The 55,951-nt window shown below is 67.5% G+C and carries 49 protein-coding genes, 3 pseudogenes and 1 riboswitch (1 of these 53 running past the window's edge); of the genes and pseudogenes, 29 read left to right on the top strand and 23 right to left on the bottom strand.

What is annotated here, in order from left to right:
• The first annotated feature begins 206 nt into the window (after window positions 1–206).
• Both ASE28_RS12100 and ASE28_RS12095 read left to right on the top strand, forming a co-directional pair.
• A complete protein-coding gene (locus tag ASE28_RS12100; protein WP_082608071.1) occupies window positions 207–1,304 on the top strand; it encodes a serine hydrolase in 1,098 nt (365 codons plus the stop codon).
• The gene (locus ASE28_RS12095) at window positions 1,243–2,310 is read left to right on the top strand and encodes a serine hydrolase (protein WP_057266763.1); all 1,068 of its coding nucleotides are present in this window, start codon (window positions 1,243–1,245) and stop codon (window positions 2,308–2,310) included. The genes ASE28_RS12100 and ASE28_RS12095 overlap by 62 nt, the downstream gene beginning before the upstream one ends.
• A 4-nt stretch (window positions 2,311–2,314) precedes the next feature.
• Here ASE28_RS12095 and recQ read toward each other — a convergent pair whose 3' ends face one another.
• A complete protein-coding gene (gene recQ / locus ASE28_RS12090) occupies window positions 2,315–4,198 on the bottom strand; it encodes a DNA helicase RecQ (RefSeq protein WP_235516109.1) in 1,884 nt (627 codons plus the stop codon).
• 157 nt (window positions 4,199–4,355) lie between these two features.
• On the opposite strand from recQ, the gene ASE28_RS12085 reads away from it, so the two are divergent.
• The 4 genes from ASE28_RS12085 to ASE28_RS12070 all read left to right on the top strand — a co-directional run bounded on the left by ASE28_RS12085 (window position 4,356) and on the right by ASE28_RS12070 (window position 9,284).
• The gene (locus ASE28_RS12085) at window positions 4,356–5,420 is read left to right on the top strand and encodes a homocysteine S-methyltransferase family protein (RefSeq protein WP_057200298.1); all 1,065 of its coding nucleotides are present in this window, start codon (window positions 4,356–4,358) and stop codon (window positions 5,418–5,420) included.
• A 138-nt stretch (window positions 5,421–5,558) separates the two neighbouring features.
• Window positions 5,559–6,482 (top strand): tRNA 2-thiocytidine(32) synthetase TtcA, encoded by a 924-nt coding sequence (gene ttcA, locus ASE28_RS12080; RefSeq protein WP_057200297.1) that lies wholly within the window; start codon window positions 5,559–5,561, stop codon window positions 6,480–6,482.
• Between the two features lie 31 nt (window positions 6,483–6,513).
• Window positions 6,514–7,938 (top strand): tRNA 5-hydroxyuridine modification protein YegQ, encoded by a 1,425-nt coding sequence (yegQ, locus tag ASE28_RS12075; RefSeq protein WP_057266761.1) that lies wholly within the window; start codon window positions 6,514–6,516, stop codon window positions 7,936–7,938.
• Between the two features lie 2 nt (window positions 7,939–7,940).
• Window positions 7,941–9,284: an SH3 domain-containing protein gene (locus tag ASE28_RS12070; protein WP_057266760.1), complete on the top strand. Its 1,344-nt coding sequence runs from the start codon at window positions 7,941–7,943 to the stop codon at window positions 9,282–9,284.
• Window positions 9,285–9,308: 24 nt separating this feature from the next.
• Here the strand turns inward: ASE28_RS12070 and ASE28_RS12065 are convergent, their stop codons facing one another.
• Window positions 9,309–9,905: a hypothetical protein gene (locus ASE28_RS12065; protein ID WP_057200294.1), complete on the bottom strand. Its 597-nt coding sequence runs from the start codon at window positions 9,903–9,905 to the stop codon at window positions 9,309–9,311.
• A 109-nt stretch (window positions 9,906–10,014) separates the two neighbouring features.
• On the opposite strand from ASE28_RS12065, the gene ASE28_RS12060 reads away from it, so the two are divergent.
• The gene (locus ASE28_RS12060) at window positions 10,015–11,115 is read left to right on the top strand and encodes a hypothetical protein (protein ID WP_057266759.1); all 1,101 of its coding nucleotides are present in this window, start codon (window positions 10,015–10,017) and stop codon (window positions 11,113–11,115) included.
• Window positions 11,116–11,119: 4 nt separating this feature from the next.
• Here the strand turns inward: ASE28_RS12060 and ASE28_RS12055 are convergent, their stop codons facing one another.
• From ASE28_RS12055 to ASE28_RS12035, 5 genes are all read right to left on the bottom strand, one after another.
• Complete coding sequence (locus ASE28_RS12055; RefSeq protein ID WP_057266758.1) at window positions 11,120–12,514, bottom strand: MFS transporter; 1,395 nt, start codon at window positions 12,512–12,514, stop codon at window positions 11,120–11,122.
• Window positions 12,511–14,130: a class I adenylate-forming enzyme family protein gene (locus tag ASE28_RS12050; protein ID WP_057200291.1), complete on the bottom strand. Its 1,620-nt coding sequence runs from the start codon at window positions 14,128–14,130 to the stop codon at window positions 12,511–12,513. The genes ASE28_RS12055 and ASE28_RS12050 overlap by 4 nt, the downstream gene beginning before the upstream one ends.
• A 273-nt stretch (window positions 14,131–14,403) precedes the next feature.
• Complete coding sequence (locus ASE28_RS12045; RefSeq protein WP_057200290.1) at window positions 14,404–15,726, bottom strand: Glu/Leu/Phe/Val dehydrogenase; 1,323 nt, start codon at window positions 15,724–15,726, stop codon at window positions 14,404–14,406.
• Between the two features lie 183 nt (window positions 15,727–15,909).
• Complete coding sequence (locus tag ASE28_RS12040) at window positions 15,910–16,779, bottom strand: PPK2 family polyphosphate kinase (RefSeq protein ID WP_057266757.1); 870 nt, start codon at window positions 16,777–16,779, stop codon at window positions 15,910–15,912.
• 23 nt (window positions 16,780–16,802) lie between these two features.
• Window positions 16,803–17,801 carry a GlxA family transcriptional regulator gene (locus ASE28_RS12035; RefSeq protein ID WP_057266756.1) on the bottom strand — a complete coding sequence of 333 codons (999 nt, stop codon included), beginning with the start codon at window positions 17,799–17,801 and terminating at the stop codon, window positions 16,803–16,805.
• 91 nt (window positions 17,802–17,892) lie between these two features.
• On the opposite strand from ASE28_RS12035, the gene ASE28_RS12030 reads away from it, so the two are divergent.
• Window positions 17,893–18,678: an MBL fold metallo-hydrolase gene (locus tag ASE28_RS12030; RefSeq protein WP_057266755.1), complete on the top strand. Its 786-nt coding sequence runs from the start codon at window positions 17,893–17,895 to the stop codon at window positions 18,676–18,678.
• On the opposite strand, the gene ASE28_RS12025 is transcribed toward ASE28_RS12030, so the two are convergent.
• Window positions 18,664–19,644: a LysR family transcriptional regulator gene (locus tag ASE28_RS12025; RefSeq protein WP_057266754.1), complete on the bottom strand. Its 981-nt coding sequence runs from the start codon at window positions 19,642–19,644 to the stop codon at window positions 18,664–18,666. The two genes, ASE28_RS12030 and ASE28_RS12025, sit on opposite strands and share 15 nt — an antisense overlap.
• Window positions 19,645–19,719: 75 nt before the next feature.
• Here ASE28_RS12025 and ASE28_RS12020 point away from each other — a divergent pair, with 75 nt between their 5' ends.
• Together ASE28_RS12020 and ASE28_RS32005 are read left to right on the top strand one after the other, a co-directional pair.
• On the top strand, window positions 19,720–20,208 hold the full coding sequence (locus tag ASE28_RS12020; protein WP_057266753.1) for a PACE efflux transporter: 489 nt from the start codon (window positions 19,720–19,722) through the stop codon (window positions 20,206–20,208).
• 305 nt (window positions 20,209–20,513) lie between these two features.
• The gene (locus ASE28_RS32005) at window positions 20,514–20,714 is read left to right on the top strand and encodes a hypothetical protein (protein WP_157421953.1); all 201 of its coding nucleotides are present in this window, start codon (window positions 20,514–20,516) and stop codon (window positions 20,712–20,714) included.
• Between the two features lie 42 nt (window positions 20,715–20,756).
• Here ASE28_RS32005 and ASE28_RS12015 read toward each other — a convergent pair whose 3' ends face one another.
• The gene (locus ASE28_RS12015; RefSeq protein ID WP_057266752.1) at window positions 20,757–21,680 is read right to left on the bottom strand and encodes a response regulator; all 924 of its coding nucleotides are present in this window, start codon (window positions 21,678–21,680) and stop codon (window positions 20,757–20,759) included.
• Entirely contained in the window at window positions 21,664–25,101 is a 3,438-nt protein-coding gene (locus tag ASE28_RS12010) for an ATP-binding protein (RefSeq protein ID WP_057266751.1), read from the bottom strand. Before ASE28_RS12010 ends, ASE28_RS12015 begins: the two co-directional genes overlap by 17 nt.
• Before the next feature lie 181 nt (window positions 25,102–25,282).
• Between ASE28_RS12010 and urtA the strand changes: the two genes are divergently transcribed.
• From urtA to ASE28_RS11970, 8 genes are all read left to right on the top strand, one after another.
• Window positions 25,283–26,551 (top strand): urea ABC transporter substrate-binding protein, encoded by a 1,269-nt coding sequence (gene urtA / locus ASE28_RS12005; RefSeq protein WP_057266750.1) that lies wholly within the window; start codon window positions 25,283–25,285, stop codon window positions 26,549–26,551.
• 84 nt (window positions 26,552–26,635) lie between these two features.
• Window positions 26,636–27,550, top strand: a complete 915-nt coding sequence (urtB, locus tag ASE28_RS12000; RefSeq protein WP_057266749.1) for an urea ABC transporter permease subunit UrtB — start codon at window positions 26,636–26,638, stop codon at window positions 27,548–27,550.
• Window positions 27,551–27,590: 40 nt separating this feature from the next.
• Window positions 27,591–28,796, top strand: a complete 1,206-nt coding sequence (gene urtC, locus ASE28_RS11995; RefSeq protein WP_057266748.1) for an urea ABC transporter permease subunit UrtC — start codon at window positions 27,591–27,593, stop codon at window positions 28,794–28,796.
• A 27-nt stretch (window positions 28,797–28,823) separates the two neighbouring features.
• Window positions 28,824–29,567, top strand: coding sequence for an urea ABC transporter ATP-binding protein UrtD (gene urtD, locus ASE28_RS11990; RefSeq protein WP_057266747.1), 744 nt, complete (start codon window positions 28,824–28,826; stop codon window positions 29,565–29,567).
• Window positions 29,568–29,596: 29 nt separating this feature from the next.
• Entirely contained in the window at window positions 29,597–30,286 is a 690-nt protein-coding gene (urtE, locus tag ASE28_RS11985; protein WP_057266746.1) for an urea ABC transporter ATP-binding subunit UrtE, read from the top strand.
• Between the two features lie 57 nt (window positions 30,287–30,343).
• Window positions 30,344–31,573, top strand: a complete 1,230-nt coding sequence (gene fmdA / locus ASE28_RS11980; protein ID WP_057266745.1) for a formamidase — start codon at window positions 30,344–30,346, stop codon at window positions 31,571–31,573.
• A gap of 15 nt (window positions 31,574–31,588) precedes the next feature.
• Complete coding sequence (locus ASE28_RS11975; protein ID WP_057266744.1) at window positions 31,589–31,954, top strand: FmdB family zinc ribbon protein; 366 nt, start codon at window positions 31,589–31,591, stop codon at window positions 31,952–31,954.
• A 144-nt stretch (window positions 31,955–32,098) separates the two neighbouring features.
• Window positions 32,099–33,121, top strand: a complete 1,023-nt coding sequence (locus tag ASE28_RS11970) for an aliphatic amidase (protein WP_057266743.1) — start codon at window positions 32,099–32,101, stop codon at window positions 33,119–33,121.
• Window positions 33,122–33,128: 7 nt separating this feature from the next.
• Here the strand turns inward: ASE28_RS11970 and ASE28_RS11965 are convergent, their stop codons facing one another.
• Window positions 33,129–34,052, bottom strand: coding sequence for a LysR family transcriptional regulator (locus ASE28_RS11965; protein WP_057267277.1), 924 nt, complete (start codon window positions 34,050–34,052; stop codon window positions 33,129–33,131).
• Between the two features lie 181 nt (window positions 34,053–34,233).
• Between ASE28_RS11965 and ASE28_RS11960 the strand changes: the two genes are divergently transcribed.
• The 4 genes from ASE28_RS11960 to metH all read left to right on the top strand — a co-directional run bounded on the left by ASE28_RS11960 (window position 34,234) and on the right by metH (window position 40,133).
• On the top strand, window positions 34,234–35,133 hold the full coding sequence (locus tag ASE28_RS11960; protein ID WP_057266742.1) for an amino acid ABC transporter substrate-binding protein: 900 nt from the start codon (window positions 34,234–34,236) through the stop codon (window positions 35,131–35,133).
• Complete coding sequence (locus ASE28_RS11955; protein WP_057266741.1) at window positions 35,133–36,464, top strand: aminotransferase class V-fold PLP-dependent enzyme; 1,332 nt, start codon at window positions 35,133–35,135, stop codon at window positions 36,462–36,464. Before ASE28_RS11960 ends, ASE28_RS11955 begins: the two co-directional genes overlap by 1 nt.
• A gap of 32 nt (window positions 36,465–36,496) precedes the next feature.
• The gene (locus tag ASE28_RS11950; protein WP_057266740.1) at window positions 36,497–37,252 is read left to right on the top strand and encodes a hypothetical protein; all 756 of its coding nucleotides are present in this window, start codon (window positions 36,497–36,499) and stop codon (window positions 37,250–37,252) included.
• Between the two features lie 17 nt (window positions 37,253–37,269).
• Window positions 37,270–37,365, top strand: a riboswitch (S-adenosyl-L-homocysteine riboswitch).
• A gap of 29 nt (window positions 37,366–37,394) precedes the next feature.
• A complete protein-coding gene (metH, locus tag ASE28_RS11945) occupies window positions 37,395–40,133 on the top strand; it encodes a methionine synthase (RefSeq protein ID WP_082608051.1) in 2,739 nt (912 codons plus the stop codon).
• A gap of 36 nt (window positions 40,134–40,169) precedes the next feature.
• Here the strand turns inward: metH and fahA are convergent, their stop codons facing one another.
• Together fahA and ASE28_RS11935 are read right to left on the bottom strand one after the other, a co-directional pair.
• Entirely contained in the window at window positions 40,170–41,441 is a 1,272-nt protein-coding gene (gene fahA / locus ASE28_RS11940; RefSeq protein WP_057266739.1) for a fumarylacetoacetase, read from the bottom strand.
• 32 nt (window positions 41,442–41,473) lie between these two features.
• The gene (locus ASE28_RS11935) at window positions 41,474–42,478 is read right to left on the bottom strand and encodes a tripartite tricarboxylate transporter substrate binding protein (RefSeq protein WP_057266738.1); all 1,005 of its coding nucleotides are present in this window, start codon (window positions 42,476–42,478) and stop codon (window positions 41,474–41,476) included.
• Between the two features lie 93 nt (window positions 42,479–42,571).
• Between ASE28_RS11935 and ASE28_RS11930 the strand changes: the two genes are divergently transcribed.
• A complete protein-coding gene (locus ASE28_RS11930) occupies window positions 42,572–43,351 on the top strand; it encodes an IclR family transcriptional regulator (protein WP_057266737.1) in 780 nt (259 codons plus the stop codon).
• A gap of 23 nt (window positions 43,352–43,374) precedes the next feature.
• Here ASE28_RS11930 and ASE28_RS11925 read toward each other — a convergent pair whose 3' ends face one another.
• Together ASE28_RS11925 and ASE28_RS11920 are read right to left on the bottom strand one after the other, a co-directional pair.
• Complete coding sequence (locus ASE28_RS11925) at window positions 43,375–43,926, bottom strand: shikimate kinase (protein ID WP_057266736.1); 552 nt, start codon at window positions 43,924–43,926, stop codon at window positions 43,375–43,377.
• Window positions 43,927–43,977: 51 nt separating this feature from the next.
• A complete protein-coding gene (locus ASE28_RS11920) occupies window positions 43,978–45,111 on the bottom strand; it encodes a serine hydrolase (protein ID WP_057266735.1) in 1,134 nt (377 codons plus the stop codon).
• A gap of 137 nt (window positions 45,112–45,248) precedes the next feature.
• Here ASE28_RS11920 and ASE28_RS11915 point away from each other — a divergent pair, with 137 nt between their 5' ends.
• Together ASE28_RS11915 and ASE28_RS11910 are read left to right on the top strand one after the other, a co-directional pair.
• On the top strand, window positions 45,249–46,208 hold the full coding sequence (locus ASE28_RS11915) for a YihY/virulence factor BrkB family protein (protein WP_057266734.1): 960 nt from the start codon (window positions 45,249–45,251) through the stop codon (window positions 46,206–46,208).
• 243 nt (window positions 46,209–46,451) lie between these two features.
• A complete protein-coding gene (locus ASE28_RS11910) occupies window positions 46,452–47,216 on the top strand; it encodes a glycine zipper 2TM domain-containing protein (protein WP_200963938.1) in 765 nt (254 codons plus the stop codon).
• Window positions 47,217–47,232: 16 nt separating this feature from the next.
• Here the strand turns inward: ASE28_RS11910 and ASE28_RS33020 are convergent.
• The 8 genes and pseudogenes from ASE28_RS33020 to fdxA form a co-directional block, all read right to left on the bottom strand.
• Window positions 47,233–47,698 (bottom strand): annotated as a pseudogene (locus tag ASE28_RS33020) (electron transfer flavoprotein subunit alpha/FixB family protein); the annotation flags it as partial.
• 1 nt (window position 47,699) lies between these two features.
• Window positions 47,700–48,122, bottom strand: a pseudogene (locus ASE28_RS33015) (electron transfer flavoprotein subunit alpha/FixB family protein); the annotation flags it as partial.
• Window positions 48,123–48,142: 20 nt separating this feature from the next.
• A pseudogene (locus ASE28_RS33010) lies at window positions 48,143–48,293 on the bottom strand (electron transfer flavoprotein subunit beta/FixA family protein); the annotation flags it as partial.
• A gap of 1 nt (window position 48,294) precedes the next feature.
• The coding region (locus ASE28_RS11900; protein ID WP_235516108.1) for an electron transfer flavoprotein subunit beta/FixA family protein at window positions 48,295–48,873 on the bottom strand (579 nt) is incomplete at its 3' end.
• Between the two features lie 96 nt (window positions 48,874–48,969).
• Window positions 48,970–50,157 carry an amidohydrolase family protein gene (locus ASE28_RS11895; RefSeq protein WP_057202720.1) on the bottom strand — a complete coding sequence of 396 codons (1,188 nt, stop codon included), beginning with the start codon at window positions 50,155–50,157 and terminating at the stop codon, window positions 48,970–48,972.
• 244 nt (window positions 50,158–50,401) lie between these two features.
• Entirely contained in the window at window positions 50,402–51,088 is a 687-nt protein-coding gene (locus ASE28_RS11890; RefSeq protein ID WP_057266733.1) for a TetR family transcriptional regulator, read from the bottom strand.
• 61 nt (window positions 51,089–51,149) lie between these two features.
• On the bottom strand, window positions 51,150–51,923 hold the full coding sequence (locus tag ASE28_RS11885) for a ferredoxin--NADP reductase (protein WP_057202718.1): 774 nt from the start codon (window positions 51,921–51,923) through the stop codon (window positions 51,150–51,152).
• Between the two features lie 69 nt (window positions 51,924–51,992).
• On the bottom strand, window positions 51,993–52,322 hold the full coding sequence (gene fdxA / locus ASE28_RS11880; protein WP_057202717.1) for a ferredoxin FdxA: 330 nt from the start codon (window positions 52,320–52,322) through the stop codon (window positions 51,993–51,995).
• 175 nt (window positions 52,323–52,497) lie between these two features.
• Between fdxA and ASE28_RS11875 the strand changes: the two genes are divergently transcribed.
• The 4 genes in view from ASE28_RS11875 to ASE28_RS11860 are tightly spaced (at most 45 nt apart) and all read left to right on the top strand, a layout consistent with a single transcriptional unit that may run on beyond the window.
• Entirely contained in the window at window positions 52,498–54,120 is a 1,623-nt protein-coding gene (locus ASE28_RS11875) for a hypothetical protein (protein WP_057266732.1), read from the top strand.
• A 12-nt stretch (window positions 54,121–54,132) separates the two neighbouring features.
• Entirely contained in the window at window positions 54,133–55,056 is a 924-nt protein-coding gene (locus ASE28_RS11870) for a UPF0280 family protein (RefSeq protein WP_057266731.1), read from the top strand.
• Between the two features lie 20 nt (window positions 55,057–55,076).
• The gene (locus tag ASE28_RS11865) at window positions 55,077–55,718 is read left to right on the top strand and encodes an amino acid synthesis family protein (protein ID WP_057266730.1); all 642 of its coding nucleotides are present in this window, start codon (window positions 55,077–55,079) and stop codon (window positions 55,716–55,718) included.
• A gap of 45 nt (window positions 55,719–55,763) precedes the next feature.
• Window positions 55,764–55,951, top strand: the 5' end (the start) of a protein-coding gene (locus ASE28_RS11860) for an amino acid synthesis family protein (RefSeq protein WP_057202713.1). 397 nt of this gene lie beyond the right edge of the window; 188 of the gene's 585 nt are visible here — the first part of the coding sequence; the start codon lies at window positions 55,764–55,766; its stop codon lies off the right edge, out of view.

Here is a 55,951-nt window from a genome sequence, read left to right as displayed (position 1 = left end):
GCCATTGTGGCGCCCCGCAGCGCCTTTTGCGACAGGCTCGCTTCACAGGGCGGTGGAATGCCATGCACGGATTCTTGACTCGGTAACCCCTCGGATCACAGTGTGTTACCGGCCCCACGAGGGGCGGGGTGTACCTTTGCGGGTTTACGGAGGTGCCCGCCATCGCCCGTCCAAAGGCTTTTTTCCATTCGTTGACGCTGTCCGCCATGGCGCTGGTTGTGGGCTCTGCGCATGCTCAGGGCGCCCCGTCACCGCGCCCTGCCTGGCCTGAACTGCTGCAGGCCGAACTCACCCAGGTGGCGGCGCAGAACACCGCCGGCATCGGCGTCTACGTGCGCGATCTGGAGAGCGGAATCGCTGTGTCCCATCGCGGCCAGGAGCGCTGGTACCTGGCCTCCACGGTGAAGATCCCGGTGGCGCTGGCGGTGCTGCAGGCCGTGGAGCGGGGCGACTTCACGCTGGATACCAGGCTGCGCGTGCGTGCTGCCGACTATGTGGACGGTGCGGGCCATACCAACGCCAAGCCCGTTGGGGCGGCGCTGAGCATCCGCTATCTGCTGGAACAGATGGTCATCTACAGCGACAACACGGCTAGCGACATGCTGATCGGGCTGGTCGGCATCCGCGCCGTGAATGCCCTGGTCGAGCAGCTCGTGCCCCGGGGCTTCGAGCGCATCACCAGCCTGGCCGACGTGCGCCGCCATGCCTATGGCTACCTGACGCCGCAGGCGTCCCACCTCTCGGGCCATGACTTCCTCATCATCAAGCGCCAGCGCAGCGACGCGGACCGGGTGCAGGTGCTATCCCGCCTGCTGCACGTGCCGGCCGTGTCCTTCCTGCTGCCCAGTGTGGGCGATGCCTTCGAGGCCTACTACGCGGGCGGGCTGAACTCGGGCCGGCTGGATGCCTATGCTGATCTGCTGGAGCTGCTGGTCAACGGCAAGGTGCTCCATGGCGCGCACACACGCTACCTGCTCGGGGTGATGGAGCGGGTGCAGACGGGGGTCCACCGCGTGCAGGCCGGCTTGCCCAAGACGGCGCGCTTTGCGCACAAGACCGGCACGCAAAGGGCGCGCACATGCGACTCCGGATTGGTCACTGTCCCACGCCTGGGCCGCGACCAGCGGGTTATCGTGGTTGCCTGTACGCGTGGAGAGCTGTCCAGCGCGCGTTCAGACCGTGCCCTGCGCGACGTAGGGGCGGCCCTGTGCAACTCTGGCCTGCTGACCGACGGAAGAACCCATGACCCAGAGTGCCCTCCCGTTGCGCGCGTGGTGCACCGCGCTGATCCTGGCGAGCGCTAGCCTGACGGCGCATGGCGCCGCGTGGAGCGACGCGCTGCGCCAGCAGATCGAGAAGATCGACCAGGCCACTCCCGGGCAGCTCGGGGTCTACGTCAAGCGGCTGGACACTGGCGAGGTGCTGTCTTACCAGGCTGACCGGCCCTGGTACCTGGGCTCCTCGGCCAAGCTGCCGGTGGCCATTGCCCTGCTGCAGGAGGTCGAGCAGGGAAAACACAGCCTTACCGAGCAGGTGACGTTGCAAGACACGGACAAGGTTGACGGCTCGGGCAACGTGGTCTGGAACAAGGCCGGCACCCGCTACCGCTTGGACGCATTGCTCAAGCGCATGCTGATGGAGAGTGACAACACCGCCGCCAACATGCTGATCCGCACCATCGGCGACGACACGCTCAACCGCCGCGCGCGCGACCTGCTCGGTGCCAAGGGGGTCGAGCGCATCACCGATTTCACGCAGGTGCGCTACGACGTGTATGCCGAGTTGCACCCCGGTGCGCGCAAGATGGCCAACATGGACCTGGTGCGGCTGGCTTCCGCACCGATGGGGCCGAAGCGCGTGGATGCGCTGGCGCGCACCATCGACGTGGCCACGACCGACTTGCGCGTGAAGACCATGGACGAGGCCTACCAGCGCTACTACGCGCGCGGACTCAATTCGGCACCGCTTACATCCTACGGCGGCATGCTGGAAAAGCTGGTCACCGGCAAGCTGCTCTCGCCCGCGCACCAGCAGCGCCTGTTCACCGACCTGAAGTACGCCACCTACGACGCCTACCGGCTCGAAGCCGGCCTGCCGCGCAGCGAGCGCTTCATCCACAAGACGGGCACCCAGCTGCACCGCGCCTGCCACATGGGCGTGGTCAACCCGCAGGACGGCGGCCGCGCCGCCATCGTGGTGGCCACCTGCGCCGAGGACCTGGACGAGCATGGCGAGGCCGGCAGGGCCTTCGAGCAGATCGGCCGGGCCCTCACGCAGACCTTCTTTCCGGGCAAGAAGCCCGGCCGCTGAAGCCCTACTGCGCGCAGACGCGCAGCACCTCGCTGCCGTAGGCTTCGAGCTTCTTGGCACCCATGCCGCTGATGCCCTGCAGGTCTTCCAGGGTGGCAGGGTTGCGCTCGGCGATGGCCGCCAGGGTGGCGTCGTGGAAGATCACGTAGGCCGGCAGGTTGTGCTCCTTGGCCACCTCGGCGCGCCAGGCCTTGAGGTTGATGAAGCGCACTTGCGCATCGGGCCCCAGGTTGGCGGCGGCGGCCGGTGGCGCGCTGCCCTTGCGGGTGCGCTTGGCTGGCGCGGCCGACACCGACTCGCGCAGTTGTACCGGCACCTCACCCTTGAGCACGGCGCGCGAGCCTTCGGTGAGGCACAGGGTGTCGAAGCTGTGGCCGCTGTCCAGCATCACCTTCTGCAGGCCCAGGGCGCCGGTGGCGATCAACTGGCGCAGCACGCCGCGCAGCTGGGGCTCTGACAGGTCGGCGCCGATGCCGAAGGTGGAGATCTTCTCGTGCCCGAACTGCAGCACCTTCTCGGTCTGCTTGCCGCGCAGGATGTCCATGATGTGGCCGGCACCAAAGCCGATGCGGCTGACCTGCTGCACCCGGTAGATGGTGGACAGCAGCTTGCGCGCCGCGTCGGTCGCATCCCAGATGGCGGGGGGCGTGAGGCAGTTGTCGCAGTTGCCGCAGGGGGTGGACGCTTCGCCGAAATAGGCCAGTAGCCGAACACGCCGGCAATCGGTGGCCTCGGCCAGGGCCAGCAGCGCGTCGAGCTTGCCGCGCAGCGCCTGCTTGAACTCCTCGCCCGCAGGGCTCTCGTCGATCATGCGGCGCTGGTTGACCACATCGTTCAGGCCATAGGCCATCCAGGCATCGGCGTTCAGGCCGTCGCGGCCCGCGCGGCCGGTCTCCTGGTAGTAGCCCTCGATATTCTTGGGCATGTCCACGTGCGCCACGAAGCGCACGTCGGGCTTGTCGATCCCCATGCCGAAGGCGATGGTGGCCACCATCACGATGCCTTCCTCGCGCAGGAAGCGGTCCTGGTTCCTCTGGCGCACCTTGGTGTCCAGGCCTGCGTGGTAGGGCAGGGCGGTGAGGCCCGCGTCGCTCAGGGTCGAGGCGAGTTCTTCCACGCGCTTGCGCGACTGGCAGTACACCACGCCGGCTTCGCCCGCGTGCTCGCGCTCGATGAAGCGCAGCAGCTGTGTGGTGGCGTCCTTCTTTTCCTCGATGCGGTAGCGGATGTTGGGCCGGTCAAAGCTGCTGATGAACAGCCGCGCGTCCTCGAGCTGCAGGCGCTCGATGATGTCGGCGCGCGTGAGGTCGTCGGCCGTGGCGGTGAGCGCGATGCGCGGCACGCCGGCATAGCGCTCGTGCAGCACCGTGAGGGCGCGGTACTCGGGGCGGAAGTCGTGGCCCCACTGGCTCACGCAATGCGCCTCGTCGATGGCGAAGAGCGACAGGTGCCCCTCGTTGTAAAGGCTGTCGAGCAGGCCCAGGAAGCGCGGCGTGTTCAGCCGCTCGGGTGCCGCGTAGAGCAGCGTGATGGCCCCGGTCTGCAGGCGAAATTCCACGTCCTGCGCCTCGTCGAAGCTCAGCGTGGAGTTCAGGAAGGCCGCATCCACCCCCGCCTCGTGCAGGGCGCCCACCTGGTCGTGCATCAGCGCGATCAGCGGCGAGATGACGATGGTCACCCCGCGCCCCTGCTGCTGGCGCACGATGGCCGGCACCTGGTAGCACAGCGACTTGCCGCCGCCCGTGGGCATCAGCACCAGCGCATCGCTGCCGCCGATCACGTGCTCGACGATGTCCTGCTGGGGGCCCCGGAACTGCTCGTAGCCAAAGACGTCGTGCAGGACGGTGTGGGCGGGTGACGGGGCGGATGACAAAGGACGAGAAGACAAACGAATACTCGGGTTTAAGGGCCGTTGGCGCTTTTTCAGCAAGCGATGGCAGCCAGTTGTATCAATGGGGCCTGGCAGATGCCATTTGGCCTGTTGCGCGGCAGGCGCATATTGTGCGCTGCATGCGGGGCGCGGCCGCACTTTCTACAATAGGGGGATGCAAGCCCTCCACTACACCCGCGCCCAGCAGCTGCCCGACATCCTCGCCCAACGCATCGCCATCCTCGATGGCGCCATGGGCACCATGATCCAGCGCTTCAAGCTGGGCGAGGCGCAGTACCGGGGCGAGGGCTACACCGGCCCCGGCGGTGCGGGCGACCGGTTCAAGGACTTTCCGCGCGACGTCAAGGGCAACAACGAGCTCTTGAGCCTCACGCGGCCCGATGTGATCAGCGACATCCACGAGCGCTACCTGGCCGCCGGTGCCGACCTGATCGAGACCAACACCTTCGGCGCGACCACCATCGCGCAAGAGGACTACAAGATGGCCGACCTGGCGCGCGAGATGAACCTCAAGTCGGCGCAGCTGGCCCGCGCCGCCTGCGACAAGTACAGCACGCCCGACAAGCCGCGCTTCGTGGCCGGCGCCCTGGGCCCCACGCCCAAGACGGCCTCCATCAGCCCCGACGTGAACGACCCCGGCGCGCGCAACGTCGACTTCGAGCAGCTGCGCGCCGCCTACTACGAGCAGACCGAGGCGCTGGTCGAGGGCGGCTCCGACGTGCTGCTGGTCGAGACCATCTTCGACACCCTGAACGCCAAGGCCGCTCTGTTTGCCATCGACGAGTACTTCGAAAACAGCGGCCAGCGCCTGCCGCTGATCATCAGCGGCACCGTCACCGATGCCTCGGGACGCATCCTCTCGGGCCAGACCGTGACGGCCTTCTGGAACAGCGTGCGCCACGCGCGCCCGCTGGCCATCGGCCTGAACTGCGCCCTGGGCGCCACGCTGATGCGCCCCTACATCCAGGAACTGAACCGCGTGGCGGGCGATACCTTCATCAGCTGCTACCCGAACGCCGGCCTGCCCAACCCCATGAGCGACACCGGCTTCGACGAGACGCCCGAAGTTACGAGCCGGTTGGTGCACGAGTTCGCGGCCGAGGGGCTGGTGAACATCGTCGGTGGATGCTGTGGCACCACGCCCGACCACATCGGCGCGATTGCGCGCGCTGTGGAGACGGTACCGGCGCGCCGCATGTTCTACGCCGCCGAGGCCTGAAAACCGGGGCCTTTGCGCCCGATCTGTACGAAAATCGGGCAGGGGCGACGGGTCTTCCGTTGCCCTGCGCCATGCCAACGTGGCATTTTGGATCGCAGCCAAGTGTTCTGGCCGCGGCCGTGCTTTCTTGCCTGCCCCATGCTGACCGACTCCCCCGCCTTGCCCTCCGACGCCGAAATAACTGCCCATGCGGGGAGCCCCAGCGGCGCCGACCGCGAGGCCATCAAGCTCGAAAAACGCCTGGTGCGCCAGGTAAGCCAGGCGATCACCGACTTTGGCCTGATCGCCGATGGCGACAAGGTCATGGTCTGCGTCTCGGGCGGCAAGGACAGCTACGGCATGCTCGACGTGCTGCGCATGCTGCAGCAGCGCAACGGCCACCGCTTCGAGCTCGTCGCCGTCAACCTCGACCAGAAGCAGCCGGGCTTTCCGGCCCAGGTGCTGCCCGGGTACCTCGCGGAGCTGGGCGTGCCCTTCCACATCGAGACGCGCGACACCTACAGCGTGGTCAAGCAGCATGTGCCCGAGGGCAAAACGATGTGCAGCCTGTGCAGCCGCCTGCGCCGGGGCATCCTCTACCGCGTGGCCGACGAGCTGGGCTGCACCAAGATCGCGCTGGGCCACCACCGCGACGACATGCTGCAGACCTTCTTTCTGAACATGTTCTTCGGCGGCAAGCTCAAGGGCATGCCGCCCAAGGTGCAGAGCGACCGGGGCGATCACGTCATTATTCGCCCGCTGGCCTATGTGGCCGAAGCCGATCTCACGCGCTGGGCCGAGCTGCGCGAATTTCCCATCATCCCCTGTACCCTGTGCGGCAGCCAGGAGAACCTGCAGCGCAAGCAGATCGGGCAGATGCTGCGCGACTGGCAGCAGCTGTACCCCGGCCGCATCGAGAACATGGCCGTGGCGCTGCGCAACCTGGTGCCCTCGCACTTCATGGACCCGCGCCACTTCGACTTCCAGGGCCTGGTGGCCAACGGCGTGGCCGATGCCGATGGCGACAAGGCCTTCGATGGCGAGCAATTCCCGCAGGCCATCGCCATGCCGGTGCCGCGCTGAACCCCACACAACCCGATTGGATGGCCCCCCGATGACCGCCCTCAAAGCCCCTGAACTGCTGCTGCCCGCCGGCTCGCTCGACAAGATGCGCGCAGCCTACGATTTCGGTGCCGATGCCGTGTACGCGGGCCAGCCGCGCTACTCGCTGCGCGCGCGCAACAACGAGTTCCGCCTGGAGCAGATCCGCCAGGGCATCGCCGAGGCGCATGCGCGCGGCAAGAAGTTCTTCGTGACCAGCAACCTGATCGCGCACAACGACAAAATCCGCACCTACCTGCGCGACATCGAGCCCGTGATCGACATGAAGCCCGACGCCCTGATCATGGCCGACGCCGGCCTGATCATGATGGTCAAGGAGAAGTGGCCCGAGGTGCCCGTGCACCTCTCGGTGCAGGCCAACACCACCAACTGGGCGGCCGTGAAGTTCTGGCAGAAGATGGGTGTGGAGCGCGTCATCCTCTCGCGCGAGCTGAGCCTGGACGAGATCGCGCAGATCCGCCAGGAATGCCCCGACATGGAGATCGAGGTCTTCGTGCACGGCGCGCTGTGCATCGCCTATTCGGGCCGCTGCCTGCTCAGCGGCTACTTCAACCGCCGCGACCCGAACCAGGGCACCTGCACCAACGCCTGCCGCTGGGGCTATGCCACGCATGGCGCCGATGTGGACCCGACCACGGGCGAAGCCGTGGCGCAGAAGATGGAGGCCGGCTTCGACTTCGCCACCGCCCAGCAGGAGGCCGAGCAGTCGTTCTCTACCTGTGGCGACGGCGCACGCCACCCGGCGGCCGACCAGGTCTATCTGCTCGAAGACCTGGGCCGGCCCGGCCAGCTCATGCCCATCATGGAAGATGAGCACGGTACCTACATCCTCAACAGCAAGGACCTGCGCGCCGTGGAGCATGTGGCGCGCCTGGCGCAGATCGGCGTGAATTCGCTCAAGATCGAAGGCCGCACCAAGAGCCTGTACTACGTGGCGCGCACCGCGCAGGTGTACCGCCGCGCCATCGACGACGCCGTGGCCGGCCGGCCCTTCAACCCCGAACTGCTGGTCGAGCTCGAAGGCCTCTCGAACCGCGGCTACACCGGCGGCCTGCTCGAGCGCCGCCCCAGCCAGGATTACCAGAATTACCTCAGCGGCCATTCGGCCACGCAGCGCAGCCAGTTCGCAGGCGAAGTGCTGGGCGCCGACGGCCAGGACGCCGTGGGCCTCGTCGGCGACTGGGTGCAGGTGGAGACCAAGAACCACTTCGCCGTGGGCGACCTGCTGGAGGTGGTGCACCCGAGCGGCAATGTGCAGTTGCGGCTCGAGCGCATGCACGACATGCACGGCCAGCCCGTGGCCGTGGCCCAGGGCAATCCGGTGCGTGTGTGGATTCCGCTGCCCGCGCGCTATGCGGGCGCCCTGCTGGCGCGGGTGGTGGAGCAGCCGGCCTCCGCGCCCGAACTGGTGGCCTGAGCATGCGACTGCGCTCTGTCTGCTCTGTGGCCGTAGGGCTCGCCGGGTCGGCCCTGTGGGTGCACGGCGCGGCGGCGCAGCAGACGGCACCCGAGGTGCGCCACGTGCAAGGCTCGTGGGTCAACCTGCGCGAGGCCCCGCGCGCCGATGCGCGCGTGCTGGCCCAGGTGCCCGCCAACACCGTGCTGCAGCAGTTGGCCGAGCGCGATGGCTGGTGCGAGGTGTCCTACCGCGGCGATCCGCGCCTGAATGCCGGCGGCAAGGGCGCACTGGCTTCCCCCCTGCCGCTGCAGGCGCACGTGGCCTGCAACCTGCTCGCGCCGGCACCCCTGGCGCTGGTGCAGGCAGCGAAAGACCCGGCACGCGCCTTCTGGGTGGCGCCGTCGCCCAAGCGGCTGCGCGCCTATGGCAATGCCTTGCCCCGCCCCGCCGCGTTGCAGATGCCGGCACTGATCAAGACCCATGCGTTGGGGGCCGAGGTGCGCTATCCGGCCCGGCCCGAGTTCGAGGCCGCCAAGCGGCTGCTGCGCGCCGGCGTACTGCTCGACCCAACGAACGAGATCGCGCGCGGCAAGCCGGTGGACCCGGTGGCCGATATCAGCATCCCGGGGGTACGCCTGGCGCTCAAGCCCATCGCGCCCTCGCGTTTCAAGCGCCATGGCGAGGTGGCGCTGCTGCACGACACCGAGGCCGATGGTCTGGCGGCGGTGGCGGGCAGCCGCCTTGCAGTTGTCCCCACGGATGTGCCCATGGGCGGCCACAACCGCCACAACGGCCCGGAGATCGAATTCGTCACGGGTTTCTGGGACGTGGGCGCGGCCTATCTTGTCTTCGATCCTCCGCTCATGATCTACGCGATCACGCACCAGGGCTTGGTGGGCGCGCAGGGCCTGCGCAAGCGCACCTGGATGATCGACAACGGGGATTTCTATTGCGGGGGCCACTACACCGGCCCCGGGTTCGAAGACCCGCCCGCCGGCGGTGGCGACGAATTGGTCAACGTGAAGGGCTATGCACGCCTGTCTGACACTGCCCAGGTTCTCACCCGCCTGGTAACCGCCACAGCCCTGCCCGCCAGCGCGGTAGCCGTGCAGGCGCGGCGCCACCCCAAGGAATGGACCATTGCGGCCAGCCCTCCCGAGGTGCCCCAGCCCGTGCGCATCCAGACCGCCGTGGTGGCCTACGAGATCGACCTCGACCGCGACGGCATTGCCGACATCCTGCGCATCGAGATTCCGTCCAAGGGCGAGATGTCGGGCCAGCCGGTATTCACGCACCACTGGTACCTCAACGTCGGCGGCCAGTGGTTCCGGGCCGGCCACTGGGTGGACCAGGAATGCACCTGACCAGCCGGGGCTGAGCAGGCGGGGTCAGCCAGCGCGCGCCGGCTGGCGCAGCAGTGCTGCCAGCACCAGCGTTTCGGCCAGGACCTCGAAAACCTCCTCGAAGGTTGCCAGCTCCGGGGGCACCCCGGGCCACTGGTCGACCGCAATCGCCCACAGGCCCATCAGCAGGCCGGCCCACATCAGCGCCTGCGTGCTGCGGTGGACGAGAGCCCGGTGCAGCCAGGCCAGGGTGGCCGCACCGACCAGGCCCACGGCCAGCATCGGTGCCTCGCGCACCCAATGCGAATGGCAGGCGGTGGTCCATTCGATGCAGCGGAATTTCCACAGTTCGTGCAGCATGAACTGCTCGTCCAGCGCCAGCGCGCCAAAGGCCAGCACCAGCCAGATCCCCAGTGGCCGGGGCAGGGCGCGTTCGGCGGTCAGCCGCAGGGCGGTGACACCCAGCGTGAGCAGCAGGGCGCTTGACAGCCAGGATGCCGGCGAGGCGTCGGAGCGCAAGGCGCGCTCCCAACTGGGCGCGAACAGGCAGGCGCTCAGCAGCAGGAAGCCGGCCACTGCGGCAAGCACGGCCGGAGCGACCCAGGCATGGGGTGGTGGTGCAGGCGAGGGTGGGAGGGTCATGGTGGCGAGGGCTGGCCGAATTCTGACGCAGGCAGGGGGCCCCGGGTGCGGCCGCCCTGTTCATCGGCACTGAATCACTCCAGAATCAGGCGTCTACCCACAGTCACGCATGGCCACCCCCATCGACTCCTCCCGCCCTGGCGCCTTGCCGCCCGTGGCCCAGTTCCTGGCAGAGGCCGCGCTGCAGCGGCAGTCTTCGCTGCTCGGGCTGGACAAGCCGACTGCGGTGCGCGCGCCGGTTCCGGTGGCCGACCCCGCAGGGAGCCCTGTGCCGTCGCCTTCCGCTACGCCGGTTCCTCCTTCGGCACCAGCAGCGGCCCCGGCCGACAAGGCCAGTATCTCGGCCCAGGCGCGCGGCCAGCTGGGCGCAGGGTTTGACCCGCGCCAGGCCCTGCCCGCCGGCGGCGCGGGTGCCAGCGCGGCGGCGCGGACCTCGCTGCCGATGCTGCCGCCTGCGGGGGCGCCCTTGGCGGCGTCCCAGGCTGTACCGGCCACCGGCACGGCGCTGCTCGCTGCGGCCACCTGGCCCGCCGAGGGCCTCGACGCCCCCGTGCTGCGCATGGTGAGCGCCATGGTGGCGCAACTGACCGGGGGCGGCGGCATGCCGCAGCGGGTGGTCGCCGCCCAGCCCTGGCCCGTGGGCCTGGCCCATGCACTCGAAAGAGGCGACGCCGAACCCGGGCAACCGCCGCTGCAGACCTGGCTGGTGCGCCAGGGCACGGTGCAGACTCCCGAAGGGCCGCGCGGCTTTGCACTGACCCTGCGCATGCCCGTGCCCTGGATGGCATCGCAGTCGGCACCCTCTGCCGTGGCATCGCCCCCGCCGGCGCCGCTGCAGTTACCGTTCTCCGGTAACGCGCAGTCCTTGCAATCGGGGGTGTTTGCGCTGGTGCTGCAGGGGCCGGAGGCGGTCGCTGCGCGCACCAGCGCGCTGCTGGTGCTGGACTTCCAGGCCCAGTTGCCCGCCGCGGTCTACGGCCGTGAAATGCTGCTGCCGCAGGCCCAGCGCCTGGACCCCTGGACGCAGATGGCCGTGCTGCAGGCCAGCGGCCACCTGCCCACCGAGGAAGCCCGCGAGCGCGACCGGCCGATGTGCGAGGTGTCTGGCTGCCCTTATGCGGGGCGATCCCCCTGCGCGCAGCCGTTCTGCCTGGCCCTGCGCTGGGTGGAGCCCGTCGTTCCGGTCCGGCCGGCCGGACCCGGGGCCTGAAGTCTCAGCCAGCGAACTGGCTGTCCCGCACATCGCCCACACTGCGGCGTATCTCCCCGTGGCGTGCGCGCGTGATCGGGTAGGCCAGCAGCAGCGGTATCGCCAGCGCCAGGCACAGCGCGGGCAGCGGGCCGGTCATCAGCCGTATGCCGCCCAGCGCCTGGGCCGACTGGGCCACGTTGGGCACGTAGTGCGTCAGGTCGAGCACGGCCGCAACGACCACCGTGGCCAGGGTGCGCGCGATCTTGTCCACCAGGCCGAACAGGCCGTAGTACATGCCGGTGGTGCGCTCGCCTGCGAGCATGTGGCCGTGGTCGATGGTGTCGGGCACCATCGCGAACGGCACGATCCAGTGCGCACCCATGCCGACGCCGATCAGCGCCAGCACGACCGGCACGGCCCCCTGCTGGCCCGGCCCGATCCAGTACAGCGTCAACAGGCCGGTGGCGCTGAACACCAGGCCCAGCAGGTAGGCCCGGTTCTTCTCCCAGCGGTCCACCACGCGCTTCCAGACGAACAGCGAGATGCCCACCACCCCGAGCAGGATGGCCATGAGCCGCGGCAGATCCCCCTGCGTGCCCTGCAACTGGTAGATGACGAAGTAGGCCAGCGCGCCCTGCACCAGCGTCAGGCCCAGGCGCACCAGGCCGGCGGCGCCGACCAGCAGCAAGAAGGGCCGGTTGCGCAGCGTGCCCAGCAGGGTGCGGCGCACCGAGTCCCAGGCAGGGGCCGGCTCGGCTGTGGCCTCCTCGACTGCGGGTTCTCGCACGCGCCAGGCCACCACGGCCACCGCCATGCCGGCCACCAGGCCGAAGCAGGCACCCGCCAGCGCATAGCCCGTGCGCGCATCGGGCGCGGCCCGCACCAGCACGGGCATGAGCACGCTGCCCGCGAAGAAGCCCAGCAGCGCACCCAGCGAGGCAAAAGCCGTGAGGCTGGTGCGCTCGTCATAGTCGCGCGTGAGGTTGGCGGCCATGGCCTGGTAGGGCAGTTGCACCAGCGTCATCAGCGTGTCGAACAGCGTGTAGGTGATGGCAATCCACAGGAAGGCGGCCACGGGCGAGAGGCCCGGCGGCACCATCCACACCGCCGCCGACACCACGGCCAGCGGAATGGCGCCGTAGATGAGGTACACCCGGTGGCGGCCCCAGCGCGAGCGCGTGCGGTCCGTCACCCAGCCGAACAGCGGGTCGTTGATGGTGTCCCACACCTTGCCCACCAGCAGCGCGGCGCCCGCCACCGCCGGCGGTACCAGGGCCACGTCGGTGTAGAAGATCATGAGCAGAAAGCCCATGGCGGCGATCAGCATTTGCAGGCCCACATTGCCCACGGCATAGCTGAGCTTGGTGCCCAGCGTGAGCGTGGTGGTGGTGGCCTGCGCGGCGGTGGGCCCGCTCACAGTGCGTGCGCCAGTTCGGCCACGGGCTCCTCGGCGTTCAGCATGGCGCGCACTTCGCGGCGCAGCATCTTGTTGAGGAAGCTGCGCGGGATTTCGGGCACGATGCGCACGCGGTCGGGCTGCAAGGCCGCGGACAGGTTCTCGCCCATGTACTCGGTGATGTCGTGCTCCAGCGCGCGCCAGCTGTGCTCGGTGCGCCAGCTCTGGCGCAGGCTCACCACCAGCACGGCCTGCTCGCCGTGCTGCACCAGGCAGCATTCCTTGACGGCTGGGTGCTGGTGCGTAACCTCTTCCACCTCGCGCGGATTGAGCATGCGGCCGTCCTTGTGCACGCGGTCGGCGCTGCGGCCCAGCACGTGCAGGTAGCCCTCCTTGTCGAAGTAGCCCATGTCGCCCATTACTACCCAGCCGTCGCGCAGGGTCTCGGCCGTCTTCTCGGGGTCGTGCCAGTAGCGCTCGAAGCTGACCGGCGTCTTCACCGTGATGAGGCCTGTGGACCCCAGGGGCAGGGGGTTGAAGGCGTCATCGCGCACCACCACCTCCACCCCGGGCATCACGCGGCCCACGGAGGACAGGATGTGGAGGCCCACCGGCGCGCCGCTCGCGTCCACATGTTCGTGCGGCAGCAGCCAGGTGATGGGCGGCAGCGCCTCCAGGCAGCCGTAGCCCTGCTGGAAGATGGGTCCGAAGTGGCGGATCGCCTCGGCGATCTTGGGCGCGGGCATCATCTCCGAGCCATAGGGCACGTGCGTGAGCGAGGCCAGGCGGTAACGCGGCAGCTCCGGGTCGTCCAGCAGGTCGATGATGGCCGAGGGCGAGAGGAAGGCGCGCGAGACCTTGTGGCGCTCGATCAGCCCGGCCAGCGTGGCCGAGCGGAAGTTCTCGGGCATCACCAGCACCGCGCCCGAGAGCAGCGTGGGCAGCACCAGGCCCGAGCCCGGCCCCGTCAGCGGCAGGCCCAGCATGTTGATGTCCTGGCCGCTGGCGGGAGGCGTGAAGTTGATCGACTGCGCGATGAAGCGCACGCTGTCCAGGTATTTGCGGTGGGTATAGCCGATGGCCTTGGGCAGCCCCGTGGTGCCCGAGGTCATGTGCAGTGCGAACACCTCGTCCTCGTGCACCTTGGCCGTGCCGCGCGTGGGCGTGGCCTGGGCCAGCGCGTCCTCGTAGGGCTTGCCCAGGGCCAGGATGTGCAGGCCGGGCATGCGCTCGCGCACGGTGGCCAGAATGGGTGCGCTCAGCGCCGGGTCGTGGATGAACACCGTGGGCTTCACGCGCAGCAGCGTATCGAGCGCCGCCTGCGCCGACAGGTGTTTGTGGAAGCTGGCGAAGATGGTGCCGTTTTCGAACGTGGCCAGGCGCGTCTCGTACTGCTCGCCGGTCTCGGGCAGCCAGGTGAATACGATGTCGCCCTGCTTCACGCCCTGCGCCTGCATCCAGCCATTCAATCGCAGCACGCGCTCATGCAGCTGTTTATATGTGAGGGTGCCGCGCCGGTCGATGAGGGCGCGTTTGTTGCCGTGCAGGCGGTAGGCCAGGCGGGCCACCGAGCGGGCGGTGCGCAGGCGGCTCAGCATGAAGCGCGCCATGACGCTGCGCAGGGAGGGAATGGCCACCGTGGTCTCCTGGGATTGCCGAATGCAAAGCAGTCTCCCATGTGGCCCCCGGTGCAATCATTTCCATTTGTTGGCCTGCGTATCTGCCTGTTTCACGGCCCGCCAAGCGGTTGCATCGTGCCGACAACAGGCGTGAACGAGGGCACGGGGCGTCGCCCGCGCGCAACAGCCCTGCCCATGAAAAAACCGCCAGGGCCGGGGTGCGGCGCTGGCGGTTGCTTTGGACCTGAATGCTGCCGGGTGGGCCGCTTCAGTCCGGAGAACGGCGCAAGCTCATGGATACAGGCCGCGCATTTCGCGGGCATGCAGGATGCGCTGGCAGGCCACGATGAAGGTGGCGGTGCGCAGGCTCACCTTGTGCTCCTGGGCCACCTGCCACACGCCGGCAAAGGCGTCCTGCATGATGCGCACCAGACGGGCGTTGATCTCGTCCTCGCTCCAGAAGAAGCTGGAGAAATCCTGCACCCATTCAAAGTAGCTCACTGTCACACCGCCGGCGTTGGCGATCACGTCGGGCAGCACCAGCACGCCCTTGTCGTGCAGGATGTCGTCCGCCTCGGGGGTGGTGGGGCCGTTGGCGCCCTCGATCACCAGCTTGGCCTTGATCTGGCCGGCGTTGTGCTCGGTGATCTGGCCTTCCAGCGCGGCAGGGATCAGGATCTCGCAATCCACGCCCCAGAATTCCTCGGGCTTCATGGCTTCGGCACCGGCAAAGCCGCCCACGCCACCACGGATCTTCACGTGGGCCAGCAGGGCCGGCACATCAAGGCCCTTGCCGTTGAAGATGGTGCCGGTGTGGTCCTGCACGGCCACCACCTTGGCACCAGCTTCGGCAAACAGTTTGGCTGCGATGCCGCCCACGTTTCCGAAGCCCTGCACCGCCAGGCGGGCACCTTCGAGTTGCAGGCCGGTGAGCTTGGCGGCTTCCACACCCACGGTGAACACGCCGCGGCCGGTGGCTTCCACGCGGCCCAGCGAGCCGCCCAGGTCCACGGGCTTGCCGGTGACCACGCCGGTGGCGGTGGAGCCGGTGTTCATCGAGTACGTGTCCATCATCCAGGCCATGATCTGGCCGTTGGTGTTCACGTCGGGTGCCGGGATGTCCTTGGTGGGGCCGATGATGATGCCGATCTCGCTGGTGTAGCGGCGCGTCAGGCGTTCCAGTTCACCCATGGAGAGCTTCTTGGGGTCCACGCGGATGCCGCCCTTGGCACCGCCGTAGGGCACGTTCACCGCCGCGTTCTTGATCGACATCCAGGCCGACAGGGCCATCACTTCCGACAGTGTCACGTCCTGGTGGAAGCGCACGCCGCCCTTGCCGGGGCCACGCGAGGTGTTGTGCTGCACGCGGTAGCCCTCGAAGTGGGCGATGGTGCCGTTGTCCAGCTCGATCGGCACATCCACGATCAGCGCGCGCTTGGGGCGCTTGAGGGTTTCCACCCAGCGGGCCAGGTGCCCCAGGTAGGGCGTGACGCGGTCTACCTGCTGCAGGTAGATGCCCCAGGGCCCGAGGTTGTCGGCCTGCAGGTACGAAGGCAGGGTGTGGACGGCGCCCAATTTGGAGGGGGTGGCCGGCGCGCCGGAAGATTGCGACATGGTGAATTTCCTTGTGGGATAAGTTCAAGCCACGAAGCTTATTCCTGCCCCGCAAGCCTGTCCAAGGCCGGAGTGTTACAGGATTATGCAATCGATGCATAACCTTGAAAAGACGATCCTGGCCTTCGCCGAGTCTGTGCAAAGGGGTCGTGCCAGTGCCCCTTCGCGGCAGATAGGGCCGCCTCACTCCACCTTGAAATCCGCCAGCAGCGGATCGCCCGGCGGATAGCGCAGGTCCAGGTTCTGCAGCACCTGGCGCAGCACGCTGGCGATCATCAGGTTGCGGTGGGTCTTGGAGTCGGCCGGCACGATGGTCCAGGGTGCCCAGGGCGTGTGCGTTGCGTTGAGCAGGGTGTCATAGGCCCGGCGGTAGTCCTTCCACTGCTTGCGCACCTCGATGTCGCCCATGCTGAACTTCCAGTGCTTGGCCGGGTCGTCCAGCCGCTCCTGCAGGCGCAGGCGCTGCTCCTCGGGGCTGATGTGCAGCAGAAACTTGAGCACGATGGTGCCGGTCTCGCTGAGCATGCGCTCGAAGTCGTTGATGTGGGCCAGGCGCTGCTGTTGCTGTTCGGGCGTGATCCAGCCGTTGACCACGGGCACCAGCACGTCCTCGTAGTGGCTGCGGTTGAAGACCGTGATGTCGCCGTCTTGCGGCACCTGCTGGTGGATGCGCCAGAGGTAGTCGTGCGCACGCTCGGTCTCGGTGGGGGCCTTCCAGCCCACGGTGTGCACGCCCAGGGCGCTCATGCGGCCGAACACGCCGCGGATGGTGCCGTCCTTGCCCGAGGTGTCGGTGCCCTGCAGCACCACCAGCAGCTTGTAGCGCTTGTCGGCATAGAACAGGTTCTGCAACTCGTCGAGCTCCAGCGCGAGGGCCTCCACGGCGGCCTTGTCTTCGGTCTTGCTGCCCAGCGAGAACGGCTTGGCTCCTGGATCCCAGTCGGCCAGGGCAGAGGTCTTGCCTTTCTTGCCGCCCGCCTTGGGCTGCCAGGCCGACCAACGCTCGCCGAAGGCCTTGCTGCTGCTCTGGAAGGGAGGGGTCATGGTGTGCATCTCCAGTGGTTTGAAAGGGGGTATCAATGGTTGCCGTGGGCCATGCGGTAGGCCATGGGGGTCTGGCCTACCGCATGGGCAAAGGCCCGGTGCAGGCCGGCCTCGCTGGCAAAGCCCAGGTCCTGGGCGATGCGCTTGAGCGGATGGCGGGTCTGGCACAGGGCATCTGCGGCCTGCCGCAGCTTGATGCGGCGCATCCAGTGTGCCGCAGCCAGGCCCGTGTGCGCGCGCACCCGCCGCGCCAGGGTGCGGGTGGACAGGTGCATGGCCGCCGCCAGATCGGCCAGGCACAGGCCCTGGGCCGGGCTGCGCTGCACCCAGAGCATGGCGCTGCGCAGGGCAGGCTCCGCCTGCGCCATCAGATCCAGCCCGGCAAACACGGGGTGGGTGGCGCGCGGACGGGGCAGCATCAGCACCTCCTGCAGGTCCTGCACGGCCTGGGGCGGCAGCCGTGCCGCCAGCGCGTGCAGCATCAGCGGCAGGTAGCCGCTGGCCCCGGCGGCGGTGGTGGCCACTGCGTGCGCCACCAGGGGTTCATCAAAGCGCCATTGCACGGCCGTGAACTCCTGCTGCAACGCCGCCTGCAGCCACCAGGTGGCCGTGGCCGCATGGCCATCGAGCCGGCCGCTGGCGGCCAGCAGCACCACGCCGGCGCAGTAGCTCCACGCCTGCGTGCGGCGCGGCAGGGCGCGCAGCGCCCGCACCAGGGGCTGCAGGGGGCGCAGCTGGGCCCGCACTTCGTCGGGTGACGACAGCCACAGGCCCGGCACCAGCACGGCATCGGCCTGTGTCTGCGCCAGGGTTGACGTGGGCAGCAGTGCCGGCCCCTGCCATGTGGATACCGGCTGAAGGTCCAGGCCCACCCACTGCACGTCGAACAGCGGCCGGCCCGCGCGCAGGTTGGCCGCGCGCGCCATGTCGGCCGTCGCGAACAGGCCTGCCGGCATGCAGCCCTCGTAGAGCAGCAGGGCCAGGCGCAGGGGGCGCGCGGGGAAAGGGGAATCAGCTCCCAGGCCTGGCATGGATTGGCAATGAATTGTCCATTCCAGCCATTTTCACCAGACGCACGCCTTTGAACAATAGGGCTTCATCCATTGCCACAGCACCTGCCCCATGAAGATCACCCAATTGCGCAACGCCACCATCGTGCTGGAATTCACGGCCCAGGGCGCGCCCGTGGCCCTGCTGGTCGACCCCATGCTCTCGCGCCAGGGTGGCCTGCCCACGCTGCGCTACCTGGGGGGCACGCGCCGCCGCAACCCCATCGTGGAGCTGCCCGAAGTAGCCGATGCCGTGCTGGGCCGCGTGACGCATGCCCTCATCACCCATTGCCAGCGCGGCCACTTCGACCACCTGGATCGGGCGGGCAAGCAGTTCCTGCGCGGGAAGGGCACGCCCGTCTTCTGCATGCCCCGCGATGCGGACTACCTGGCCACGCGCGGCCTGGCGGTGCAGCCGCTGGCGGGCCCGGGCCGCCAGCCCTTTCTGGGCAGTGGGTACATCACGCCCATCGCCTGCCTGCACGGGCGCGGCTGGGTCGGCCGCCTCATGGAGCATGGCCATGGTTACCTGATCGAGATGCCGGGCGAGCCCAGCGTCTACATCGCCGGGGACACGGTGCTCACGCCCGAGCTGCGCGATTGCCTCACCCGCCTGCGCCCCGACGTGGCCGTGCTGCCGGCCGGCGGTGCGCGCTTCGACCTGGGGGGCGAGATCCTGATGGATGGGAAAGACGTGATCGGGGCCTGCACCCTGGCCCCCGGCACGGTGGTGGCCAACCACCTGGAAGCACTCGACCATTGCCCTACCACGCGCTCCGGCCTGGCGGGCCTGGCCGCAGAGGCTGGCGTGCAGCAACGGCTGTGGATTCCGCAGGATGGCGAGTCACGCGTGTTCTGATGCGGGCGTCGTGGAGCAGACCTGCTCGGCGGGGTGTCCAGCCCGGTGTGCGTCGTGCGACATCAGGTCCACGAAGCGTCGCGCGCCCAGGCCCAGCGGCCGCTCCTTGGACCACACCACGTCCACCCATAGGGCCGTGCCATTGCTCAGGTTCTCGAACGGCATCTCCACCAGCGTGCCGGCGTCAATGCGCGGCTGCACCAGGGCACGTGGCTGCCAGCCCCAGCCCAGGCCCGCCTCGATCAGGCCCAGGGCGGCCAGGTGGTTGTCGGTACGCCAGTGGTGGCGCGCGAAGACGAAGCGCCGGTCGATCTGCGCCAGGTCGCGGCTGGCCACCACGATCTGCCGCGTGGTCGTGAGGTGCTCCTCGCGCAATTGCGCCTCCCCGGCCGGCTCGCAGCGCTCCGTGGCGGCTTCGCGCGCGGCCTGCAGCACCGGGTGGTCGGGCGCCATCACCGCCACCAGGGTTTCGCTGCCTACCTCCTGGAAGCCTTCGCGCCCGTCGATGCTGGGGCGTTCGAACACCAGCGCCAGTTGCGCGCGCCCGGTGTGCAGCAACTCGAGCGCATCGACCTGGGGCGCGGCCAGCACCTCCACCTGCAGCAGCGGGTACTCGCGCGCCAGGGCGGCGATCGGCTCGGTCCAGCGCGATGCCAGCAGCTCGGGTGCGATGGCCACCGTGAGCCGTTCCTCCAGCCCCTGGGTGAGCGACAGCGCCTGGGCGTTGAGTTGTTGCAACTGGCCAGCCAGCAGCCGCGCCTGGGGCTCCAGCGCCCGTGCGGCGGCGGTGGGCCGGGGCTCACGGCCACTGCGGTCGAAGAGCGGCATGTCCAGCTCCGCCTCCAGGTGGGCAATCGCCATGCTCACGGCCGACGGCACGCGCGAGAGGCTGCGGGCCGCTGCCGAGAAGGAGCCCTGGTCCAGCACGGACAGGAAGACCTGGATGTTGTCCGACGAAAAAGCCATAGAGGGCTCAATCTATCAGAAAAACTGACACAAGCTAACTTTTTATATCAGCCTCTGGCACATACAGTCCTGCCCATGGAATCGCAGAACACCACCACTTCCCTGACAGCAACCCAGACCGCCGCCGGCCTGCAGGGCGTCAAGCGCCGCGTCGTCTACGTCACGCTGTACGAACTCATCGCCATTGCAGCCGCCACGGCGGGGCTGGCCTTTCTCTCGGGGCAGGGCGCGGCGCATGCCGGCGTGATCGCTGCCGTGGCAGCCCTGATCGCCGTGGCGTGGAACGTGTTGTTCAACTGGGCTTTCGAGCGCTGGGAGGCGCGGCAGGAGGTACGCGGGCGCAGCGCAGCACGCCGCGTGGTGCATGCCGTGAGCTTCGAGATGGGGCTTGTCATCACCCTGGTGCCGATCTTCGCTTGGTGGTTCCAGATCAGCCTGTGGCAGGCACTGGTGATGGACATCGGCATGATCGTTTTCTTCCTGTGCTACACCTTTGTCTTCAACTGGGTGTTCGATCAGGTGTTCGGCCTGCCCGCCAGTGCGCAGGGGGCCGCACAGGTGTGACATTGCACTGCACGCAATGTGCGCTTTGTTACCGGGGGGATGCACAGGCTGCTTAGGGCGTGTCATCATTCATTTCACCCCCGCGAAAGTCTGCAGCGCGGTGCAGTGCAAGGCGCCCTGAGTGCCGTGTAGCTCGGCTACACAAGCGAAGGGCAACGCCGCAATGCGCCGCGCTGCAGGCTTTCCCTTCGGGCTGGCCCCGGCATGCGGCGTCTGCTTTGTCGCTCGGCTTGCCAATAGCCCGGCTATTGGCTGCGCCGCGCTTCGCGCATCCATCCGCATGCCGAGGCCAGCGCGGGGGTGAAATGAATGATGACACGCCCTATCTGAAAACAGTCAATCAAGGAGCCAGCATGGATCAAAACCAGGATAAGAAACCGTCACCGCCTGCAGGCGGTGGCTTCTGGGTCAACCTCATTCGTGCCGAGATGGTCGTGCAGGTGGTGGGCCTGGTTGTCATCGGGGTGGTGGCGGTCACGGCCATCATCGTGTTCGGCATGAAATAGGGCCGCCGCCTTTCTCAGGACCGCCCCGGTCGCACAACCGCATCAGCCCTGCAGCAGCTGCCCCGCGATGGCTGCTGCGGCGGTGCGCGTCTCCACCCCCAGCTTCTCGAAGATGTGCTCCAGGTGCTTGTTCACCGTGCGCGGGCTCATGCCCAGGATATCGGCGATGTCGCGGTTGGTCTTGCCCTTGGTCAGCCACGAGAGCACCTCGGTCTCGCGCGGGGTCAGCGCCACCTGCTGCAGGCGGCGCGGCGCTGCGGCCTCGGGCCGGGCATGGCTGAGCAGCAGCATCGATTCGGCCAGGCCGCTGGCGCCCATGTGCCGGGCCAGCAGCTGCCGGCCGTCGGCCAATGCCAGGGTCTGTTCGCCATCGCGCTGTGCCCGCACCAGCCAGGCAGCGGCCAGTTCCGCAGGAGCCTCGGCATGGGCAAAGGCATCTTCCAGCCAGCGCGTGGCCTGGGGTGAGCGCCAGGCCATGCGGCCCTGGCCATCGAGCACCACTACACCCAGGCCGGCCACGTCCACTGCCTCGCGCGCCATGCGCGTGGCCTGGGCATTGCGCACGTGGGTCGCCAGGCGCGCCAGCACCTCGGGGATGCGCAGCGGCTTGACCACATAGTCCACCCCGCCACTGTCAAAGCCCTGCAGGATCTGCGCCGTGTCCGACAGCCCGGTCATGAACACGATGGGCACGTGCGACCACGGCGGTGTGGCCTTGAGCTTGCGGCACAGCGCGAAGCCGTCGATGCCGGGCATCACCGCATCGAGCAGCACCCCGTCGGGCACCACCATGTCGAAGCGCTGCAGCGCTTCCTGCGCATCGCGCGCGGCCAGCACGGCGTAGCCCTCTGCGGCGAGCGCGTCGCAGAGCATGCGCAGGGTGTCCAGGGCGTCGTCCACCACCAGGATGACGCGCTGGCCGGGCTCCGAGGGGCTGGCCAGAGAGGGGTCAAAGAGACTGTTCATGGTCGGGTTCGCGAAGGTGGCGGGCCAGGGCCTCGAAATCGAAACGGTCGGCGCAGGCCTGCAGCACGGCCAGTGCGGCGGCATGGGCCGGCAGCTCGCTGCGCGCCTGGCGCAGCCGTTCGCGCACGGCGCCTGCCTGGCCCTGGCGCGCCAACCGGGTCAGGTCGTCGCGCAGGCCCTGGGGCAGGCTGGTAGGCGCAGGTGCCTGGCGCACGGACTCGCCCATTGCGGCCGGCAGGGGGGGCGGCGTGTTGTCGTGCACCCATTCGAGCTGCAGCGCCGCCTGCAGCGCGCGCAGCAGCTCGGACTCGATCACCGGCTTGCCCACGAAGCCCTGCACCTGCATGGCCGCCAGGCGCCCGGGCTCGTGGTCGAACTGGTTGGCCGAGACAAAGACGATGGGCAGTTCGCTGGCTGGCAGCAATGTGCGCAGCAGCGCGGCGGTCTGCCAGCCGTCGAGGTCGTCCATGGAAATGTCCAGCAGCACCAGGTCGGGCGGGGTCTGGCGCACGATCTCCACGCACTCGCGCCCGCTGGCGGCCTCGCGCACGATGAAGCCCAGTGGCACCAGCAGGCCGGCCAGCAGCTGGCGCTGCAGTGGCTGGTCGTCCACCACCAGCAGCGTGCGGCGCGGGGCGATGTGGCCGATCACCGGGCGCAGGGCGACCATGTGGGCGGGGCGCCAGGCCGGGTCGGGCGAGATGCCGGGCAGGTACAGGCGCACGGTGAAGGTGCTGCCCTGGCCGGGCGTGCTGGCCACCGTGAGCTCGCCCCCCATGAGCTGCGTGAGCAGGTGTGTGATGGTCAGGCCCAGGCCGGTGCCGGCCTCGCTCGCGCGGCGTCCGGCGCTGCCGCGCTCGAACGGCAGAAAGATGCGTTCAAGGTCTTGCGGCTCGATGCCGATGCCGGTGTCGATCACTTCGATGCGCGAGACATGCGGGCGAAAATCCATGCGCAGCCGCACCTCGCCGCGCTCGGTGAAGCGCACCGCGTTGGACAGCAGGTTGATCAAAATCTGGCGCAGCCGCTTGGCGTCGGCCCGTATCCAGCCGGGCATGGTGCCCTCGGTCTGCACCACGAAGCGCAGGCCCCTGGCCTCGGCCTGCGGGCGCAGCATGCCCTCCACGTTCTGGATCAGCTCGGGCAGGGGCAGGGGCAGCAGGTCCAGGCGCAGGCGGCCGGCCTCGATGCGCGCCAGCTCCAGCGAGCCGTCGATCAGCGCATGCATGTGCTGCCCGCTGTGCTGGATGGTGGACAGGCTCTCGCGCAGCCAGCCCTCGGTCTGCGGGTTCTTGAGCAGGATCTGGGTGTAGCCGAGGATGCTGTTGAGCGGCGAACGCAGCTCGTGCGTCATGCCGGCCACGTAGCGCGTCTTGGCCAGGCTGGCCGATTCGGCCTGGTCCTTGGCGGCCTGCAGCTCGGCATCGGTGCGCTTGTGCGCCTCGATCTCCTGCAGCAAGAGCTGCGTCTGCCGCTCCGATTCGTCCTGCGCCATGCGCCGGCTGTCGGTACTCAGTACCACCCACCAGGCGCACACGGCGGCCAACAGCGCCAGCAGCGCGAACACCTTGAAGAAGGGCATGCGCAAGAACTGTGCGGGCGTCTCGATGCTCTCCTGCACATAGACCACGCCGAGCAGGAAGACCATCACCGCGCACAGCGAGACCATCACCATCAGGTACTGCCCCATGCGGAAGTTGACCTTGGCCGCCCAGTGGCGTGGCAGCAGCAGAGCGGCCACGGCGCGCAACTGGTCGGTGGCGCGCGAGCCGGTCTTGCAGCGGTCGTGGCAGCGCGATTCGAGCGAGCAGCACAGCGAGCAGATCGCCGCGCCGTAGGCCGGGCAGCGCGCCATGTCTTCGGACTCAAACTGGTTCTCGCACACCGTGCAGCGCACCGCTTCGCCGGGCTGCCAGGTGGTATCGGGCTGGCGCGCCAGGTAGTAGCGCCCCTTGGTGGCCCAGGCCAGCAGCGGCGCCAGCGCCATCGACAGCACCAGTGCGATGAAGGGCGAGAACGCCGCCGCCATCTCGCCCAGCATGCCGGCATAGGCGCAGCAGGCCACCGTGGCCGCCAGCACCATGGAGCCCAGGCCCACGGGGTTGAAGTCGTACAGGTGCGCGCGGCGGAACTCGATGCCCGGCGGTGACAGCCCGAGCGGCTTGTTGATCACCAGGTCGGCCACCAGCGCGCCCACCCAGGCGATGGCCACGTTGCTGTAGACCGCCAGCACCTTCTCGAGCGCGCCGAACACCCCGAGTGTCATCAGCAGCGTGGCGATGCCCACGTTGAACACCAGCCAGACCACACGCCCCGGGTGGCTGCGCGTGATGCGCGCAAAGAAGTTGGACCAGGCGAGCGAGCCCGCGTAGGCATTCGTCAGGTTGATCTTGATCTGCGAGACCACGACGAAGAGCACCGTGACCGCCACCGCCAGGCCCGGCAGGCCCAGCGCCGCCATGACCTGGTGGAAGCCCGCCAGGAACATCTGCGTGGGCTCGGCCGCGCGCGTGGTGCCCACCTCGAACTGCAGCGCCGCAAAAGCCAGGAAGGCGCCGCCCGCCATCTTGAGCATGCCCATCACGATCCAGCCCGGGCCCGCCACCAGCACCGCGCCCCACCAGCGCCAGCGGTTGGCGGCCGTGCGCTCGGGCAGGAAGCGCAGAAAGTCCACCTGCTCGCCGATCTGCACCACCAGCGAGAAGATCACCGTGCCCGCCACGCCGAACATCAGCAGGTTGAACTGGCTGCTGCCGCTCTTGAGACCCGACAGCCCCGCGAAGTCGCGGTACAGCTGCGGTTGCGCCAGCGCGATCCAGACGAAGGGCAGCAGCAGCAAAAACAGCCACAGCGGCTGCGTCCAGGCCTGCAGCCGCGAGATCAGCGTGATGCCGCGCATGGCCAGGGGCAGGATGACCAGGGACGAGACCACGTAGCACCACTGCAGCGGCCAGTCCACCACCATCTGCAGCGCCAGCGCCATGATGGCTGCCTCCAGCGCGAAGAAGATGAAGGTGAACACCGCGTAGATCAGCGAGGTGATGGTCGAGCCCAGGTAGCCGAAGCCCGCGCCGCGCGTGAGCAGGTCCATGTCCAGGCCATAGCGCGCTGCGTAGTAGGCGATGGGCAGCCCGGTGAGGAAGATCAGCACTCCCACCGCGAGGATGGCCCACATGGCATTGGAAAAGCCGTAGTTGAGCGCGATGGCCCCGCCGATGGCCTCCAGCGCCAGGAAGGACAGCGAGCCGAACGCCGTGTTCGCCACGCGGAACTCGCTCCAGCGCCGAAAGCTCTTGGCGGTGTAGCGCAGCGCGTAGTCCTCCATGGTCTCGTCGGCCACCCAGGCGTTGTACTCGCGCCGGAAGCGAAAGATCGTCTGCTGGGCAGGCTGCGGTGCGCCGGACGGAGGGGTGGAGGGCATGCACGGGGCCCATGCAAGAAACGTTCTAGCAACGCTTGCCGGGAGGTGCGTACGCACGGGCTACGTTAATTGACGTATGGGCGCGTACCAGGGTTGTCCCTAATCTTGGCACCAGCGCGGCACCCAACCGGCCGGCGCCGCACACCACCCCAACCCGTCTGTAGCAAGGAGCGTTTTCACCATGAAGCACCTCACCGATCCGAATGCCCTGGGCCTTCCTCCCTCCACGGACGGCGGCCGCCGCCGCCTGCTGCAGGCCATGGGCGCCGCATCGATGGCGGGCCTGCCCGCCTGGTCCTTCGGCCAGACCACCGCCGCCGTCAACACCACCAAGCTGGCCGTGACGGACACCGAAGTCACCGTGGGCCAGCTGCATTCGGCCACCGGCACCATGGCCATCTCCGAGACCGGCTCCATCCAGGCCGAGCAGCTCGCCATCGACCAGATCAACGCCATGGGCGGCGTGCTGGGCCGCAAGATCAAGGTCATCAAGGAAGACGGCGCCTCCGACTGGCCCACCTTCGCCGAAAAATCCAAGAAGCTGCTCATCAACGACCACTGCGCCGCCGTGTTCGGCTGCTGGACCAGCGCCTCGCGCAAGGCCGTGCTGCCGGTGTTCGAAAAAGAGAACGGCCTCTTGTACTACCCCACCTTCTACGAAGGCCTGGAGCAGTCCAAGAACGTGATCTACACCGGCCAGGAAGCCACGCAGCAGATCCTGTACAGCCTGGAGTGGGCCAAGACCGAGAAGAAGGCCAAAACCTTCTTCCTGATCGGGTCGGACTACATCTGGCCGCGCACCTCGATGAAGATCGCGCGCAAGCACGTGGAGAACTTCCAGAAAGGCAAGGTCGTGGGCGAGGAGTACTACCCGCTGGGCAGCACCAACTTCGGCTCGCTGATGAACAAGATCAAGGTGCAAAAGCCCGACTGCCTGTTCGTCGCCGTGGTGGGGGGCTCCAACGTGGCCTTCTACAAGGCGCTCAAGGCTGCCGGCATCACGGGTGACAAGCAACTGCTGGTCACGCTGTCGGTCACCGAGGACGAGATGACAGGCGTGGGCGGCGAGAACTTCGCGGGCTTCTTCTCGTCGATGAAGTACTTCCAGTCGCTGGACAACGAGAACAACAAGAAGTTCGTCGCCGCCTTCAAGGGCAAGTACGGCAAGGATGCGGTGATCGGCGACGTGACCCAGGCCGGCTACCTCGGCCCGTGGCTGTGGAAGGCCGCGGTCGAGAAGGCCAAGAGCTTCGACGTGGACAAGGTGGTGGCCGCCTCGCCGGGCATCGAGCTCAAGACCGCACCCGAGGGCTACGTCAAGCTCGACGCCAACCACCACCTGTGGAGCAAGTCGCGCATCGCCATGGGCATGCCGGACGCGAGCTTCAAGGTCGTTGCCGAATCGCCGGAATTGATCAAGCCCGATCCGTTCCCCAAGGGTTACCAGTAAATCCTCCCGCTGCAGCGTCCGGCCCACCAGGCCGGGCCGCCGCATGGCCGCCCCCTTGTTTGCCGTGAATGGAGTCTGGCACCCATGAACTTTTCAGAAATGCTCAACATCGGCCTCATGCAGGGCTTTGCGGGCCTGAGCCTGTTTGCCGTGCTGCTGCTCATGGGCCTGGGGCTGGCCATCATCTTCGGGCAGATGGGCGTGATCAACATGGCGCATGGCGAGTTCATGACCATCGGCGCCTACACCATCTACCTGGGCTCCACGCTCGCGTCGACGCATGCGCCGCAGCTGGTGGCCTACTATTTTCCGGTGGCCATCGTGGCGGCCTTCGGCTTTGCCTTTGCCGCGGGCTGGCTGGTGGAGTGGGGGCTGATCCGCCACCTGTACAAGCGCCCGCTCGATACGCTGCTGGCCACCTGGGGCATCAGCCTGGCGCTGCAGCAGTGCTTTCGCACCTTCATCGGCCCCAAGGAAGTGAGCCCCACCTTGCCCGACTGGCTGCTGGGCTCGTGGGCGCCCGTCGAGGGCCTGGACATCCCCATCAACGGCATGTTCGTGCTGGGCCTCACGGCGGTGGTCACGTGCGGCGTGCTGCTGGCGCTGCACCGAAGCCGCTGGGGCCTGCGCGTGCGTGCCACGGTGGCCAACCGCGTGATGGCCAATGCCACGGGCATCGATACGCAAAAGACCGACCGTCTGACTTTCGCCATTGGCTGCGGCATTGCCGGCGTGGCGGGCGCGGCCTTCACCACCATCGGCTCCACGGGGCCGACCTCGGGCTCGCTCTACATCGTGGATGCGTTCCTGGTCGTCACCTTCGGCGGCGCGGCCAGCCTGCTGGGCACGGTGGTCTCGGCCTTCGGCATCGCGCAGACGCAGTCGATCACCGAGTTCTTCCTGGCCGGCTCCATGGCCAAGGTGATCACGCTGTCGCTGATCGTGCTGATCCTGATGGTGCGGCCGCAGGGCCTGTTCGCCTCCAAGGTGCGCCGCTGAGCATTTGTCGATTTCACCCTGAGTTCACCGGAGTCACTTCATGAATGCCCTCAAAGCCTGGATCCAGCGCTACCAGCTCGCCAGCCTGGTGCTGCTCACCGTGCTGCTGGCCGTGGTGCTGCCACTGGCGCTCGACATCTTTCGCCTGAACCTGGTCGGCAAGTACCTCACCTACGCCTTCGTGGCCATCGGCCTGGTCATGGTCTGGGGCTATGGCGGCGTGCTCAGCCTGGGGCAGGGCGTGTTCTTCGGCCTGGGCGGCTATGCCATGGCCATGTTCCTCAAGCTTGAAGCCTCCGACCCGGTCAGCACCAAGATCCAGTCCACCCCCGGCATTCCCGACTTCATGGACTGGAACCAGATCACCGAGCTGCCCGCGCTCTGGGTGCCGTTCAAGAGCCTGCCGTTCTCGCTGGCGGCGGTGATCGTGGTGCCCACGCTGCTGGCCTTTATCGTGAGCTTCGCCATGTTCAAGCGCCGCGTGGGCGGGGTGTACTTCGCCATCATCACCCAGGCCGTGGCGCTGATCTGCACCGTGCTCATCATCGGCCAGCAGGGCTACACCGGCGGCGTCAACGGCATGACCGACCTCAAGACCCTGTGGGGCTGGGACACGCGCACCGACAGCGCCAAGTACATCCTGTACTACGTGTGCGTGGCGTTGCTGGTGCTGTCCATCGTGCTGTGCCGCTTCATCCAGACCAGCAAGCTCGGCACCCTGCTGCTGGCCATGCGCGACAAGGAAGACCGCGTGCGCTTTTCGGGCTACGACGTGGCCAACTTCAAGGTCTTCACCTTTTGCCTGGCCGCCGCGCTGTCGGGCATCGGCGGCGCGCTGTTCTCGCTGCAGGTGGGCTTCATGTCGCCGAGCTTCGTGGGCATCGTGCCCTCCATCGAGATGGTGATCTATGCCGCCGTGGGCGGGCGCATGAGCCTGGTGGGTGCGGTCTACGGCACCTTGCTGGTGAATGCGGGCAAGACCTATTTTTCCGAGAGCTTTCCCGACCTGTGGCTGTTCCTCATGGCGGCCCTGTTCATCGGCGTGACCATGGCCTTCCCCATGGGACTGGCCGGCCTGTGGGAGAGCCACATCGTGCCCTGGTGGAAGGGCCGGCGCGAAGCGCTGCGCCAGGCCTCGATGCGGGCGCCAGCACCGGTAAGCCGCCCGCCCGCCGACACCGAACCCGCCGCCCCGGCAGTGCGTGCGCCGGGCCTGCCCGAAGGCACCAGCAGCCAGAGCGCCTGAGCGCACCCCGCACCCGGAGCACCCTTCATGAGCAACACCGACTTCGCCCTGGCCGTGGAAGAACTCACGGTCTCGTTCGACGGCTTCAAGGCCATCGACGCCCTCACGCTGTACGTCGACAAGAACGAGCTGCGCGTGATCATCGGCCCCAACGGCGCGGGCAAGACCACGCTGCTGGACCTGATCTGCGGCAAGACGCGCGCCACCGGCGGCAGCATCAAGTTCAAGAATGAAGAGCTCACGCGCATGGCCGAACACAAGCGCGTGCGCCTGGGCATCGGCCGCAAGTTCCAGACGCCCTCGATCTACGAGAACCTCTCGGTGTTCCAGAACCTGGAGGTCTCGTATCCCTCGGGCCGCTCGGTGTTCGGTGCACTCGCGTTCCGCTGCACCCCGGCGGTGAAGGAGCGCGTGCAGGCCGTGGCCGACGACATCGGCCTCGGGGACAAGCTCGCCACCGAGGCCGGCCTGCTCTCGCACGGGCAAAAGCAGTGGCTGGAGATCGGCATGCTGCTGATGCAGGAGCCCGAGCTGCTGATGCTCGACGAGCCGATTGCCGGCATGAGCGCGCGCGAGCGCGAGCTCACGGCCGAGCTGCTGCAACGCATCTGCAAGAACCGCGCGGTGATCGTGATCGAGCACGACATGGAGTTCGTCAAGCGCATCGCGCACAAGGTCACCGTCATGCACCAGGGAAAGATCCTGGCCGAAGGCTCGATGGACAAGGTCCAGAACGACCCCAAGGTGATCGACGTCTACCTCGGCCACTGACCGGCCATCCCCCGCACAGGAGCACCCATATGTTGGAAGTCAAGGACCTGTTCGTGGCCTACGGCCAGAGCGAAGCACTGCACGGTATCTCGTTCTCGGGCCGGGCCAACGAGACCGTGGCCATCATGGGCCGCAACGGCATGGGCAAGACCACGCTGTTCAAGAGCCTCATGGGCGTGATGCCGGTCAAGAGCGGCAGCATCAGCGTGGCCGGCCAGGAGGTGACGCGTGACGAGAGCTTTCGCCGCGTGGCCAAGGGCATCGCCTACGTGCCCCAGGGCCGCATGATCTTTCCGACACTGACGGTGGAAGAAAACATCCAGACGGGCCTCGAAAACTCGAAGACGCGCGAGATCCCCGAGGAGATCTACGCCCTGTTCCCCGTGCTCTGGGACATGCGCCGGCGCAAGGGCGGCAACCTTTCGGGCGGGCAGCAGCAGCAGCTGGCGATTGCGCGCGCGCTGGTCACCGACCCCAAGGTGCTGCTGCTCGACGAACCTACCGAGGGCATCCAGCCTTCGATCATCAAGGACATCGCCCGCGCGCTCAACGAGATCCGCAAGCTGCGCCAGATCACCATCGTGGTCAGCGAGCAGGTGCTCTCGTTCGCCATGGACGTGGCCGACCGCCTGTTCGTCATCGAAGGCGGCCGCCTGGTACACGAGACCGCGCGTGCCGACACCGATCAGCAGCACATCAAGGCCTACCTTTCCGTCTGATCCTCTCTCCCGTCTCTTTTCGTTCCCCTTCCACAACCATCCAAGGAGCAACACGCCATGGCCGATACCCTGATCAAGGTGGACCTCAAGCAGTCCCCGTACGAGAACCCGCTGGTACACAACCGCTGGCATCCGGACATCCCCATGGCCGTTTGGGTGGAGCCCGGCGCGGAGTTCAAGCTCGAGACCTACGACTGGACTGGCGGCGCCATCAAGAACGACGACAGCGCCGACGACGTGCGCGATGTGGACCTGTCCACCGTGCATTTCCTGTCGGGCCCCGTGGGCGTCAAGGGTGCCGAGCCGGGCGACCTGCTGGTGGTGGACCTGCTCGACATCGGCGCGCGTGACGACAGCCTGTGGGGCTTCAACGGCTTCTTCTCCAAGAAGAACGGCGGCGGCTTCCTCACCGAGCACTACCCGCTGGCGCAAAAATCCATCTGGGACTTCCATGGCATGTTCACCAACAGCCGCCACATCCCGGGCGTGAACTTCGCAGGGCTGATCCACCCCGGTCTCATCGGCTGCCTGCCCGACCAGAAGATGCTCGACGCCTGGAACGCCCGCGAAGCCGAGCTGATCGCCACCGACCCCGATCGCGTGCCCGGCCTGGCGAATCCGCCCAATGGCGTGACAGCCCACATGGGCAAGCTGCAGGGCGAGGCCAAGGCCAAGGCCGCCGCCGAGGGCGCGCGCACCGTGCCGCCGCGTGAGCATGGCGGCAACTGCGACATCAAGGATCTCTCGCGCGGCTCCAAGGTGTACTTCCCGGTCTACGTGGAAGGCGCGGGCCTGTCGGTGGGCGACCTGCACTTCAGCCAGGGCGACGGCGAGATCACCTTCTGCGGCGCCATCGAGATGGCCGGCTGGGTACACATGAAGGTCAGCCTGATCAAGGGCGGCATGGCCAAGTACGGCATCAAGAACCCGATCTTCAAGCCCAGCCCGGTCACCCCCAACTACAAGGACTACCTGATCTTCGAAGGCATCTCGGTCGACGAATCGGGCAAGCAGCACTACCTGGACGTCACGGTGGCCTACCGCCAGGCCTGCCTGAACGCCATCGAGTACCTCAAGAAGTTCGGCTACAGCGGCGCGCAGGCCTATTCCATCCTGGGCACGGCCCCCGTGCAGGGCCACATCAGCGGCGTGGTCGACGTGCCCAACGCCTGCGCCACGCTGTGGCTGCCCACGGAGATCTTCGACTTCGACATCAACCCCACGGCCGCCGGCCCGGTGAAGATGCTCGACGGCAGCATCGACATGCCGATCTCGCAAGACAAGTAGCAAGGCAGGCCCGCCATGCCCACCTACGACTACGCCTGCGCCGACTGCGGCAACTTCGACGCGCTGCGCAGCGTCGCCCTGCGCAACGAGCCCTGCGCCTGCCCCGACTGCGGGGCGGCAGCGGCGCGCGTGTTCGCGCACGCACCGCACCTCGCCTGCGTGAGCCCCGAGCAGCGCCGCGCGCACGACACCAACGAGCGCGCCCAGCACGCCCCGCGCTCGTCCTCGCGCGATGGCGATGCCGGCAGCTACGGCCGGCTGCGCCATCCCTCGGGGTGTGGCTGCTGCAGCGGCGGTGCGAGCAAACGCGGCAGCACCGTCACGGCGCCCAACGGTGCGAAGACCTTCCCGTCCAAACGCCCCTGGATGATCAGCCACTGACGCGGCTTTGCCTTCAACCGGCTAACGTCGTTGGGGAGCCTTGCCGTGCTGAAGCACTGTCTGCGGCTCCCCGCCTAGTTATCCGGCTGAATGCCAACCCGCAGGAGGCGTCCAGGCTTCAGGATTTCCCAAGGAGAACACGCCATGATCCACGGCGATATTTCGAGCAGCAAGGACACCGTCGGCGTCGCGGTGGTCAACTACAAGATGCCGCGCCTGCACAGCAAGGCCGAGGTGCTGGAGAACGCGCGCAAGATCGCCGACATGCTGGTCGGCATGAAGACCGGCCTGCCGGGCATGGACCTGGTGATCTTCCCCGAGTACAGCACCCACGGCATCATGTACGACCGCCAGGAGATGATGGAGACCGCCACCACCATTCCTGGCCCCGAGACGGAAATCTTCGCGGCTGCCTGCCGCAAGGCCAAGGTCTGGGGCGTGTTCTCGCTCACGGGGGAACGGCATGAAGAGCATCCGCACAAGATGCCGTACAACACGCTGATCCTGATGAACGACCAGGGCGAGATCGTGCAGAAGTACCGCAAGATCATGCCCTGGACGCCCATCGAGGGCTGGTACCCCGGCGACCAGACCTATGTGAGCGACGGGCCCAAGGGCCTGAAGATCAGCCTCATCATCTGCGACGACGGCAACTACCCCGAGATCTGGCGCGACTGCGCAATGAAGGGCGCCGAGCTCATCGTGCGCTGCCAGGGCTACATGTACCCAGCCAAGGAGCAGCAGATCCTCATCAGCAAGGCCATGGCCTTCGCCAACAACACCTACGTGGCGGTGGCCAATGCGGCGGGGTTCGATGGCGTGTACAGCTACTTCGGCCATTCGGCGCTGATCGGCTTCGATGGCCGCACCCTGGGCGAGTGCGGCGAAGAGGAATACGGCGTGCAGTATGCGGCCCTGTCCACCAGCCTGATCCGCGACTTCCGCAAGAACGGCCAGTCCGAGAACCATCTGTTCAAGCTGCTGCACCGCGGCTATACCGGCATGATCAACTCCGGCGAGGGGGACAAAGGCGTGGCCGCCTGCCCCTACGGCTTCTACCAGCGCTGGGTGACCGACCCCGAGGGCACGCGCCAGGCGGTGGAAGCGCTCACACGCAGCACAGTGGGCACGGCGGAATGCCCCATCGATGGCATTCCGCACGCATAGGCCCGGGTCAGCGTCGCTCTGTGCCATCCCCCATCGGGAACGCCTGGAAAGCGCGCGTGAAGTCGCAGCAGGACTGGGCCAGCATGGTGATGGAAGACACCAACGCACTGCGGTGCTCGCCCTTGTACAGCGCCACGTAGGGCACGGGGGGCAAAGGAGGGTCCACCTCCAGCACGGCCAGCAGACCGGCGCTGATGAGCGGGTCCAGGCAGTGGCGCGGCAGGTAGCTCACACCCAGGCCCGAGATGGTCAGGCCGATCAGCGCGATCAGGTTGCTCACCACGATGGCGTCCGAGGGTTCGGCGCCCAGTTCCTTCATCCATGCGTCGTAGCGCCGGCCGGTTCCTGACGACTGCCCCTGCACCAGCAGCCGCTGGTGCGCGAGCTGGTGCAGGCGCACCGGGCCGGCGGGCAGCAGGCCGGGCTGGCACATCCAGGCGCTCTCCACCTGGCCCACGGCCTTGGCGGGCAGGCGCGCATCGGCAAACGCATCGGGCACGATGACCAGGTCCAGGTCATCGGCCAGCAGCTTGTCGCGCAGCGGCAGGCTGCCGTCCACGTCAGGCTCCAGCGTCACCTTGGGGTAGTGCTGCTGCACCAGCGCCACCAGCCGGGGCAGCCAGGTCATGGCCGTGAGTTCGGTCACGCCGATGCGCAGGCGCCGCTCTATCACCCCCGGCTTGCTGAACTGCTCCACCGCCGCATCGCGCTGGCGCAGCAGCTGGCGCGCGAGCACGAACATCTCTTCGCCCTTTTCAGTGAGCCGTGCGGTGCGCTGGCTGCGGTCGAACAGCGGGGTGTCGAACAGCTGCTCCAGCTCATGCACCCGTTTGGACACGGCCGACTGCGAGGTGTGCAGCTTGTGTGCCGCCTGGGCAAAGCCGCCCAGTTGGGCGATCCAGTACAGGGCTTCGAGCTGCTTGAAGGTCATCATGGGAGTGCGTGGCTTTCAAATCACTTTTATTCATGCAATTCGAGCACAAAAAATCGCTTTTTTTAAAGTAAGAGCAATTCCAGAATCCGTTCAAGCCCGCCACCGAATGCACTGACCGAGAGATTTCCGGTGGCGATCCTGGTCCCGTCGACCGCCCCGCTTTTCTGGAAAGACCGCCATGCACCTCTTCAAGATGTCTGCTCTCGCTGCATTGGGCGCCACCGTGCTGGTATCCGCTGCCATGGCGCAGGAAATCGACACCCTGCGCAAGATCAAGGAGAGCGGCACCATCCACATCGGTAACCGCGACAGCTCCGTCCCCTTCTCGTACAAGCCCACGGGCAGCGGCGACCCCGTCGGCTTTTCCAACGACATCTGCCTGAAGATCGTCGACGCCGTCAAGGCCAAACTCGGCCTGCCTGCGCTGCGGGTGCAGTACACCTTGCTCAATTCGCTGAACCGCATTCCGCTGATACAGAATGGCACCGTGGACCTGGACTGTGCCACCACCACCAACTCGGTGGTGCGCCAGCAGCAGGTCGCATTTGCGCCCAGCCACTTCGTCACCAACATCACTGTGGCGGTCAAGAAGAAGTCGGGCATCACCTCGCTGGCAGACCTGGCGGGCAAGAGCGTGGCGACCGTGGCCGGCAGCACCTCGATCCAGTTGCTGCGCAGCTTCCGCCGCACAGAAAACCTGGAGGTGCAGGAGATTTCGGGCAAGGACACTGCCGACGCCTTCCTGCTGCTGGCCAGTGACCGGGCCGTGGCCTACGTGCTCGACGACGTGCAGCTCGCAGGGCTGATCGCCGTGTCACCCAACCCTGGTGACTACGTGATCTTGAAGGACGTGGTGCTGCGCCAGGAGCCCTACGGCATCATGCTGCGCAAGAACGATGCGCCCTTTCAGGCGCTGGTGGACCAGACTGTCACGCAGCTCATGAAGTCCGGCGAGATGGAGCGCCTGTATGCGCGCTGGTTCACCCAGCCCATCCCGCCGAGCAATATCAACATCAACTTTCCGATGACCGATGCGGTGCGCGAGGCCTACCGCAACCCCAGCAACAAGGGCGTGTGATGGCTGCATCCCCTCTGACCCGGTATCCCGAAGGCCTGCTGTTCCCCGATGACCTGATGCGTGCGGTGCGCGAGCGTTTCCTGCAGGTGGAGCATGACCACCATGGGCGCGAGCGCCTGTATTTCGACAATGCGGGCGGCTCGCTGCGCCTGAAGGCCGCCGTGGAGCGCATGGGTCAGGTCGATGCCGTGCCCGACAACACCGAGCGCATCCACGAGGTGGCGCGCGAGCTGCAGGGCGTGCAGGCCACCGGTGCGGGCGACCTGCGCACATTGCTCAACGCGCAGGGAGGCAGCGTCTATGCGGCCCTGACGGCATCGGGCGCCATGTTCGACATGGTGCGCGCCGTGGCCGAGAACGTGCCGGGTACCAACATGGTCACCACGGTGCTCGAGCACCCCTCGTCCTTCGACGCCATGGAGCGCTACGCGCGCCAGACCGGGCGCGAGCTGCGCGTGGCCCCGAGCAACCCCGCCACCGGCGGTGTCGATGTGGATGCCATCGTGCGCCTGGTGGATGGGGGCACCTGCCTGCTCAACGTGATCTATGCGTCCAACATATCGGGCGCCAAGCTCGACATGGTGCAGATCGTGGAGCGCGCCCGCGCCGTGGAGCCCGACCTGTACATCATTGTGGACGCCGTGCAGCATGCGCCCCACGGCCTGATCGACCTGCAGGCCACGCCGGTGGATGGCATCAACATCGCGCCCTACAAGTTCTTTGGCTGCCGCGGCTCGGGCCTGGCCTGGCTGTCGGACCGCGCGGCCGCATTGCCCCACCACAAGCTGGCCGGCAAGGCGCCCGATTTCTGGGACCTGGGCAGCGCCGCGCCCTGGCAGTTCGCGGTGCTCACCGAAATCATGGACTACGTGTGCTGGCTGGGCGATGCCTCGGGTGTTGCCGCGCCCGGTGCCGCAGGCCGCCGCGAGCGCTTTGCTGTGGGCATGGAGCGCATCCTGCTGCACGAGCGCGCACTGCTGGCGCGCCTGCTCGACGGCAGTGCCGAGGTGCCCGGGCTGCGCGCCATGGAGGGCGTGCAGGTCTACCTGGACCATGGCGACCTGGCGCGGCGCGATTTGATCATCGCCATCGGCCTTTCGGGGATCGACTGCACCCAGGCGGTGCACGAGTACGGCCTGCGCGGCGTCACGGTGTACGAGCGCAGCGCGGCCAGCATCTACTCGCGGCGCATGCTCGAATCGTTCGGGCTGCAGGGCGCCGTGCGGGTCTCGCCGCTGCACTGCCACTCGCCCACGGATGTCGACCGGTTCCTGCACATCACGCAGGACATCGTGCGCGATGTCGCTGCGCGTTCGCTCGCGATTGTGTAGGCCGGGACAGCCATGGCCATAATGCGGCCCACATGGTGGCGCCTGCATCCCTTCTCCCTTCGTTTTTACCCCTGGCCTGCGCGTCCCTGACCGCCCTGGCCCTGCTGGCTGGCTGTGCGGCCCCGGCGCCCACCCCGCGCGGCGAGGTGAAGGGTGCGTCCACCACCACGGGCGAGCTGGCCCAGTCCGACCTGAACCGCATGGCCACGCTGGCCATGCGCGACAACCTGGCCAGCCTGACCCTGCTGATGGACAAGCTCTACCGCCGCAACCCGGCCGAGTGGCGCAAGGCGGGCGCGGCCAGCCGTGAGCAGGCCATGGAGCAGGTGCGCGCCGCCATCGATCAGCGCCAGCCCTGGGCGCCGCTGCAGGGCCGGCGCGACATTGCCGCCCTGGCGTTTGCACTGGCGCCCGAGTTCACGGGCGACCGGGTGGCCGCCTTCATTGTCGCCACGGCCGACATGCTGGTCACCGCGCATGGCGGCAAGACCGAGTTCTTTCTGCTCGACTCGCTCGACGCCCAGCACCTGTACAACGCCGCGCGCAACGTCGAATCGGCCGTGTGGCTGCTGTCCCAACGGCGCAATGCCGCAGGCCAGCCGCTGCTGTGGGCCGACGAGATCGGTCCCCAGGGGCGCAACCTGAGCTTCGAGCGCGAATTCGGCAAGGTCATCGCCCGCCTGGACCTGGTGGCGCTGGTGGTGACCGAAAAATACCGCCGCGCGGCCATCAGCTATGTGCAGGGGATCGTGGGGGGCACTTTCCTGCAATTCCTCCCCGTACGCTGAGCAGGTAAAATCATGCCTCCCCCGAGGAGCGTTGCAGCGGACCGCCCAGGCACACAGATGCCGGCTGTTCGTCAGGCTCGGGGCCGACCACCCCGCAACGACGCTCACCTACGTTACTGAACCGATTGCGCAGGTGAGTCTGATGTCCGCCCTTCCCATGCCCCCCCTGAAGCTGTCCGGCCTGGAGCCCGTCTCCATTGGCGAGGGCACGCTGTTCGTCAACATCGGCGAGCGCACCAACGTCACCGGCTCCAAGGCCTTCGCCCGCATGATCCTGAACGGGCAGTACGAGGAGGCCCTGGCCGTGGCCCGCCAGCAGGTGGAGAACGGCGCCCAGGTCATCGACATCAACATGGACGAGGCCATGCTCGACAGCAAGGCCGCCATGGTGCGCTTTCTGCAGCTCATCGCCTCCGAGCCCGACATCGCGCGCGTGCCGATCATGGTGGACAGCTCCAAGTGGGAGGTGATCGAGGCCGGCCTGCGCTGCGTGCAGGGCAAGGGCATCGTCAACTCCATCTCCATGAAGGAGGGCATCGACAAGTTCAAGCACGAGGCGCGCCTGGTGCGCCGCTACGGCGCTGCCGCCGTGGTCATGGCCTTCGACGAGAAGGGCCAGGCCGATACCTACGAGCGCAAGATCGAGATCTGCGAGCGCGCCTATCGCGTGCTGGTCGACGAGGTGGGCTTCCCGCCCGAGGACATCATCTTCGACCCCAACATCTTCGCGGTGGCCACCGGCATCGAGGAGCACAACAACTACGCGGTCGACTTCATCGAGGCCGTGCGCTGGATCAAGCAGAACCTGCCCGGCGCCAAGGTCTCGGGCGGTGTCTCCAACGTGAGCTTCAGCTTCCGCGGCAATGACCCGGTGCGCGAGGCCATCCACACCGTGTTCCTGTACCACGCCATCAAGGCCGGCATGGACATGGGCATCGTCAACGCCGGCATGGTCGGCGTCTACGACGACCTGGAGCCCACGCTGCGCGAGCGCGTGGAGGACGTGGTGCTCAACCGCCGCCCCGATGCGGGCGAGCGCCTGGTCGAGGTGGCCGAGACCGCCAAGAGCGGTGCCAAGGACGAGAGCAAGCGCCTGGAATGGCGCGGCACGCCCGAGTCCCCCAAGACCGTGGGCGAGCGCCTGTCGCACGCGCTGGTGCATGGCATCACCGACTTCATCGTCGAAGACACCGAAGAGGCCTACCAGGCCATCGTCGCCAAGGGCGGGCGGCCGCTGCACGTGATCGAAGGCCCGCTGATGGACGGCATGAACGTCGTGGGCGACCTGTTCGGCGCCGGCAAGATGTTTCTGCCCCAGGTGGTGAAAAGCGCGCGCGTGATGAAGTCCGCCGTGGCCCACCTCATCCCTTACATCGAGGAAGAAAAGCGCCTGGACGAGCTGGCCGGGCGCGACGTGCGCAGCAAGGGCAAGATCATCATCGCCACCGTCAAGGGCGATGTGCATGACATCGGCAAGAACATCGTCACCGTCGTGCTCCAGTGCAACAACTTCGAGGTGGTGAACATGGGCGTGATGGTGCCCTGCCACGAGATCCTGGCGCGCGCCAAGGTCGAGGGGGCCGACATCGTCGGCCTGTCGGGCCTGATCACCCCGAGCCTCGAAGAAATGCAGTACGTGGCCGGCGAAATGCAGAAGGACGAGCACTTTCGAATCAAGAAGATCCCGCTGCTCATCGGCGGGGCCACCACCAGCCGCGTGCACACCGCCGTGAAGATCGCGCCCCACTATGAGGGCCCCGTGGTCTACGTGCCCGATGCCTCGCGCAGCGTGAGTGTGGCCCAGAGCCTGCTGGGCGACGGCGTGGACCACTACGTGCAGGAGCTCAACGCCGACTACGACAAGGTGCGCACCCAGCACGCCAACAAAAAGCAGACCCCGCTGTGGTCGCTGGCCAAGATCCGCGCCAACAAGACGCCTGTGGACTGGGCCGCGTTCAAGCCCACCGTGCCGCGCGCGCTGGGCCGGCGCGTGTTCAAGAACTTCGACCTGGCCGAGCTGGCGCGCTACATCGACTGGGGCCCGTTCTTCCAGACCTGGGACCTGGCCGGCCCCTACCCCGCCATCCTGACCGACGAGGTGGTGGGCGTGGAGGCCACGCGCGTGTTCGCCGATGCGCAGGCCATGCTGAAAAAGATCATCGAAGGCCGCTGGCTCACCGCCAGCGGCGTGATGGGCCTGTACCCCGCCAACAGCGTGAACGACGACGACATCGAGTTCTACACGGACGAGACGCGGACCGAGGTCGCCATGACCTGGTACGGCATGCGCCAGCAGACCGAAAAGCACGTCATCGACGGCGTGACCCGCCCCAGCCGCTGCCTGGCCGACTTCGTCGCGCCCAAATCCAGCGGCATCGCCGACTACGCCGGCATGTTCGCCGTGACGGCGGGCCTCGGTATCGAGAAGAAGGAAAAAGCCTTCATCGACGCGCTCGACGACTATTCCGCGATCATGTTCAAGAGCCTGGCTGACCGCCTGGCCGAGGCCTTTGCCGAGTGCCTGCACCACCGCGTGCGCACCGACCTGTGGGGCTATGCGGCGGGCGAGCATCTGACCAACGACGAGATGATCGGCGAGAAATACGCCGGCATCCGCCCCGCGCCCGGCTACCCCGCCTGCCCCGACCACAGCGCCAAGAGCGCGCTGTTCAACGTGCTGCAGTGCGGCGAAGTCGGCATGACTCTGACCGAGAGCCTGGCCATGATGCCGGCCGCCAGCGTGAGCGGCTTCTATTTGGGCCACCCCGAGAGCACGTACTTCAGCGTCGGCAGGATCGGCGAGGACCAGCTGCACGACATGGCCCAGCGGCGGGGCATGGACGAGGCCGTGCTGGCGCGGTTGTTGGCACCGAACCTGTAAAAACAACCCTTCCTTCGAGGGGCTGCCTGTCGTGCGTCAGGCGACGATTGTTCCGCTCACTTCGCCCAGGCCGATGCGCACGGCGCCTTCGCGCTCGCACCAGCCCTTGAGGATCAGCGTATCGCCGTCTTCGAGGAAGCTGCGCTGCTCGCCGTTGGGCAGCGTCACGGGCTGCTTGCCGCCACCGGTCAGCTCCAGCAGCGAGCCAGCTTCGCTGGCCTCGGGGCCCGAGAGCGTGCCGGATCCCATCAAATCGCCGGGCTGCAGGTTGCAGCCGTTCACCGTGTGGTGCGCCACCAGCTGCGCGGGCGTCCAATAGGCGGCGCGCTGGGTGTTGGTCAGCGCCAGGCGCACGGCGGGTTCGCCGGCTTCGCGCATGCGGGCGGTCTGCAGCAGCACCTCCAGCGCAATGGTGAAGGCGCCCTGGGCGCGGTTGCCGGGTGAATCGAGGTAGGGCAGGGGCTGCGGGTCGGCCGCGTCGCGCTCGAAGGGGGCACGGAACGGCGCCAATGCCTCCATGGTCACCACCCAGGGCGAGAGGGTGCTGGCGAAGTTCTTCGACAGGAAGGGGCCCAGCGGCTGGTATTCCCAGCCCTGGATGTCGCGCGCGCTCCAGTCGTTGAACAGTGCCACGCCGAACAGGTGCTGCTCCGCCTGGCCGATGGAGATGGGCTCGCCCTGCGCATTGCCCTGGCCGATGAACCAGCCCAGCTCCAGCTCGTAGTCCAGGCGCTTGCAGGGGCCGAGTACCGGCGCGGCGGCCTCGGGCGCCTTGGTCTGGCCTTGCGGGCGCTTCACGCGCTGGCCGCTGATGCCGATGGACGAGGCGCGGCCGTGGTAGCCGATGGGCACCCACTTGTAGTTGGGCAGCAGCGGGTTGTCCGGGCGGAACTGCTTGCCCACCGTGGTGGCGTGGTGCACGCTGGTGTAGAAGTCGGTGTAGTCGCCGATCTGGCAGGGCACGGCCATCTCGGCATCGGCCTGGGGCGACAGCGCCTGGGACCAGGCAGCCTGTTGGGGGCTGCCTTCGCGCAGGCCTTCGGACAGCTTCTGGCGCAGGGTCATGCGCTCGGCCGGGCTTGCGGCCATCAGCGCGTTCATGTCGTTGGAGGCGGTAAGGCCCACGGCCTGCAGGTCCAGGATCTGGTCGCCGATGGCCACGCCGATGCGCAGCGCGTCGCCGCTGCCCGCCTTGCGGTAGCGGCCGAAAGGCAGGTTCTGGATGGGGAAATCGCAGCCCGCCGTGTTGGCGGATGCGACCCAACTGCGCAGATGGGTGCCGTGGGTGGCATCAAGGGTAGTGGTCATGGTCACGGTGCTAAGAAAAAGGGGGTATGAGATCAGTCGGCGCTCATCTGCGCACTGTGGGCGACCTTGCCCAGGCGCTCGTATTCGCGCTTGGTCAGGGCGTCGAAGTCGGCCACGCTGGCGCTGCGCGGGGTGAAGCCGGCGGCCAGAAGCTTGTCCTTGACCGCAGGGTCCGCCAGCGCATCGGCCAGGGCCTTGTTCAGGCGCTGGGCCACGGCAGTCGGCAGGCCGGCCGGGCCATAGACGCCGAACCAGGGCTCGACCGCATAGTCGGGCAGGCCGGCTTCGGCCAGTGTCGGCACGTCGGGCAGGGCCGGGGAGCGCTGAGCGCCCGCCACGGCCAGTGCGCGCAGCTTGCCGGCCTGGATGTGGGGCAGCGAGGCGGGCAGGTTGTCGAAGGCGATGGGTACCTGGCCGCCGATCAGGTCGGTGATCAGCGGTGCGCTGCCCTTGTAGGGCACGTGCACCAGGTCGGTCTTGCTGGTCTGGGCGAACAGCACGCCGGCCAGGTGCATGGAGGTGCCGGCACCGGCCGTCGCATAGGGCAGGCCGGGGTTCTTGCGCAGGTGGGCCAGCAGCTCGGCCACGTTTTTCACGGGCAGTGCGGGGCCGGCCTCGAGCACGATGGTGGAGTTGCCCAGCAGGCCCACGGCCGTGAAGTCCTTGCGCGGGTCGAAGGGCATCTTCTTGTAGATGTGCGGGTTGAGCGCATTCGTGGAGATGGCGCCCATGCCCACGGTGTAGCCGTCGGGCGCGGCCTTGGCCACGGCGTCCATTCCGATGTTGCCGCCCGCGCCCGCGCGGTTGTCGATGATGACCGGCTGCCCCAGCGTCTGTGCCATGTGGGCACCCACGGTGCGCGCCACCAGGTCGGTGGTGCCGCCGGGGGCATAGGGAACGACGAAGCGGATGGGCTTGGCCGGGAAGGCTGCCTCCTGAGCGGCCAGGGGGCCGGCGGCCAGACCGAGCACGGTGGCGGCTGCAGCGGCACACAGCAGGGTGCGGCGGGTGGTGTGGGTACGGTCGAAAGCGGCCATGTAGAGGTGTCTCCGAGGATGGTTATAGGAATGCCGCCATTCTTGGCCGGCCTGCGGTTTCCTACAATCGTTCTTTCCACTGCATGGACAAGCATGACCACCCTGGTGCTCGACCGCGTGCTGCGCATCCTCGACCAGCTCTCGCGTTATGACGCGCGCGGGCTGTCGCTGTCCGACATCGCGCGCCAGTCCGGCATACCGCACCCCACGGTGCACCGGTTGCTGCAGGACATGATGGCCGCCCGCCTGGTGGCTGCGCTGCCCGAGGGCAAGGGCTACGTGCTGGGCCGCCGCCCGTTCGAGCACGGCCTGGCCGCGCGCGGGCGGCACGACGTGGCGCCGCTGTTCACGGCCAACCTGCAGCGCCTGGCCGATGCCACGGGCTATGCGGCCTACCTGTTCGTGCTCAGCGGGCACGAGGCCGTCTGCTATGCCCACACCAACGTGCAGCGGCTGGACCCGCCCCTGAGCGTGACCGTGGGCGGGCGCCGCCCGCTGGGCGTGGGCGCGGCGGGGCTGGCGCTGATGGCGGCGCAGGACGCAGAATTCATCGACGCAGCCATACAGGCCAATGCCCCCACCTTGGGCCGTTACGGCGGGCTGGACGAGCCGGCCCTGCGCCAGTTGCTCGCGCAGACCCAGACCCTGGGCTATGCGCGCAGCGGCGGCTGCCTGAACACCAACACCGCCGCCGTGGGCCATGCGGTGGTGGATGTGGGCGGGCGCGCGTTCGCGGCCATCAGCCTGTCAACCACGGTGGCGCGGCTCACCCAGCGCGAGGCGGCGCGGTTGGCCGCGCTGCTGCGCACCGAGATCGCGGACATCCAGCCGCGGGTTCATTTCCACTGGAGCGACTCGGCGCCGTTGCGCTGAGCGTCGTCAGCAGCGGATCGGGGCTAATGTGGCGCCTGATCGGCACCCGTATCGGCGCTCGCAGCCATTTCGAGCTGCATCATGATCATGTTGACCAGCATGTGCACCGTGGGGCGGCCGGTCTCGATCACGTAGTGCGCCGTCTCGCGGTACAGGCCATCGCGCTGTCCGTACAGGGCGCGCAACTTGTCCATGGGGTTGCCGCCCTGCAGCAAGGGGCGGGTGCGGTCGTGCTTGACGCGCTTGTAGATCTCTTCGGGCGAGGCGCGCAGGTAGAGCACCGGGCCCATGGCGCGCAGCACGTCGCGGTTCTCGCGGCGCAGCACGGCGCCGCCGCCGGTCGAAAGCACCATGCCGCCGGGCTGGGCAGCGGCCTTGGCGAGTTCCTGCGCCTCCAGGTCGCGAAAGCGCGCTTCGCCATGTTCCTCGAAGAACTGGCGGATGCTGGTGCCCAGCGTTTCCTCGAGCCGGTGGTCCAGGTCGATGAAAGGCACGCCCGTGCGGTGCGCCAGCTGCCTGCCGACGGTGGATTTGCCCGAGCCGGGCATGCCGACCAGTGCACAGCGAATCTGCATATTCTTTTCTTGCCCCTTGGGGGACGAGTTTAAAGCAGGGCCCTGTGGTTGCTACAGTGCCGCGTAGACCAGCGCCGGGTACAGCTCGCACAGGTAGCGCAGCTGGCCGGGCGCCTGGGTGAGCAAGATGGCCACCAGGTCCTCGGCCGGGTCCACCAGGAAGAAGGTGCCGCCCATGCCGCTCCAGCCGTACTGGCCTACCGAGGCGGCGTGGGGCGCCAGGCCGGCGCTGCGGCGCACGGCCACCCCCAGGCCGAAGCCATAGCCCTCGGGCAGGATGTCCCCGGCAGCCGGAATGCCCGCGCCCAGATGGTCGGCCGCCATGAAGGCCACGGTGGCGCGGCTGGCCAGGCGCACGCCGTCGAGCGTGCCGCCGGCCAGCAGCAGGCGCGCAAAACGCGCGTAGTCGCCGGCCGTGGACACCAGCCCGCCGCCGCCCGATTCGAACGTGGCCGGGCGCGACACGTTATTGAGCACCACCTCGGCGCCGGTCTGCGGGTCGCGCGCGAAAGGCTCGGCCAGCCGGTGCAGTTGCTCCGCCGGCACGTGAAAACCGGTGTCGCGCATCTGCAGCGGGCCAAACACCCGGCGCTGCAGGATGGCCCCCAGGGGCTCGCCCTCCACCACCTCCAGCAAGGCGCCCAACACGTCGGTGGCGCGGCTGTATTCCCAGCAGCTGCCGGGCTGGTGCAGCAGGGGCAGGGGCCCGATGGCCTTGGCCAGCGCGGCATTGCCGTCGCGGCGCGAGCCGATGCGTGCCGCTTGATAGGCCTGGGCCACCGGGCCGGTGTCCCAGGCATAGCTCAGGCCCGCCGTGTGGCGCAGCAGGTCATGCACCGTGGCCTCGCGCCGCACGGGCGCCGTGCCACCCGTGGCGGGGTCGAACACGCCCTGGCTGGCAAACGTGGGCAGGTAGCGTGCCACGGGGTGGGACAGGGGCAGGCGCCCCTCCTCCATGAGCATCAGCGTGACCAGCGACACCACGGGCTTGGTCATGGAGTAGATGCGAAAGATCGAATCCGCCGCCATGGCCGGTGCGCCTGCGCCGGGTGCCTGGGCGCCCAGGGCGTCATGCAGCACCGTCTGGCCGCGGTGGTGCACCAGCGCCACCGCGCCGGGCAGGATGCCACGGTCAACGTGGTCCTGCAGGACGGTTTGCAATCGGGTCAGGCTGGGGGCATGCATGGACGGTGCTCCTTGGGAAAGATGGCTTGAGCCTGCCACAAGTGGCCGGCAGGCCCAGCCGCCTGTGGGACAGCGCCTACAGTGGCTTCCGTGCCCGGCCGGTGCAAAGCGCGCGGGCCATCCCTTAGGCTTGGTGCATGACCGCATCCGACCGAATCCAGCGCGCCACCGCACGCCTCAAACCCCTGGTGCAGCCTGTGCTGCCGCTGTGGCGTGCAGTGCAGATGTGGCTCGACGCCGATGGCCTGCGCATGAGCGCCGCCATGTCCTTCTACGGCATGCTCAGCCTGGCCCCCTTGCTGCTCCTGCTGGTGGGCGTGCTGGGCTGGTGGCTGGACCGCAGCTACCTGGAAAGCAGCCTGCTGCACCAGGTGCAGTCGGTGATGGGCGAGCGCGTGGCCGACGTGGTGCGCCAGGCCCTGGCCAGCGCGCAGGAGCCTTCCGAGGGTCGGCTTGCCTCGCTGATCGGCTTTGTCGTGTTGCTCTCGGGTGCCACCGGGGTGTTCGTGGAGCTGCAGTCGACGCTGGCGCGCCTGTGGCAGGGGAGCGAGCCCGAGCCGGCGCGTGCCGCCTGGTGGCACATGGCCTCGCTGCGGCTGCGCGGGCTGGCCTACGTGCTGGCCATCGGCTTTTTGCTGCTGGTCTCGCTCACCCTGTCCACCCTCATTAACCTGTTTGCCGGTTGGGCCGGTGCCCGGCTGTCCATCGCACCGCTCGGGCCCATCCTGCAGGTGGTCAACGAGGTAGTGGCCTTTGGTTTTGCCGTGGCGCTGTTCGTGGGGCTGATGCGCATTGGCGGCGGGCGCAAGCCGCCTCTGCGCTGCCTGGTGGCTGGTGCGGTGGTGGGGGCCACGCTGTTCACCATCGGCAAGCAGCTGCTGGCGTGGTACCTGTCGACCGCTGCCGTGGTCTCTGCGTACGGCGCTGCCGGCTCGCTGGTGGTGCTGCTGATGTGGATCTATTTCTCGTCGGCCGTGCTGCTGTTCGCGGCCAGCTGTGCCCGGGCCCTGGACGAGGCGGGCCTGCAGGTGCGCAGGCGCCGCGCCACGGCGGTCCCCGTGCCGCAGGCCGATACGGGCGTGGCGCCCGTGCCTTGAATGGACGAGCGGGGCTGGTGTCACTTTGCGCTGTAAGCAACAGCAACTGTCTGCCGCAGGGCTCTGCACTTTGAGGGGTGCTCGCAGCACTTCTTACCGACCCTTACAAAGCAGACAAAGCCCCGCACCATTGCCTGTATACCGTGCATCCATGGGCCGCGTTGTGCACTGAGCGCCGGCCCCCCGGCACACGAACCAACCAATGAATAAAAAATGGCGCGCACGCGCGCGAAAGGAAACACCATGAACAACCCGATCACCTTGCAGCCGTCCGATGTGCGCACAGTGCCTTCCACCCCCTCGCCCATGAAGTGGATGTGGGTCGCCATCGCCTCCCTGGGAGCATGTGTGGTGGCCCTGGGTACCACGCTGGTGGTGCAGCACCGTCCTGCTGAAGTTGCGGCCGCCTCAACGGCGGCTAGCCCGACCGTGGTGGCCCAATCACTGCAGGGCGTTCCCGCCCAGCCGCCGCTGGGCCTGGTGCAACCCCAGGCTGGGGCCCCGGTCCAGCGCGCGCCTGCGCCCATGCCCGAGCCATTCCAGCCCCAGCGTGCGAACCTGGCCGGCGGCACGACTCCGATGGTGCAACGCGCGCCGGTGTGCAGCAGCTGCGGCCGGGTCGAATCGGTGCAGGCCATCCAGCAGGCCGAGCCCGCCACCGGTGTGGGTGCGGTCGCGGGCGGCGTGCTTGGCGCGGTGGTAGGCAACCAGATCGGCAAGGGCAACGGCCGCACGGCCGCCACGGTACTGGGCGCCGTGGGCGGCGGCTATGTGGGCCACCAGGTGGAGCAGCGCTCGCGCACCCGCACGGTGTACCAGGTGGCGATCCGCATGGACGATGGGTCGCTGCGCCGCTTCACGCGCGCCCAGCCCCCGGCCGTGGGCACGCCCGTGGCGCTGCAGGGCAAGGGCTACCGCATCGACCACGAGCGCGACAGCCGCCCGAACGGCGGTGGCGCGTACACCAACGCCCCTGCGGGCGCGGTGCGCGTGGCCAACGGCTATTGAGCGGCGGCAGGCCTGATCACAGCGCCTTGACCAGCTCCGGCACAGCCGCAAACAAGTCCGCCTCCAGCCCATAGTCCGCCACACTGAAGATCGGCGCCTCGGCATCCTTGTTGATCGCCACGATCACCTTGGAGTCCTTCATGCCCGCCAGATGCTGGATCGCACCCGAGATCCCGGCAGCGATGTACAGCTGCGGCGCCACGATCTTGCCGGTCTGGCCCACTTGCCAGTCATTCGGTGCATAGCCCGCATCCACCGCAGCGCGGCTGGCGCCCAGGGCGGCGCCGAGCTTGTCGGCCAGCGGGGTCATCACTTCGTCGAACTTTTCCTTGCTGCCCAGCGCCCGGCCACCGGAGACGATGATCTTGGCGGCGGTCAGCTCGGGGCGGTCGCTCTTGGCGATCTCGCTGCCCACAAAGACGCTCTTGCCCGTATCCGCCGTGGCGGCGGAGGTTTCTGTTCCTGCGCTGCCCCCCGTTGCGNGGCGTCGCTGCTCTGCACGGTGGCGATGGCGTTGCCGGCGTAGATGGGGCGCTCGAAGGTGTCCGGGGAGACCACCTTGGTGATGTCGCTGATCTGGGCCACATCGAGCTTGGCGGCCACGCGGGGGGCCACGTTCTTGCCGCTGGCGGTCGCGGGGAACAGGATATGGCTGTAGGCGCTTGCGATGGCGAGCACTTGTGCGGCCACGTTTTCTGCCAGGCCGTGTTCCAGGCCGGGGGCGTCGGCATGGATGACCTTGGCCACACCCGCGATTTGTGCGGCGGATTGGGCTGCAGCACCGGCATTGTGGCCAGCGATCAGCACGTGCACGTCACCGCCGCAGGCAATGGCGGCGGTCACGGTGTTCAGGGTGGCGCCCTTGACGGTGGCGTTGTCGTGTTCGGCAATAACGAGTACGGTCATTTGCTTGTTCTCCTTATTGTTCAGATGACTTTGGCTTCGTTCTTGAGCTTGTCGACCAGGGCAGCCACGTCGGCCACCTTGACGCCGGCACCGCGCTTGGCGGGCTCGGTGACCTTGAGGGTCTTCAGGCGCGGCGTGACGTCCACACCCAGGTCTTCGGGCTTGACGGTANCTTCATGATGTTGGGCAAGGTGACGTAGCGGGGCTCGTTCAGGCGCAGGTCGGTGGTGATGACGGCGGGCAGGGTCAGGGACAGGGTTTCCAGGCCGCCGTCGACTTCGCGGGTGACGCTGACCTTGTCGGCAGTGAGTTCCACCTTGCTGGCGAAGGTGGCCTGGGGCAGGTCGGCCAAAGCGGCGAGCATCTGGCCGGTCTGGTTGGCATCGTCGTCGATGGCCTGCTTGCCCAGGATCACGAGGCCGGGTTGTTCCTTGTCGACCAGGGCTTTCAAGATCTTGGCCACGGCCAGGGGCTGCAGTTCGACGTCGGTCTCGACCAGGATGGCGCGGTCGGCGCCGATGGCCATGGCGGTGCGCAGGGTTTCCTGGCACTGGGCCACGCCGCAGGAGACGGCGATGACTTCGGTCACCAGGCCTTTTTCTTTCAGGCGCACGACTTCTTCGACGGCGATTTCGTCAAAGGGGTTCATGCTCATCTTCACATTGGCGATGTCCACACCCGTTTGGTCCGACTTGACTCGGACTTTCACGTTGTAGTCCACCACGCGCTTGACGGCGACGATTGCTTTCATGGGAGGAACTCCATCAGTACAAGGAAAAGGTTCGCGCAGGCGTGTGGGCCTGCGCAGGGAATGAGGAAGGTGTGCTGAAGGCGTCCAGGCCGGGGCTCAGAGAACGACCGGGATCTCTGTGGCGGGCGGCGTGTTGCGGCTGCGGCCGCAGCGCACCAGGCCGTCGATCATCACCATCCCGATGCCGGGGATGTCGCCCAGTTGCACGCTTTCGAGCAGCGTGGCTCCGGCCGTGTGTTGGGCGCGGTCCATGAACACGAAGTCCGCCGCGCGACCCGGCTCGATCAGCCCGCAGTTGAGGTTGCGGATGCGCGCCGTGTTGCCCGTGGCAAAGCAGAACACCAGCTCGGCCGGGATGTTGGCGAAGCTCGAGATCAGCGCAATCATGCGCAGCATGCCCAGGGGCTGCACACCCGAGCCTGCGGGCCCGTCGGTGCCCAGGATCACGCGGTGCGGGCACTTGAGCTCCATGGCGGCGCGTGCGGCCTCGATGGCGATCTTCTCGTTGCCGTTGTGCACCAGCTCGATGGCGCGCGAGGACTTCTCGCACAGTTCGCACACATGCTTCCAGGGCAGCGAGGTGTGGCCGCCGTTGATGTGGCCGATCACGTCGGCATCGGCTTCCAGCACCACATCCTTGTCGATCAGGCCCGAGCCGGGTATGGACGGCCCGCCCGTGTGGATGGTGCTCTGGATGCCGTACTTGCGTGCCCAGGCCACCATCTGCTGGGCCTCGTAGCCGGCCTTCACGGTGCCCAGGCCGACTTCGCCGAGCAGGGTCACGCCGGCATCGGCCATGTCCTTGAAGTCCTGCTCGACCATGCCCTTCTCGATGATGGGCGCACCCGCGATCACCTTCACGCCGCCGGGGCGGAAGTTGTCGAACGCGCGCTGCGCGGTGATGGCCAGGGCCTTCAAGCCCACGATGTCCTTGGGCCTGCCGGGCAGGTGCACCTCGCCGGCCGAGACCATGGTGGTCACACCGCCGTTCATGGTCGAGTCGATCCAGCCGATCTGGTTCTGGCGCGGCGTCCAGTCGCCGAAGACGGGGTGTACGTGGCTGTCGATCAGGCCGGGGGCCACGCAGGTCTGGCGCGCGTCGATGGTGGTGCGCGCGTGTTCGGTGTCGCAGTCCTTCTCGCGGCCCACGGCCACGATGAGGCCGTCGTTCACGACGATGGTGTCGGCGTCGAGGATGGGGCGTTCCAGGTCGCCCGAGAGCAGCAGGCCGATGTTCTTGATGACGACTTTGCCGGAGGCCGCATTGGTGGAGATGTCTGCCATGGGAAGGTACCAGTCGGTTGGTGGAAGGGGAGGGGCAAACTGCGGCGATCGTGGGGCTGCAATTCGTGTAGTGAATACTACATAAGAGGCTGGCATCGTGCAAGATGGCAAGCACTGCAAAGTGTCTCGGGGCAGATCAGGCGCTGCGGTGAAGCGGGCAGGCTGCGCCCCTGCCGATCGCCCGGATCGGCAGGGGGCTCTTGCAAGATATGGGCCTTGGGCCCCGGGGAGGGCGCGTTGCGCCTCAGGACGCCCGCACGGTCCGCAGCACGGTATCGATCATGAACTCGTCCCAGTGGGCCACGGCCTCGGGCTGGTCGATGTCCTCGCCCAGGAAGGCCGAGAGCGTGTAGCGGTTGGACTGGTAGAAGTAGCCCATGGAGGCGATCAGCAGGTACAGGTCGCGCGCGCGCAGGTCGGCGCGGAACTCCTGGCTGGCCACGCCCGCGGCCAACACCTGCTCGATCACCGAGACGGCGGGCGAGGAATACTCGCGCGCGCGCATCGACTTGGAGATGTGCTTGCCCTTGTGCAGGTTCTCGGTGTTGAGCAGCGTGACGAACTCGGGGTGCTTGCGGTAGTACTGGCTCACGAAGCGGACCACCGACTTGAGCGCTTCGACCGGGGTTTCGAGGCGGATGTCCAGCGCCGACTCGGCGTCGTTCATGCGCCGGTAGATCTCTTCGAGCACCTCGATGAACAGGCCTTCCTTGCTGCCGAAGTAGTAGTAGATCATCCGGTCGAAGGACTTGGCGGCCTTGGAGATCTTCTCCACGCTGCCGCCTTCATAGCCGTAGCGTGCGAACACCTTGATCGCCGCCTTGAGGATGTTGTCGCGCGTGGTCTGGGCCGCCTGCTCGCGCACGCCGGTGCGGCGTGTCGAGGGGGCGCGGGTGGAAGCAGTCCGGGTCTTGGTGGGTGTAGCCGACATGGATGATCCGTTGGGTGGCAGGGCAGCCCCTGCCATGCAGGGACCGGGCCTGCCGGGGATATTACTGCTCAGCGAAGGCTCGTTCGATCACAAAGTCGCCGGGCTTCGTGGTGTTGCCTTCCTTGAAGCCGCGCACTTCCATCATGTGCTTGAGGTCGCGCAGCATCTCGGGGCTGCCGCAGATCATCACCCGGTCTTCCACCGGGTTCAGCGCTGGCAGGCCCAGGTCGCGGGCGAGCTGGCCGTTTTCGATCACGGTGGTCACGCGGCCCTGGTGCTTGAAATCCTCGCGCGTCACGGTGGGGTAGTACTTGAGCTGCTTGCTCACCATCTCGCCCAGGAACTCGTGCTTGGGCAACTCTTCGGTGATGTAGTCGTGGTAGGCCAGCTCCTTGACCTCGCGCACGCCGTGCACCAGCACCACTTCCTCGAACTTCTCGTAGGTCTCGGGGTCGCGGATCAGGCTCAGGAAGGGGGCCAGGCCGGTGCCGGTGGAGAGCATGTACAGCCGCTTGGCGGGCAGCAGGTAGTCGATCAGCAGGGTGCCGGTGGGCTTCTTGCCCACGACAATGGAGTCGCCCACCTGGATGTTCTGCAGGCGCGAGGTCAGCGGGCCGTCGGGCACCTTGATCGACAGGAACTCCAGGTGTTCCTCGTAGTTGGCGCTGGCGATGCTGTAGGCGCGCAGCAGCGGCTTGCCGTTCACGCGCAGGCCGATCATCGTGAAATGGCCGTTGGAGAACCGCAGCGCGGTATCGCGCGTGGTGGTGAAGGAAAACAGGCGGTCCGTCAGGTGGTTGACGGTCAATACGCGTTCTTCAAGAAAGGCGCTCATGGTGCTTACGTCGGCTAAAAGTTGAAAAATAGGGCGAAAAAGCTGGCTGAAAGGCTGGGGCCGGCCGCGTCAGAGCGCGATGTCCAGGCCGGAAAGCTTGTGGCTCACAACCCTCCATTGTTCCGCATCTGGCAAAGGCGGTTTTCTTTTGGTGATTGTGGGCAGGCCGGGGGCCAGCTTTTTGTTGAACTGGATAAAGATTTCCATGCCTGCCGGGAGGTCGTCCTCGGCATAGATGGCATTGGCTGGGCATTCGGGGATGCAGACCGCGCAGTCGATGCATTCGTCGGGGTCGATCACCAGGTATTCAGGTCCCTCCTTGAAGCAATCGACCGGGCATACATCCACGCAATCGGTGTACTTGCACCGAATGCATGCGTCTGTGACTACGTGCGTCATTTTGGGGCTCCTTGTGCACCATTTCAGGGGGCGCGCAAACACTATTGCGGACTGCGAACGATTGCGCTACATTCGCCTCAAATGTAGTGATCACAACATTTAAGTTAAGTGAATGCTACACAAAACGCCATGAACGTACAAGCACAGAAAACGGTGCGAGGAATGGGTTGCCACGATGACTGAACACACCAAGACCGATGGCCTTCCAGGCATGGACGCACCCGAGCTGCCGCAGGTGCTCGAGCGCGCCCGGCCGCGCAATGAACGCATGAACACGGCCAAGGTGGAGTGCAACGCCTGCCCCGTGCTGTGCCAGATCTCCGAAGGCCGCAGCGGCGCCTGCGACCGCTACGCCAACCAGGCCGGCGTGCTGGTGCGGGTCGATCCCGTGGTGCTGCTGCGCAAGACCATGGCGGACGGCGAGGCGGTGCTGGTGCCCTTTGCAGGCCGCGCTGCCGATGCGGGTGCCGGAGGCCAGGACGCACCGGCTGAGCAGCCCGCCTGGAGCGGCGACCTGCTGCTGACCGAGGAGGTCTTCGTCACCGGCGTCGGCTCTTCCACCACCTACCCCGACTACAAGCCCGCGCCCTTCATCGTCGGCTCCAAGGTCGATGGCGTGGACATGGTCACCGTGGTCACCGAGGGCATCTTCAGCTACTGCAGCTTCAAGGTGAAGATCGACACCGACCGCTTCCTCGGCCCCGAGCAGGCCAACGTGCGCTGCAAGGGCGAGGTGGTGGGCCATGTCACCACGGCCGAGTACGGCTCGCAGATGCTCTCGCTGGGCGGCGTGCACCACCTGACGGGCGGCAGCAAGAAGGAAGGGCGCATCGCCAACGAGATGATGCAGATGCTGGGCAACAAGCAGGCGGTGGAGCTCACCATCGACGGCGGCTCGCAGCTCGTGATCCAGGCCGGGCATGCGCCCATCGTCAACGGGGTGGCCGAGCAGCGCATGCGCGTGGGCTGCGGCTCGGCCGCCATCGGCATCTTTGCGCGCCAGTTCTTCGGCCAGGCCGACGAGGTGGTGGTGGTGGACGACCACATCACCGGCGTGCTCACCGAGCACCAGGCCGGCCGCTGCCTGGACATGAAATCCTCGGGCATCAAGATGCGCGGGCGCAAGTCCACGCCGGGCCGCTACTTCCAGGTGGCCAACCCCGGCACGGGCTGGGGCGGCACCGACATCGCCGACCCGCTGTCCATCATCGAGACCTGGGACGAAGCGGTGGCCTGGCCCGGCCTGCGCCTGTTGATGACCTCGACCACCGGCGAACACGCCAGCTGGTATGTGCTCGACGAATCGCTGAATCCGGTGGAGGCCGAGATGCCCGCCGAGGTGCGCCGCATCGTCGACCGCATCGGCGAAAACTGCGAACCCTCGATGACCTCGGTGCTGTTCCTCGGCGGCGCCGGCGGCAGCCTGCGTGCGGGCGTCACTGAAAACCCGGTGCTGCTCACCCGCTCCATCAAGAATGCGCTGGTCAATGTGACCTGCGGTGGCGCCCCGGCCTATGTCTGGCCCGGTGGCGGCATCACGGTGATGGCCGACGTGCTGCGCATGCCCGACAACAGCTTTGGCACCGTGCCCACTCCGGCCATCGTGGCACCCATCGAATTCAGCATGCGCCGCAGCGACTACGCGCTGCTGGGTGGCCACATGGACCAGGTGCGCAGCCTGCGCGAGGTGCTCGAACGCGGCGCCTGGCACAACGATGGTGCGCCGCAATCGGTTGCGTGGCTGACCCTGCCATCGGCCAACCCCTGGCCCCTGGGCCAGCCGCCGTTGCTGGGTTGAAGGCACACCACCATGCAAGCCACCCGACAACTGCTGTCCGCCGGCCGCTGGCACCTGCAGCACGGCCCCATGGACGTGCTCGTGCAGGCCGAGGGCGATGCGCTCGCGGTGGCCGCGGCGCATGCGCGTGCCTGGGTGCGCTTTCAGGGCCTGCTGCAGGAGCTGGTGCGCGAGCTGACCGCGCTGCGTGCGCGGGTGGGCGCTGGCGACTGCCCGCTGCAGGGCCCCGTGGCGCGCCGCATGTGGAGCGCCTGCCAGCCGTTTCGCCAGGACTTCATCACGCCCATGGCCGCAGTGGCCGGCTCGGTGGCGCAGGAGCTGCTGGCCTGCTACACAGTGGATGGCGTGCGGCGCGCCTGGGTGAACAATGGCGGCGACATCGCGCTGCACCTGGCGCCGGGCGAATCGGCCAGCGTCGGGGTGTATGCCGACATTGCCGGGCTCGATGCGGCGCAGCTGCAGTGCGGGCCGCTGCTCGACGGCGCCTTTCGCCTCACGAGCACCATGCCGGTGCGCGGCGTGGCGACCAGCGGCTGGCGCGGACGCAGTCACTCGCTGGGCATTGCTGACAGCGTCACCATCCTGGCGGCCACGGCCGCCCAGGCCGACGCCGCGGCCACGGTGGTGGCCAATGCCGTGAACCTGCAGGATGCACGCATTGCCCGCAGGCCCGCCTGCGAAGTCAAGGACGACAGCGACCTGGGCGCCATCCTCGTCACGGTGGACGTGCCAGCGCTGCCGGCCGCCCTGGTGCGCCAGGCCCTGCAGGCCGGTCTTGAAAAAGCGCAAGAATTGCAGCTTGCCGGCCATCTGTGGTGCGCACTGCTTTCGTGCCAGGGGCAATGGATGGCGACGCCATCCGCGCGCCTGGCGCTGGAAGGCTCCACCGAGGAGAAATCCGCTGCCTTGTTTGAAGTTGGTTCAGTATTTGCTTAATGAATTGCACAGGCCATCCCATGATCCAGATCCGACGCGTTTTCACCCACCTTGAGGAAATCCGGCACGAATTCGGGCCCGAGACTGGTGCGCCGCTGCTGCGCGGCGCCATCGGTGCTGTGCTCACCAACCCCTATGCCGGCCGCTACGAGGCGGACATCCTGCCCATGATGGACGCGCTGCAGGAGGTGGGCCTCGACATGGCGCAGCGCCTGCTCAAGGCCATGAACGTGCAGGCCGAGCGCATAGCGACCTATGGCAAGGGCGCCATCATCGGCGCTGCCGGTGAGCTGGAGCACGGCGCGCTGTGGCATGTGCCCGGCGGCTACGCCATGCGCGAACTGCTGGGCTGGAAGGGCGACCGCAACGCCTACGCCAAGGGCCAGGCCGAGGAAAAGACCGGGCAGCCTGCCAACGCGCTATCCATCGTGCCCTCGACCAAGAAGGTGGGCGGCCCTGGTGCGGCGCTCGACGTGCCGCTCACCCACATCAACGCCAGCTACGTGCGCAGCCATTTCGATGCCATCGAGGTGCGTGTGCCCGGCGCACCGCTGGCCGATGAGATCGTCTTCATCCTGGCCATGACCACCGGCGCACGCATCCATGCGCGGGTGGGCGGGCTCAAGGCCGCCGACATCAGCCAGTGGAACGGCCTGCGCTGAACCCACGCCAACCATAACGACTACGAGAGACCAAGGAGCACACACATGCCAGCCAAGATCCGGAAAATCATCGTCCAGACCGACGAAGTGCGCGTGGAAATGGGCCGCGAGGTGAACCCGCCCGTGCGCAAGGCCCTGGCCATGGCCGTCATCGAGAACCCGTTTGCGGGCCGCTACGTGGAAAACCTCGACGAGCTGATCGCCATCGGCGAAGAGCTCGGCGGCCTGCTGGG

The organism is Acidovorax sp. Root219, from assembly GCF_001428665.1.
GTDB lineage: Bacteria > Pseudomonadota > Gammaproteobacteria > Burkholderiales > Burkholderiaceae_C > Acidovorax.
The sequence above is the reverse complement of the archived record's forward strand: the minus strand, read 5'-3'. Positions and strand labels throughout refer to the sequence as shown.

What these genes read in the sequence shown, in the direction of transcription:
- ASE28_RS12100 (WP_082608071.1), top strand. Translation starts at nt 207, where the DNA reads ATGGCGCTGGTTGTGGGCTCTGCGCATGCTCAGGGCGCCCCGTCACCG.
- ASE28_RS12095 (WP_057266763.1), top strand. Translation starts at nt 1,243, where the DNA reads ATGACCCAGAGTGCCCTCCCGTTGCGCGCGTGGTGCACCGCGCTGATC.
- ASE28_RS12085 (WP_057200298.1), top strand. Translation starts at nt 4,356, where the DNA reads ATGCAAGCCCTCCACTACACCCGCGCCCAGCAGCTGCCCGACATCCTC.
- ttcA (WP_057200297.1), top strand. Translation starts at nt 5,559, where the DNA reads ATGCTGACCGACTCCCCCGCCTTGCCCTCCGACGCCGAAATAACTGCC.
- yegQ (WP_057266761.1), top strand. Translation starts at nt 6,514, where the DNA reads ATGACCGCCCTCAAAGCCCCTGAACTGCTGCTGCCCGCCGGCTCGCTC.
- ASE28_RS12070 (WP_057266760.1), top strand. Translation starts at nt 7,941, where the DNA reads ATGCGACTGCGCTCTGTCTGCTCTGTGGCCGTAGGGCTCGCCGGGTCG.
- ASE28_RS12065 (WP_057200294.1), bottom strand. Translation starts at nt 9,905, where the DNA reads ATGACCCTCCCACCCTCGCCTGCACCACCACCCCATGCCTGGGTCGCT.
- ASE28_RS12060 (WP_057266759.1), top strand. Translation starts at nt 10,015, where the DNA reads ATGGCCACCCCCATCGACTCCTCCCGCCCTGGCGCCTTGCCGCCCGTG.
- ASE28_RS12045 (WP_057200290.1), bottom strand. Translation starts at nt 15,726, where the DNA reads ATGTCGCAATCTTCCGGCGCGCCGGCCACCCCCTCCAAATTGGGCGCC.
- ASE28_RS12040 (WP_057266757.1), bottom strand. Translation starts at nt 16,779, where the DNA reads ATGCACACCATGACCCCTCCCTTCCAGAGCAGCAGCAAGGCCTTCGGC.
- ASE28_RS12035 (WP_057266756.1), bottom strand. Translation starts at nt 17,801, where the DNA reads ATGCCAGGCCTGGGAGCTGATTCCCCTTTCCCCGCGCGCCCCCTGCGC.
- ASE28_RS12030 (WP_057266755.1), top strand. Translation starts at nt 17,893, where the DNA reads ATGAAGATCACCCAATTGCGCAACGCCACCATCGTGCTGGAATTCACG.
- ASE28_RS12025 (WP_057266754.1), bottom strand. Translation starts at nt 19,644, where the DNA reads ATGGCTTTTTCGTCGGACAACATCCAGGTCTTCCTGTCCGTGCTGGAC.
- ASE28_RS12020 (WP_057266753.1), top strand. Translation starts at nt 19,720, where the DNA reads ATGGAATCGCAGAACACCACCACTTCCCTGACAGCAACCCAGACCGCC.
- ASE28_RS32005 (WP_157421953.1), top strand. Translation starts at nt 20,514, where the DNA reads ATGAATGATGACACGCCCTATCTGAAAACAGTCAATCAAGGAGCCAGC.
- ASE28_RS12015 (WP_057266752.1), bottom strand. Translation starts at nt 21,680, where the DNA reads ATGAACAGTCTCTTTGACCCCTCTCTGGCCAGCCCCTCGGAGCCCGGC.
- ASE28_RS12010 (WP_057266751.1), bottom strand. Translation starts at nt 25,101, where the DNA reads ATGCCCTCCACCCCTCCGTCCGGCGCACCGCAGCCTGCCCAGCAGACG.
- urtA (WP_057266750.1), top strand. Translation starts at nt 25,283, where the DNA reads ATGAAGCACCTCACCGATCCGAATGCCCTGGGCCTTCCTCCCTCCACG.
- urtB (WP_057266749.1), top strand. Translation starts at nt 26,636, where the DNA reads ATGAACTTTTCAGAAATGCTCAACATCGGCCTCATGCAGGGCTTTGCG.
- urtC (WP_057266748.1), top strand. Translation starts at nt 27,591, where the DNA reads ATGAATGCCCTCAAAGCCTGGATCCAGCGCTACCAGCTCGCCAGCCTG.
- urtD (WP_057266747.1), top strand. Translation starts at nt 28,824, where the DNA reads ATGAGCAACACCGACTTCGCCCTGGCCGTGGAAGAACTCACGGTCTCG.
- urtE (WP_057266746.1), top strand. Translation starts at nt 29,597, where the DNA reads ATGTTGGAAGTCAAGGACCTGTTCGTGGCCTACGGCCAGAGCGAAGCA.
- fmdA (WP_057266745.1), top strand. Translation starts at nt 30,344, where the DNA reads ATGGCCGATACCCTGATCAAGGTGGACCTCAAGCAGTCCCCGTACGAG.
- ASE28_RS11975 (WP_057266744.1), top strand. Translation starts at nt 31,589, where the DNA reads ATGCCCACCTACGACTACGCCTGCGCCGACTGCGGCAACTTCGACGCG.
- ASE28_RS11970 (WP_057266743.1), top strand. Translation starts at nt 32,099, where the DNA reads ATGATCCACGGCGATATTTCGAGCAGCAAGGACACCGTCGGCGTCGCG.
- ASE28_RS11965 (WP_057267277.1), bottom strand. Translation starts at nt 34,052, where the DNA reads ATGACCTTCAAGCAGCTCGAAGCCCTGTACTGGATCGCCCAACTGGGC.
- ASE28_RS11960 (WP_057266742.1), top strand. Translation starts at nt 34,234, where the DNA reads ATGCACCTCTTCAAGATGTCTGCTCTCGCTGCATTGGGCGCCACCGTG.
- ASE28_RS11955 (WP_057266741.1), top strand. Translation starts at nt 35,133, where the DNA reads ATGGCTGCATCCCCTCTGACCCGGTATCCCGAAGGCCTGCTGTTCCCC.
- ASE28_RS11950 (WP_057266740.1), top strand. Translation starts at nt 36,497, where the DNA reads ATGGTGGCGCCTGCATCCCTTCTCCCTTCGTTTTTACCCCTGGCCTGC.
- metH (WP_082608051.1), top strand. Translation starts at nt 37,395, where the DNA reads ATGTCCGCCCTTCCCATGCCCCCCCTGAAGCTGTCCGGCCTGGAGCCC.
- fahA (WP_057266739.1), bottom strand. Translation starts at nt 41,441, where the DNA reads ATGACCACTACCCTTGATGCCACCCACGGCACCCATCTGCGCAGTTGG.
- ASE28_RS11935 (WP_057266738.1), bottom strand. Translation starts at nt 42,478, where the DNA reads ATGGCCGCTTTCGACCGTACCCACACCACCCGCCGCACCCTGCTGTGT.
- ASE28_RS11930 (WP_057266737.1), top strand. Translation starts at nt 42,572, where the DNA reads ATGACCACCCTGGTGCTCGACCGCGTGCTGCGCATCCTCGACCAGCTC.
- ASE28_RS11925 (WP_057266736.1), bottom strand. Translation starts at nt 43,926, where the DNA reads ATGCAGATTCGCTGTGCACTGGTCGGCATGCCCGGCTCGGGCAAATCC.
- ASE28_RS11920 (WP_057266735.1), bottom strand. Translation starts at nt 45,111, where the DNA reads ATGCATGCCCCCAGCCTGACCCGATTGCAAACCGTCCTGCAGGACCAC.
- ASE28_RS11915 (WP_057266734.1), top strand. Translation starts at nt 45,249, where the DNA reads ATGACCGCATCCGACCGAATCCAGCGCGCCACCGCACGCCTCAAACCC.
- ASE28_RS11910 (WP_200963938.1), top strand. Translation starts at nt 46,452, where the DNA reads ATGAACAACCCGATCACCTTGCAGCCGTCCGATGTGCGCACAGTGCCT.
- ASE28_RS11895 (WP_057202720.1), bottom strand. Translation starts at nt 50,157, where the DNA reads ATGGCAGACATCTCCACCAATGCGGCCTCCGGCAAAGTCGTCATCAAG.
- ASE28_RS11890 (WP_057266733.1), bottom strand. Translation starts at nt 51,088, where the DNA reads ATGTCGGCTACACCCACCAAGACCCGGACTGCTTCCACCCGCGCCCCC.
- ASE28_RS11885 (WP_057202718.1), bottom strand. Translation starts at nt 51,923, where the DNA reads ATGAGCGCCTTTCTTGAAGAACGCGTATTGACCGTCAACCACCTGACG.
- fdxA (WP_057202717.1), bottom strand. Translation starts at nt 52,322, where the DNA reads ATGACGCACGTAGTCACAGACGCATGCATTCGGTGCAAGTACACCGAT.
- ASE28_RS11875 (WP_057266732.1), top strand. Translation starts at nt 52,498, where the DNA reads ATGACTGAACACACCAAGACCGATGGCCTTCCAGGCATGGACGCACCC.
- ASE28_RS11870 (WP_057266731.1), top strand. Translation starts at nt 54,133, where the DNA reads ATGCAAGCCACCCGACAACTGCTGTCCGCCGGCCGCTGGCACCTGCAG.
- ASE28_RS11865 (WP_057266730.1), top strand. Translation starts at nt 55,077, where the DNA reads ATGATCCAGATCCGACGCGTTTTCACCCACCTTGAGGAAATCCGGCAC.